The following is a 57,671-nucleotide window of genomic DNA, read 5'->3' as shown; positions in this document are numbered from 1 at the left end:
CATGGGGAGAATATTTGGCTGTTAAAGAAGAAGTTAATTTTAAAATAATGGAGATACTCGAAGAAGCAGAGGTATCAGTCGCATTCCCATCAAGATCCCTTTATTTCGATAAAGGTAGTAACCTATCGAAATAAGTTCTCATGATCAAGAGCATTAATAAAAACACACTTGCATGTCAACGCAAGTGTGTTTTTTCGATTAACTAGCTCGATGTTCTAATCTTAATCTGTCCGCGACCATTGCAATGAATTCAGAATTTGTAGGTTTTGCCTTTGATACACTGACCGTATAACCAAATAATGAAGAAATAGATTCCATATTACCTCTACTCCACGCAACTTCGATCGCATGACGTATAGCACGCTCTACTCTTGATGCTGTCGTATTGAATTTCGTTGCAATATCTGGATAAAGAACTTTTGTAATCGATCCCAACAACTCTATATCATTATATACCATCGTTATTGCTTCCCGTAAATACATATAACCTTTAATATGAGCAGGTACACCAATTTCGTGAATAATGTGTGTAATACTTGCTTCTAAGTCGAACTTTCTTTGCTGACTGTGATTTGATTTTCTTTCGTTATGTACCGCAGTTTCGATACCATGAACTTGTCTAATTTGTTCTGCAAGGTGTTCTAAATCAAATGGTTTTAAGATAAAATAAGAAGCACCTAGACCAACCGCTTTTTTAGTGACTTCTTCTTGACCGAAAGCGGTAAGCATAATAACATTAATGTGTTTTGTATTTTCATTTTGCTTTAATTTAGATAATACCGCCAATCCATCTATATGAGGCATAATAATATCTAAGACCACAACGTCAGGATTAAACGCTTCAATATTATCCAGACATTCTTTTCCGTTATATGCTTTTCCTACTACTTCGATGTCTTTTTGATCTAGTAAGTAATCATCCATCAGATCCACGAGTTCACGATTATCGTCTACTAACAAAACCTTTGTCTTTTCCAAAAAAAGTTCCTCCTTCAAATCTTAAGCTAACAATTTTGACCATATCTAATATTTTCGACAAAAGGAAGAAAAATCCTTCTTTCCTAAGATAAAAAATTTATTTTTCTTTTAAATAATGGAAATGTCGAAAAATCTTTATAACATCATAACAAAATTTGCTAATAACTGCAATCATCCTTCTTTTTGTGTTAACGCAAAAAGAGAAACAGTATTGTTTTAACTGTTTCTCTATGCTTAAAGTTCTTAGCTTGCTTTACGATTTTCTTGTTTATAAATATCAATACCTGCTTCATTCAACATCCATTCAATGTGTACACCATATCCACTTGTTGGGTCATTGACGAATACATGTGTTACCGCTCCAATAACTTTATCATTTTGTATGATTGGACTACCACTCATTCCTTGGACAATACCACCGGTTGCCTCCAATAGTCGTTTATCCGTTATCTCTAAGATAATACCTTTTGTAGCAGGTGCAGATTGGTTAATACTATTTACGATCTTGACATCAAAAGCTTCGATTTCCTCGCCATTAATTACCGTCAGTATGTGAGCAGGTCCTTCTTCTACTTCATTCGGTAGTGCAATTGGCATTGGTTTGGACCACTTGCCATCACTATTTTCTAAAGGTTTTTTTAATGTACCAAAAATACCAAATGGTGAATTTTTTGTTATATCACCCATTTGAGCATCATCAAGCACAAAATCTGCTTTCTTCTCACCTGGAATACCATGTTCGCCCTTTTTTATATCCGTAATTTGAGAACGAACGATGGATCCATCATTAATCTCAACAGGTTTTCTAGTATCCATGTCTGAAATAATGTGGCCTAAAGCTCCATATTTTTTAGTGTTGGGATCATAAAAAGTCATAGTTCCTATACCAGCAGCAGAATCACGAATATAGAGGCCGATACGGTAGTCTTCTTCTTTCACATCATACAACGGTTGCAAATCTGTTGTAATCTTTTTATTCCCGCGGTTGATCTCCACTTTTAAAGGTTCTTCTTTTTCACCAGCGTCTTTCACTAGTGGAGCCACTTCTTCCATCTTTTTAATGGAGGTACCATTAATGGACACGATATTATCTCCAACCTGAATGTTTGCCTTCTCACCAGGTGATATGTCACCATCAGCCGTGGTGATTAAATGATGCCCGACAACAAGTACACCTTGTGTTTCTAGATTGATACCTATTGATTGACCACCAGGAATGATGCTAAAATCATCATAGACTTCAACATTTACTTTCTTGACAGGAAAATTCGCTACCGTATAGGTTAGCTCGTCGCTTCCGCTTTCTTCAAGAGAATATGCAGATAAGTCTGTTGCATGTTCCACTTTTTCTTGGTTCATTGATGTGACCGTTATATTGTCACTTAAATTCGGTAAGTCAATTGTTTCTGATTGCGAAAAGGTTTCGATCTGATTTGGGATGGAAAGGTATATTTGAAATGGTGTATACCATGGAAGTACAACTAATGTGACAAGGAGTATTAATCCTATCGTTTTTCTTAAGAAATCATTTTTCACAACATCACCCTCCTTGTAAATACAGACTGTTTTTGATCTGTATCATTAATTTGACCTTAAGGAGGGCTTTTTAAACCCGTTAAACATAACAAAATCGGGTGAAGATTTCCACTTGTAGAAATGATTAATGCGCATACTATTTTTCTTTGTGATTCATTTCGATTAATTCTTTAGCATGGGTGCGTGAAGCTTCTGTTAGTTCAGCACCTGTAATCATTTTACCAATTTCATCGATTCGTTCATTAAAGGATAATTCATGAACTAAAGTCCTTGTGCGATCATTTTGAATCTGTTTTTCGATTCTTAAATGAGTATCCGCTATTGACGCCACTTGTGGTAAATGGGTAATGCATAATACTTGAGAACCACTCGAAATATTATATATTTTTTCTGCCATCGATTGTGCTACACGTCCACTAACACCCGTATCGACTTCATCAAAAATAACACTAGTAATTCCTTGATGTTTGGAGAAAATATTTTTTAAAGCAAGCATAATTCGAGACATTTCACCACCAGAGGCAATTTTGTCTAGTTCCTTGACAGGTTCGCCAGGATTTGTAGAGATCAAAAATTGAACCTGATTAATGCCATTATTTTTCGGTAAAACTTTAACGCCTTCAAAAGAGAAACCTGCTTCAGATTTGGAATATGTTACACCTACTTGAAAAATGGTTTTTTCTAAATATAAGTCCTTCAATTCTGACAAAACAGCTTTTTCTAACGCTTTTGCAGCACGTAAACGAATTTTGTGCAATTCTTTGGCTTCAATTAATAAGTCATTGCCGATCTCTTTTAACGTTTCTTGTAAATTGGATAGATGATGATCCCGGTGTTTTATTTCCTCTAATTCTTCTTCTATTTTAGCACTATAGGTCATAATTTCTTCAACAGATTGACCATATTTTCTTTTTAATTGATCAATTTCATGTAATCTCGATTCAATTATTTCTAATCGTCCCGGTTCATAATCCATTTGGTCAAGATGCTGACGAATTTGATAGGATAATTCTTCAATCATAAAATAATGGTCAACAAATTGCTGGTGCATATTCTGGATATCCTTATTATGATCGCCGGCTTCCTCCAAATTATTGGATGCATGGGATAACCAATCTAACCCTTTTTGTTCACCATGCAGGGCATTATAAGCATCATTCATGTTTTGATGGATACTTTCAAAATGATGTAATTCATTTCGTTCATTGGTTAATAATTCATCCTCATTCGGCTCTAACTCGGCATTTTGAATTTCATTTAGTTGAAACTCTAATAAATCAATTCGTTGAGCAAGTTCCTGTTCATTCTTATTATTAGCATCATATTTATTTTTTAATTCTTTCCATTGCTTATAAAGTTTCTTATAATCCTTTGTAAATCCAGGATGATTGGACTCATGAAAATAATCCAACAATTCAATATGTTTATCTTTATCGAGTAATGACTGTGTTTCATGCTGACTATGGATATCAAGTATCGTTTGCCCAATTTCTTTTATAATCGCCAAAGTAGTTAACTTCCCATTAATACGACAAATGCTTTTGCCTGTGTGCGAGATTGTGCGGTGAAGTACAAGCATATGGTCATCCATAATTTCGATTCCTAAATCTTGCGTCTTTTGATAAATAGGATGTGTTGTATCCTCAATAATAAACAAACCTTCTAGCTCTGCTTTTTTCTCGCCATACCGGACAAATTCTACTGAACCTCTTCCACCAACTAAGAGTCCTAATGCATCAATGATAATCGATTTACCAGCACCAGTTTCCCCGGTTAAGACGGTTAAACCTGATTGAAAATGGATAGATAACTCGTCAATTATGGCAAAATTTTTAATCGATAATTCAGTTAACATATGCTCACCACCTTATGTTATAGCATTTCTAAGAATTTTTCTTTAAGCGCTTCTGCTTCTTCTGTCGTTTTACAAATTATTAATATCGTATCATCGCCACAAATACTGCCTACAATCTCTTCCCAACCTAAATTGTCGATCAACGCGCCCATCGCTTGCGCATTACCAGGTAAAGTTTTCATCACAATAAAATGAGTGGCCGTGTCAATGCTTATGAACGCATCCATGATAAAACGACGCAACTTATTTAACGGATTAAATTTCTGATCCGCAGGTAAACTATATTTATACCTACCATCTGCTGTCGGTACTTTCACAAGATGTAATTCTTTAATATCTCTTGAAATCGTCGCCTGTGTAATTCCATAGCCTTGACTTCTTAGTTCTTCCACTAACTCATCTTGTGTTTCAATTTCACTTTCCGTAATTAGTTCTCGAATTTTTATGTGCCTTTGTGCTTTATTCATTTGAACCTTCCTCCAGCAATTCTTTATTCATAACAAAATGGACTACTGATAAATGGTAGTCCAATCTTATTAATGATCTAATTCTTTGTGTGAATTATCTACCACCGTTTTAGCTAAGTCTTCAACGTTTTCTTCCTCAATGTCATGGTTTGTTTTACTTAGAAGTGCTAAATATTCGATATTACCATCCCCACCTGTAATCGGTGAATAGGTTAGACCGTTGATTTTAAAGCCGATCGTTTTTGCGAATGTTAAAATTCGTTGCAATACGTCAAAATGGACTTGAGGGTCTCTCACAATCCCTTTTTTGCCCACCTGATCTTTACCTGCTTCAAATTGTGGTTTTATCAATATAACTGCTTGACTGTTTTGATCTAACAATTCAAACAATGGTGACAATATCAATTTTAATGATATAAAGGATACATCTACGCTTGCAAAATTAGGTACATCCTTAGTTAATGCATCCGGCGTTACATATCGGAAATTTGTTCTTTCCATTACAATAACTCTTGGATCATTACGTAATTTCCAAGCTAATTGATTGTATCCTACATCGATTGCATAACTCATCTTTATACCATTTTGTAACGCGCAATCAGTAAAACCACCAGTAGATGAACCTACATCAACCATGACCTTTTCGTTCAAATCTAAGTTGAAGTAATCGATGGCTTTTTCTAATTTAAGTCCACCTCGTCCGACATAAGGAATAGCCTTCCCTTTTATATCAATCGTTATGTCTTGATCTACTTTTGTTCCTGGTTTATCTAATCGTTGACCATTAGAAAACACCAGTCCCGCCATTATTGTTCTCTTCGCTTTTTCCCGTGACTCGCTTAAGCCACGGTCATAAATTAATTGATCTAATCTTATCTTTTTTACCATCATCTATCATGCCCTTTTTTGTTTCTCATTGCCACCAGTTAATAATCCATTTATTTCAATCATAATCTGCTCTTTTGTTAAATGAATTTCTTCTAATAATTGATCAACATCTCCATGTTCAATATAACGGTCAGGAATGCCCATTCGTCTGATCGGAGAATGATAATTATGTTCTTCGGCAAATTCTAAGATAGCACTACCAAATCCACCTTTAAGTACTGCTTCTTCTACCGTTAAAATCGGGATATCATGCTGCATTCTTTCATGTAAGATATCTTCGTCTAAAGGTTTTATGAAACGGGCATTGATTACTTCGACATGAATGCCTTGCTTGGCTAATACGGCACTCGCTGCAAGGGACATTTCTATCGTAGTACCAAAGGTTAAAATGACAGCATCTGTACCTTTTTGTAATACATCCCACGAGCCAATTGGAATAGTTGATAAATTTTGATCCATTGCTACTCCTAGTCCATTACCTCGAGGAAACCTTACTGCAATTGGTCCATTATTATATTCAATAGCAGTATTAACCATATGCTGACATTCATTCTCGTCTTTTGGCATCATAACCACCATGTTAGGCAAATGTCGTAAAAAGGCAATGTCAAATACACCTTGATGTGTTTCGCCATCTGCTCCAACCAATCCAGCGCGATCTATACCAAACGCTACATTTAAGTTTTGTCGACAAACATCATGTACAAGCTGATCATATGCTCGTTGCAAAAAAGTGGAATAAATAGCTAAAAAGGGCTTCATTCCTTGTGTTGCAAGTCCCGCAGATAATGTAGTAGCGTGTTGTTCCGCAATCCCTACGTCAAATAATCGATCCGGATATCTTTCTTGGAACTTGTCCAATTTCGATCCTAGGATCATAGCAGGAGTAATAACAGCTAATCGATTATCTTTTTCTGCTACTTTTTCCAGTGTATCACTAACAACTTGGCTCCATGCTGGTGCCGCATTGGCTGGTTTAATTTTTTCACCCGAGTCAATTTTATAAGGGCCTACTCCGTGCCATTTATCTTTTTTATCTGATTCAGCTGGCATGTACCCTTTTCCTTTTTGAGTAATAACGTGAACCAAAACAGGTCCATCTGTTTTCTTCGCATAGGCTATATTTTCTTCCAGATCTTTAAAATCATGTCCATCTACTGGTCCAAAGTAGGTAAAACCGAATTCTTCAAACAACATACCAGGTACCATAAAATACTTCATGCTATCTTTTACTCGTTCAGCAGTTTGCGCAATTTTACCTCCAACAGCCGGAATCCGTTTTAATAAAAGTTCAAGTTCATCTTTGACTCGATTATACTTACCTGCACTTCTCATTCTTCCCAGTGCATTGTGCAAAGCACCTACATTTCCAGCAATCGACATTTCATTATCATTCAAGATCACCGTTAAATTCTTTTTTTCATGACCGATATGATTTAACGCTTCTAATGCCATACCACCAGTAAGCGCGCCATCACCTATAATTGGTACAACTGCATGTTTTTCATTTTTCATGTCACGTGCAATCGCCATACCCATGGCTGCGGATAGAGATGTAGAACTGTGCCCAGTTTCCCAGACATCATGTTCACTTTCATTCATCTTTGGAAATCCGCAAAGTCCTTTATATTTTCTAAGTGTATCAAATTGATCGGTGCGACCGGTTAACATCTTATGAATATAAGATTGATGCCCGACATCAAAAATCAACTTATCCTCTGGACTGTTAAACTGTTTGTGCAAAGCCAAGGTGAGCTCTACCACACCTAAGTTAGCACCTAAATGACCACCAGTAACTGATAATTTTTCAATTAAAAATTGGCGGATTTCTGCTGCTAAAACTTCTAATTCTTCTGTATTTAATTCTTTAAGAAATTGCGGATTTTTCATCTTGGTTAGATCCATGAAGGAATCCTCCCTACTCATTATTCAAGATTCAATTTATTTATTCGATAATACTCTTATTTTAAGTTTTTCTTCTAAAAATGCAATTATTTTCCCTACAATAAAAATTATTCTTGTTGATCCGTTAATGGCTAAAAACTTACCTAACGCTTTTCCACCAACAGTTAATGCTGCTACTAAGCTAGTTAAAATAACCGAAACCGTGATATGAAAAGTTGTTCCATCACCATAACCAAAACCGTTTGCTATTTGCAATACAACAATTGCCGATGCTGTACCACTTATTATACCAGAAATATCTCCAATAACATCATTACAAAAACTCGCAAAGCGATCAGCGTTTCTAACGATTAAGATAGCCTGTCTGGAACCGCTTACCTTCTCTGCTGCCATTGCATGAAAAGGAACTTCATCTGCTGCAGTAGCTGCAATACCTAGCATATCGAAAAATACGCCAATAAAAACAATGATAAACACGATCACTAAACCAATGATCGACATTACACCACTTAATATCGAGGAAGACACCACGGAAAAAATAGCCGCTAACACAAACGTGATAACGGCAATGCTAATACTAAATTTTATCGACTTTTGTAATTGTTTTTTATTCATTATTAACCCTCGTTAGCAAATATAACGTTATGTATTATGAATGGAATGGTCATTTAAAAGGTAAAAACTGCGGCTTAGGTCCAGTAGGTTTTCCCAGTCAGATACCGAATGTTGCCATTCTGGCGGTTCCCCTTTAAACCCGACTTAGCGCAGTCACCCATCGCTAGACTGGATTACCACTTAGTCCACACTATAATCCCTTTTAAATGTCACATGGAACAGTCTAGGAGATTTCCTCAACAACCCTTGACCGTTTCCTAGCCTCTTTTGCAGTACGAATTTCATATAGAAAAACATGTTCAAGCAAGTGGCCATCATGTTCGAACACTCTGTTACCTATAATCCCCTTCGTACCACTCAAGGCAGGCTACGCTACGAATAAGAATTCCCCATCCTTATTGCGTAGGTTCATACCCCATTCCATACTCAATCCTTGGCTAAGCATTGAATACAGAGATGGGCCTCCGCGGAAGAAGGGTCTACGCCCACATGCCTTTGTGGATCGCCCTTCAACCTTAACTCCCAGCATCGACCCAAGGCTGGGCGCCTCAAGCCAACACAAGGAACTTCATCGATGTGCCCTTTGGCGGATTTTTAGGCCCGCCTTCAGAAACGGAGGATTGACTAGAATACTGCACCATCCCATTTACTTATTCTTAATATAACATGAATTTTACTTTTTCTCAATATTTACTGATTTCTATCACTTAAGTACTGTGTTATTTCTTCTAATTTTGTTCCCTTTAACCCTACTTGCTCTAAACATTTCATTGCTTCTTTCACATAATTATTCTTGTATGTTTTGGCACCTTCTAACCCTAGTAAATGCGGATATGTACTTTTATCATTTTCAATATCACTTCCGACCTTTTTTCCAATTACTTCTTGATCACCCTCGACATCCAAGATATCATCTTGAATTTGGAATATAATTCCGAGATAATCACCAAAACGTTTTAGCACTTTCATTTTTTCAGTAGAAACCCCTGCCAAATAACCCCCAATTTCAACAGCAAATGAAATTAATCTTCCTGTTTTTAAGTGATGTATATTTTCTAACTCTTCAATGGATATTTGTTCATTTTCCGCTTCCATATCCAGTAATTGTCCTGCTACCATTCCTTCTAAACCACTAGCTAAAGCTAACTTCGTAATAATTTCTACTTTCTCTTCAGCCGAATATAAATCAGAAGTGCTAATAGAATGAAAACTATTGGTTAATAAACCATCACCAGCTAAAATAGCTGTTGCTTCATCAAATTTTTTATGATTGGTTAATTGACCCCGCCGATAGACGTCATCATCCATTGCAGGTAAATCATCGTGAATAAGAGAATACGTATGTATCATTTCTAACGCTACAGCAGCGGGATATATTCGTTGTTCATTTCCCCCAAGACCGATACAGGTTAATTTCATTAATAACGGTCTTAAACGCTTACCACCGGCATGTATGGAATACAATACAGAATCATTTAATTGCTTAGGAATATCTAATGTATCAATGTAACTTATAAGTGCATGATTTAAATCGTCTTGTTCTTCTTTTAGAAAAGCTTGTAACGAATGATCCACTTAATTTTCCTCCTGTATCTCAAAGCTCTCTCGTTTATTATCATCTTTAAGAATTTCTTTCATTTGCTTGTCGGCTTTCGTTAATTTTTCATGACAGATCTTTGACAGTTTAGAACCTTCTGCATAATATTCCATTGCTTTCTCTAAAGGAACTTCACCTTCTTCCATTTTATTTACGATGCTTTCCAATTGCTCCAATGCTTCTTCAAACGATAATTCTCTATTCTTTTCGCTCATTTTGATCTTCCTTTCTGATCTGATCTATCGTACATTCAGCATCCCCATCACTTAATCTGACAACAATAGCATCATTTTTTTGAACATCTTCCACACTTCTAATTATCTGCTTGTCCTTTGTATATGTAATCGAATAGCCCCTACTCATAATTCTCGTAGGATTTAAAAGGTCCAATTGTGCTAATTTTTTACTGAATTCATTCTTCTTATTATCTATCTGTTGTCTGCTAGCCCTATTCAACCTTTTCATTAGTTGTAAAACTTTTTCTTCCTTCTCTTCTATGTGTGTCGTTGTCAAAACATAGGAAAAACGTTTTTCAAGGTTACGATAGTTCACCGTTTTATTAGTGATGAAATAATTCATTTGTTTGGTTACTTGATCAAGTGCTCGATCTAAGCGCTGTTCCTTGTCCTCTACTAATCGCTCTGGATACTTAAAAACGTATGATTTTTCAATAGATGAAAGTCTCTCTTCATATTTTTCTATTTTATGTACCATGTACTTATATAAAAATTGATCAAGATTGTGAACTTTTTCTAATAGGTCCAATTTTGATGGGACAGCTAACTCTGCAGCGGCTGTTGGAGTGGGCGCTCTCACATCTGCCACCATGTCACTTATTGTGATGTCCGTTTCATGACCAACAGCGGATATAACAGGAAGGTCTGATTGAAAGATAGCTCTAGCCACTTCCTCCTCATTAAAACACCAAAGTTCTTCAAGTGAACCACCACCACGACCAACTATAATGAGATCAATTTCCGAAAATTGATTTGCTCTAACAATTCCCTCAACGATCGATTTTGTGGCTTGTTTTCCTTGTACAAACACCGGAATGATTAGAATGTCAGCAATTGGATATCGTCTTTCAAGAGTAGTTAAAATGTCACGAATAGCTGCCCCTGTTGGTGATGTCAATACAGCGATCTGTTTTGGGTATTTAGGTAAGGTTTTTTTATGTTCCTGATCAAATAAACCTTCTTTAATTAGCTTTTCTTTTAATTGCTCAAAGGCTAGATGTAATGCACCAATACCATCTGGTTGCATGTCTTGTATGTATAATTGATATTGACCTTGAACTTCGAAGACACTGACATGACCTGTTAATAAAATTTTCATACCATTTTCCGGTGTAAATGGGAGTGAATGATTTTGTCTTTGGAACATCACGGCTCGAATGCTCGCATTATCATCTTTTATCGTCATATACATATGACCTCTTGAATGATGTTTGAAATTCGAGATTTCTCCTTTCAGCCAAATATGATTGAGGTGTTGATCAACATCAAACTTCTTTTTTATATATTTTGTTAACGCTGTAACTGATAAATATCGTTCTTCCACAAAATCATCCCTTCAAAGCATGTTCCTATTCACTATTATACAATTGCTTAGCATAAAATTTCTATAGAAAAGAAACTAGACGCAAATATTCTTCTTAACTTTAAACAGAAGCGATGAAATATGACTTGTTGCGCAATATCAGGATGCTGTGCAATAAATGATGTAATAATTTTGACATGATGTTTGTGCTTAGCAATCGCTTCGGCTTGTCCGCTTCCCTTTCCACGGGTTTTTCTCCTCAGCTAACTTTGGTAAGCAAAAACCGCTCACCAAAGTGGATCTTCGGAAAAAAATATCCCGCAGGAGTAGAAGCGGACGCCTACGCTAATTTGATATTCTACAACGCTAGCATGAGGTTGCATTATGACATTACTTTCATGTAAAAAATATGTTGATTGGAGTAACAACTCAAAATGTTAGCTGGCACAATAGTTGTAGAATTATTATATTAGCGCAGGCCGCCCACTTACACTCCTGTGGGAATGTTTTACCTGAAGATCCACTTTTTCTAGCGCTCTTTGCTTGAAAAAGTTAGCTGAAGGTAAAACCCCACGGAAAGGGAAGTGGGCAGCCGGAGCGGATATTTAGTATATAAAATATTTCAAAATTGCCACTTTGGCTTACAAAAACACATCAGATTATTGAGTTGTATTTTCCTAATATGCATGAAAATCCAAACGATCGAAGTTTATTCGAATCGTTTGGATTTTTTAATTACAAAATACTTCTGGCCCAATCTCTTTTCATGCTTTATACCAAGTCACAAATAAGTAGCCGTTTTTAGGCTAAGCCGTTCTTTTTTTTGGCGGATTTAATTGTGTTATGCATTAGCATCGTAATTGTCATGGGACCTACACCTTTAGGTACCGGTGTAATATAACTTGCTTTTTCTTTAGCAGAATCAAAATCAACATCACCGGTTAAGGAGCCATCTTCAATGCGGTTGACACCAACATCGATCACTATAGCTCCGTCTTTAATGTGATCACCATTTATAAAATGTGCTTTACCAACTGCAACGATTAAAATATCTGCTGATTCTATGTATTTTTCCATATTCTTTGTTCTTGAATGACAGTAGGTTACGGTCGCATTTTCAGCTAATAATAATTGTCCGACAGGTTTTCCGACAATATTACTTCTTCCAATGATAACGGCATGTTTTCCTTCAAGTGAGATATTTTTAGACTTCATCATTTGAATAATTCCATAGGGTGTACAAGGAAAGAAGGTATCTTTTCCAGTCATCATTCGACCTATACTAATCGGATGAAAACCATCTACATCTTTCTCTGGCGAAATTGCTTCGATCACAATTTGCTCATCTATATGGTCAGGTAGCGGTAATTGTACTAAAATTCCATGTACCGTTTCTTTGTTGTTAAGTTCATCAATTAATACTAATAATTCTTCTTGTGTAGTAGTATCTGGTAATTCAATTAATTCTGAATCAACTCCAACATAATCAGATGCCTTTTGCTTTCCTTTTACATAGGATTTAGATGCCGGATCATCACCAATTAATACAACAGCTAATCCGGGTATGATACCCTTATTGCGTAGTAGAGATGCTTCTTCTTTCATATCAGCTCGTAATTTTTTTGCTAACTCGCTTCCATAAATAACTTCTGCAGTCACAATATTTCCTCCTTATTTTATCATTTTAGATAATACACCATTGATAAACTTCCCTGATTTTTCATCACCAAAAATATGAGCTATTTCTATCACTTCATTTATAACGACACTTTCTGGTGCATCTTTTAAATAAAACAACTCATAAGTTGCCATTCTTAGTAACGTCTTTTCGACAAATGCAAGTCTTGTTATTGACCATTTTTCTAAGTGGTTCACAATTTTTTCATCAATTTCTTTCTGGTTTTCAATAACTCCATTAACAATGCTTAACAGAAAGGAATCTCTGTCTTCACCATCTAATGTGTTTTCTAACGTCGTTTCAAGATCATATTCTTCTATATCTAAAGAGAATAAAATTTGTAATGCTTTCTCACGCGCAGCTCTTCTTTTCATTGAGTTGTTCTACTCCTTATCACGGTCATTTTCTTCATCTACAAATGATACCATGTTCTTTCATGTATTGCCATTAAATCCTATAATTCCGCGAAAAAAATATAAAGTGAGACTTCAATCAGTGGGAGTTTTAAACTCCCACTGATTGTTAGCGAAACTTATCAGGAAGTTAGCGTCCGTTTATCCCCCACTTAGCTTCTTTGCTGTCGCTCGATTCTTGTAGTGTGGGTTTTACGGACGATTACACCGTGATAAAATACAGGCAGTAAAAAGGAAAAAGTCCATACAGTTTTACTACTGCAGGACTCTTTCACTACCATTCAGTTGAATTCTTCTACTTTTCTGATTTTTCTTCGGTTGAATGTTCCATATGGACGCCAACTACATGTACATTAATTTCCTTAATGTCTATTGCTGTCATATTTTCAATTGCTTGTCTTACATTTAATTGGATTTTTTCAGCTATGTTAGGAACTGAATGTCCATAATCAACTACAATAAAAACGTCAATCAGAACTGTATCATTACTTAATTCTACCTTTATACCTTTTCCGTGTGCTTTCTTACCCAAACGTTCTGCAACACCTGTTGCAAAATTACCTCTCATACTTGAGACACCAGGTATTTCTGTTGTTGCAATCCCAGCAATAACTTCTAAAACTTCTGGGGCAATTTCTACTTTGCCTAATGGAGTATATTCACCTACATTCAGTAATTGGTTTTCAGCCATGATGAACCTCCTTCGCTAATTAATAATCTTACTCATTATCCATTATACTATACTTCTCTAAAAATCTTGTATTAAAATTTCCATCTACAAACACTGGATTAACCATCATCTTTCGATGGAATGGGATTGTTGTATGGACACCTTCCACTACAAATTCATCCAACGCGCGTTTCATACGATCTACTGCTTCTTTTCTAGTTTTTCCATATGTGATTAATTTAGCGATCATGGAGTCATAATATGGAGGTATTTGATAACCTGGATATGCAGCTGAATCTACTCTCACTCCAAGTCCACCAGGTGGCAAGTACATCTCAATTTTTCCCGCTGAAGGCATGAAGTCTTTTTCAGGATTTTCTGCATTTATACGACATTCCATTGCCCATCCTTCAAAAGTTATATCTTCTTGCTTATATTTTAAAACTTCATCATTTGCAATATTAATTTGTTCTTTTATTAAATCGACACCTGTTACCATTTCTGTGACAGGATGTTCTACTTGAATTCGTGTGTTCATTTCCATAAAATAAAATTTATTTTCTTTCTGATCAAATATAAATTCGATCGTCCCTGCCCCAGAGTAATTGACGGCTTTTGCTGCTTTTACTGCAGCATCACCCATAGTTGCTCTCATCTTTTCATCAATTGCTGGCGACGGTGTTTCCTCGATTAATTTTTGAAGTCTTCTTTGTACCGTACAATCACGCTCACCAAGGTGGATTGCATTGCCATGATTGTCTGCTAAAATTTGTATTTCTACATGTCTAAAATCTTCAATAAATTTCTCTAAATATACGCCAGGATTACCAAAAGCTTTTTCTGCTTCGTTTTGTGTAACTCGAATCCCTTTTACTAATTCTTCTTCTGTTCTGGCAACACGTATTCCTTTGCCACCACCACCTGCAGTAGCTTTAATGATGACAGGGAAACCAATTTCTTTGGCTACCTCTAAACCATCTTTTTCATCTTTAATAATACCGTTTGAACCAGGTACTACTGGCACACCTGCTTCTTTCATTGTTTCTCTAGCTACATCTTTTGTACCCATTTTTTGAATAGCATAGGCACTCGGTCCAACAAATGTAATATTGCACGCATCACATATCTCTGCAAAATCTGCATTTTCGGATAGAAATCCATACCCCGGATGAATCGCATCGGTTTCTGTTAAGGTTGCTACGCTCATGATGTTTGTAAAATTCAAATAACTATCCGTACTTAATTTTGGACCAATACAATAAGCTTCATCTGCTAGTTGAACGTGTAATGCTTCACTATCTGCTTCTGAATAGACTGCTACCGTTTCGATGCCCATCTCTTTAGCTGAGCGAATAATTCTAACAGCTATTTCTCCACGGTTAGCAATTAACAGCTTCTTAATCACAATGTCATCCCCTTATGCCTTCTTAATTCGGAATAATGGTTGTCCGTATTCTACTAATTCACCATTCTCCACTAATACCTCTGTTACTGTTCCTTTAACATCTGCTTCAATTTCGTTAAATAATTTCATTGCCTCTACTATACAGACAATGGAATCTTCTCCAACTTGATCTCCAGTTTGAACATATATTGGTTTATCTGGAGATGGCGAACTATAAAAAGTCCCTACCATTGGGGATACTATTTCGTGGTCATAGTTAGCAGGTTCTTCTACTTCTGCTTTTGTTTCTACTTCTTTTACGGGTTCTTGCTTTGGTGTTGCTTCCACTGTTGGTTGAGAAACTTCTTGTTTAACTGGTTGTGGTGCAACTGTGGTGGATGTGATACCCGAATTTTTCTTTAGTTTAATTTTTGCTCCCTTTTCTTCATAGGAAAATTCATCAATAGATGATTGATCTAATTTTTCAATTAATTGATTGATTTCTTCTACTGTTAGCATTTCTGCACCCCTTCATCTTTTGTTACATTTAATAACAGGTACTAATAACTCCTTCTAACATTTTACGCAATACACAAAAAAACTGCAACCTTTCTTTACATCAATATAACAATTTCCTAAGAAACCTCTCGTATAAAAAGCATAGAAGACACAATCTGCGAAGTAGTGACATTTTTGAAAGTATGATGAGTTTTAAGCAAAAGCTCCGTCCATTTACTTCGCTTTCCGCGGGCACGGCTTCAGCTTCCTCAGAAAAGCATAGAACGCTTTTCCTGCGGGATCTTCAGCTCGCGCTGTTCCCGCTGGAGTCTTCGTAAATAGACTACGCTTTAGTAAGGTTCTACAAATAAAGTAACTGCAAGAATATTGATCTCACAGCATATTTCATCGTTTTTGAACAGATATCTAACAAAGCGGAGGAAAAATGCGACACTCCTGGGGGAACAGCACGAGCTGAAGATCCACTTGGTAAAGTGATTTTCTTTACCAAGTTAGCTTCAGCCGTGCCCCCGGAAAGGGAGTGTTTTTCCGTAGCGTTGGATTAGCACTCATCTCAATACTTTTGACAATAATCCTTTGGCAGTTACTTCGAAGTCTAGTTTAACTTTAATATATTGTAACATGTGATTTACTTTAAAAACCAAAAATGCTGACAGTTGGTTACTGCCAGCATTGGTTCTGTTAGCTTGATTGATATACGACCTCGATATCTATTTCTCCAAATTCGTCTTTCGCTGTTTGGATAATTTCATTGGCCTCTGTTACAGACAAAGAATCTGTTTGAACAGTTACCACAACATTATTATCAGAAACATTTCTTACTAAAACTTCCTCATACCCATTCAATGATTTAATAGTGTCTTCTAAGATCGTTTCTTTCTTGTTTAGATTCTCTATTTCTTTCATCGCTTCGTATGCTTCTGTTTTTTCATCTGAGCTACTTTCACTCGATGCGAAAATACCTTCTAATCTTTCTTTCTCCATGCTTCTTTGATTCGTTATTTCCATCCGGACAGCAGCAAAATATTCATCTGTATTAATGGATGAGGTATTGAGATCTTCAACATTATCCATTCCCTCAATTTCTTCATTTTCAGATGTAGCTTCTTCCTCAAGTGGATCAACAGTAGTAGACGAGGTAGTTTGTTCCTGTTGTTCATCAGAATCAAAGTAAGCTAGATCACCTTCTGATGGCGAATTTAAATAATACACACTTAGTACAATCATTAAGCTTAACATCGTTAATAACCAAACAGTTTGTTTTTTTAACATCTTTTTCCCTCCTAGAACTATGTGCTTTTTGGCATAACTGAAATGCGGTGTGCCGGTACATCTAAAACCTTAGATACGGCATCGATTACCCATTTTTTTACTTCTAAGTTATCCACACCATTGGCAACAATTAGTACCCCTCTTACTTTAGGTTTTTTCGTTTGGATTAATAAAGGTACTTCTTGTTCTCCTTGACGAATAATGACAACCGTTTGCTCTCTTGTTTCATCATCAATTTTGCGAGTACCACCATTTTGATCATTCTCGTTTGTTATTTGTGAACCAATAACAAGATTTTTTTGATACACTTGTTCATTGGTTGCATCTAAATTAACCATCACTTCTACCCCAGCAACGCCATTAATTTTTTCTAGTAATTGGACTAAATCTTTTTCATAGGCTACTTCAAGATCTGCTATTTTAGAACTCGCATCAGATCCTTCAACTTGGTTCCATGTTTCATTATCGGATTCATCTTGAGACGATTCCACTAGAGTAGGAGGACTGGCTATTTGGTTGTCGGATTCATTTGTGTCGAATAAATTACTTACTAATAAAATGAAAACAGCTATTAAGATAAGTATTGAGATGTATTGAAGTTTTGTAGGTTTTTTGTCCTTCACTTTCAAGCTTGACATAATTCTGCTCATCCATTCAGGCACCTTATTCCTCCTTCCATCCAATCTGAATTATATCCTCTTCTACGCCCCACTCCTCAGCTAGGAACATTTTGATTTCTGTTCCATCATTGTGGGTTTCTGACGTTGTACGAGTTGTCTCACCAATTTGAATATTAACTTCTTCCACTGAATGTTGTTGATTATCACTCGGAGCAAGCTGGACATCTACACGTTCTAGTTCCTGTTCTTCTGATGGTTGAGGACTAGTCCAAGTTGCCTCTAAATCTACAATTTGATAACTATAGGTTTCTTGTAATTCCTCCTCTACTAAATTTTGCATATGGACAACCATCTCTTCTAATACATATGCAGCTTGTATCTGATCTATTTCACTTTTCTGCTGATTCATTTGATTTTCTATATTTGCTTCTATAGTTGGATCCGTGTTCGTGCGAATAATCTGGTCTACGATCTGATGAACGTCTACTTTAAAAATAGATAAGATCGGTTGCAAAATAATTAAAATAAGTAATAACCCAACGACTAATTTCACATATTGTTTTAAAGTGGAACTAGGCAAGATTAAATCAACGAGCATAGCTAAAATCATATAAATAATAATTTGTAAGATCCAATTCGATAAATACTCAATGATTCATCCCCCCTCTACCTCACCATCATCGTAATGTTACTAGATATTATTAAAATGACGATCGTAAAGAAAAACATAAATGTTACTAACAGTAGTGCAGCAAATAAATACAAAATATGTCTGCCTATAATATCAAGACATTCAATCACCGGCCCATCTCCAATAGGTTGTAATATAGCTGTTGCTACTTTATACATAAGTGAAATTGTGAAAATTTTGATAGCTGGAAACAACACAATCCCAATTAAGATCACTACCCCAATCATGCCAATACCATTTTTAATTAAAATGGTTGCACTAAGTACCGTGTCTGTTGCATCTGTAAATATTCTTCCAATTACAGGGATGAAATTTCCTGTTACAAACTTAGCTGTCTTCATTGCGATACCATCCTGTATGGCACTCGCTGCCCCTTGAACTGAAATCACTCCTAAAAACACCGTTAATAAAATTCCCATCAAACTAATTGCAATATTTTTAATTAAATTTGCTAATTTAGTAGCTTTATATTCAGGACTAATCGTGCTAACAATTTGTAAGATTGCTGATATTAAAAAAAGTGGTATTACTACCTTTGATATGATAAATACACTTACATGTATTAAAAAAATAATAATGGGATGAAAAAACGAAATCGTAACGAGATGTCCAAGTGACGCTAATAAACCTAATATTAATGGTAGTAATGCGATCAAAAAACTTTTAGCCATGTCAACGGTGTCCAAGACATAACTACTTGCCAATTGAAAACTTTTTAAGGCGATGATAATCAACATCATGTAAACGATGGCATAGGCAACTTTACTTACCACTTGATTTTCAAATGCATTTTGTATCGTTTGTAATAGTAAACAAAATAATGTTAATAACATTAAAGTAGCTAGTAACTTTCCATTCTCTACAATTTCATATAGGAAATAACGAAAAAAACCCTTCACCCACTGTTGAACAGATAATTCTCCGTCTCCTTTTATCATATCCCATAGGTTTTCTTTTGATAGTTCAGGTAATGCTTCCTGATATTCTGTACCAAGATAATCCCAATAGGCTTCTAATTCACTTCCATCTATCACTTTTTGATAATCGTCTGTTGGATTTTCCACTTCAGCAAGCAATTCTGTAGGAATCAAAAATGCAAATAGAAAAAGTAAAAAAATAATTCTTAAGACTTTCATTTAAACCATTCCTTATTAGGAGATCGGGAAAATGTTAATAATTGTTTCAACAAGCGATTTGAATATCGGTATAGCTAATATTAAGATAAACACTTTCCCTATCATTTCGATTTTTAGAGCTATAGATTCAAGTCCAGCATCTTTGACAATATTAGCTCCTATTTCTGTAATATAGGATATTCCAATAATTTGGAGGATCGTTTTTATATAAACATCATTTATATTGGCTTTTTCCCCTAAATAGGTAATAAGTTGTAAAATCTCTTGAACATACTGGATGACAAATATAAAAAAGTATAATACGGTCAGTACAACAATAAGGAAGGCAATACTAGGTTGCTTGTCCTTCAAAAGAAGAAAGAAAACCGTTGCAATAATCCCAATACTTATAACCTCAAATATTTCCATATAACCTATCCTTTGAGAAAAAAGACAGCTCTTATTTGTTGAAATAAATCAGAAATACTATTTAGTACAAACAATAAGACAATAATAAACCCTACTAAACTGACAAATTGAGCATATTCTTCTTTTCCCATTTGTTTTAATATGGTATGAATCATCGCCACAATAATCCCAATTCCTGCAATTTGAAATAATACACTTGTGTCACCAATCATGCGATAACTCCTCTCTATAGCAAGAGTAGAACGATTAACATTCCAGTTAGAAAGCCGATACTTCTAGACATTTTTCCGTAGCGATGATTTTTTTCTTCAGCTTCACTCAGGTTTCTTTCTAAGTGTGTAATGGTTAACCTTACGTATTTTTGTTGTTGCAAAATATCGTGCTGACCAAGAGTTCTTCCAAACTGATCGAGAATTTCACGATCATCTATTTGAATAGAATTTTTTTGATAAAAGGTTTCTATATGTTTTTCCCATACTGGAAACAGTTCTTCTTTATCCTGTTTAATATCTTGTGCCATTTGTCTAAAAAGGCTGGAAATCGGTTCAGGTATCTGTTTAGCAACAGAACATAATGCTTGTTTAATGGTGGCATGACTATAAACAATTTCTGCCTCTAGGATCTGTAAAGCATTTTTGAATAACCTAATGAGTCTAGGACGATTTGCTAAATTTTTAGCATACTCATGTCCAATCCAAGTTAATGCGATAACTAATATAACAGATGCTATCCATTTCATTTGATTGTCACTCTTGATTGATAAAGAGGTTGTCCCTTCCCATTTACTATTTCAACTATTTCTCCAACTGTATGTTGATTGGACAATATCACAAATCGTTGAAATACCTTTTTATTGATTAATTCTTTGATCGTAGGTCTCTGACTAATTTCTGATAATGATCTGCCGTGAATGGTACAAACAAGCTGGACTCCTGCATGAATTACTTCGTCAATAGCTTCCACATCTTTTTGACTGCCAATTTCATCAACAATAATTAATTCTGGTGACATCGATCGAATAAACATCATCATACCTTCTGCTTTTGGACATCTATCTAATACATCAATGCGAGGTGCTAATAAATGTTGTGGCACCCCGTTAATAGAAGCACAAATTTCAGACCGTTCATCAACAATAGCTGTTTTATATCCGGTCCTGTTTGAGGTGCTACTTGCACAGTAATTAGCTATGTCACGTAGTAAAGTTGTTTTACCAGATTGGGGCGGACCAATGATTAAGGTATTTTGAATCGTATCTGTCATTAGATATGGTAAATAGGGTTGGATAATTCCAAAATAAGGTTTAGCAATTCTAATATTAAAGGAACTAATATGATGTATTGCTTTTACTTTCCGGTTCTCAACGATAACAGAACCAGAAATGCCGATTCGATGGCCTCCAGCTATCGTGATAAAACCATTCCTTAGCTCTTCTTCCAATCGGTATAATGAAAAATCACTTATTTTGTTTAAAAACAGGGTAGCATCGGATGCAGAGAAAGAAGTATCGTTTAACCAATATACGTGACTGCCATCGTTAATTTCGATTGCTTGATTGACTCGAAGTCTAATCTCTTGTAAGGGTATCTGTTTCTGTTCAATATACTCTTTGATAGTCGAAGAAATATGGTTAGGAAGAATTTTTAGGACTTGTTCCATGATCATTTCCTCTTTTCCTTGTTCTATTTCTATACATATTCTATGCGAGAAAACACTAGATATAACCTTCCAAAAAAGGAAACTCGTCCTATTTTACATTAGAAGCTCTTCAACCGAGGGAATAATGGAGGATGTACGTAATAATCAAAAGTCAGCAACTCCACACTTCACAGAAGACACAAACTGGGAACTTGTGACGATTATTATAAAGAATTTAGATGAGTGTAAATCCAACGCTACGGAAAAACACTCCCTTTCCGGGGGCACGGCTTCAGCTAACTTGGTAAAGAAAACCACTTTACCAAGTGGATCTTCAGCTCGCGCTATTCCCCCAGGAGTGTCGCATTTTTCCTCCGCTTTGTGCAGATGTCTGTTCAAGTACGATGAAATATGAAATGACATCAATAGTCTAGCACTGACTTTATTTGTAGAACATTACTAAAGCGTAGTCCATTTACGTAGACTCTTGCGGGATCAGCGTCTTCCTCAGCCTCCTCAGAAAAGCGCCCTTTGCTTTTCTGAGGAGGCTGAGGTGACGCCCGCAGAAAGCGAAGTAAATGGACGGAGCTTTTGCATGCCACTCATCATAATTTCAAAGTGAGCACCCGTTTTACTTCGCGGTTTAGATTTTATGTATAGCTATTATTTAATGGAGAAATAAAAAAACTACTAAGTATTGTTCACTTAGTAGTTTTTCGATGGTTATTATGCGCGGGATACGTATTTTCCATCTGTTGTAGAGATTATTAGTACATCTCCTTGATTCACGAAGAAAGGAACTTGTACAGTTAAACCTGTTTCTAAAGTTGCTGGTTTTGTTCCACCACTGGCGGTATCACCTTTGATACCAGGCTCAGTCTCTGTAACAGTTAGTTCAACATTATTAGGTAAGTCTACACCAATTGTTTCACCTTCATACGTTAAAATGTTGACTTCCATATTTTCTTTAATAAATTGTAATTCACGTTCGATTTGATTACCCTGTAATTCTGTTTGATCAAAAGACTGGGTATCCATAAAAGTATGCGCATCTCCAGAAGCATATAAATACTGCATTTTACGATTCTCGATATGTGCTTTATTTACTTTTTCACCACCACGGAATGTTTTTTCTTGAATATTACCATTACGTAAGTTACGAAGCTTAGAACGGACAAAGGCTGCACCTTTACCTGGTTTTACATGTTGAAATTCTAACACTTGCCAAATTCCACCATCCACTTCAATTGTTAGTCCTGTTTTAAAATCGTTTACTGAAATCATCAAATTTCTCCCCTTTATTTCTGTTTTTTGCCACTTGCATAGGTCTAAAGCTACTGGCAGCCTCTCTAAGTTAGTGGTAAACGAATTAAATCTTTTGGAGACTTTGTTAGCCTCTCACTACCTTCTTCTCGAATAAGCATATCATCTTCGATACGACATCCTCCAACGTTCGGTACATATATACCTGGTTCAACAGTAACTACCATGCCTGAGCTTAAAGTTTCTGATGAACGGAACGACAATGCTGGCATCTCATGAACATCAAGACCTAATCCATGTCCTGTAGAATGTCCAAAATAGCTACCATAGCCCTTCTGATCAATATGATCACGTGTTAAAGCATCCGCTTCTTTGGCAGTCATACCGGCCTTTAATCCTTCTACACCTTTGATTTGGGCTTCTAAGACGGTTTGATAGATGGTTTCTAATTCATCAGAAATTTCTCCAACAGCTACTGTTCTGGTAATATCTGAACTATAACCTTTATATAAAGCACCAAAGTCCAATGTCACTAATTCACCAGATTTTATTTCTTTAGATGATGCGACACCATGAGGTAACGCTGAACGATAGCCCGAGGCTACGATAATATCGAAACTTGAAGAAGTAGCTCCTTTTTTACGCATAAAGAACTCTAGCTCATTGGCAACGTCAATCTCTTTCACACCTGGTTTTATGTACTGTAAAATATGCTCAAAGGCATCATCTGCAATTTTACAAGCTTCCTTTAATATATTAATCTCATCTTGGTCTTTTATCAAGCGTAACTTTTCAATCAAGCCATTAGTTGGAATAAACTCAACATTGATAACATTGTGGTATTGTTCATAAAGGGCATATGTTAGATCATTCTTTTCAAATCCAATGTTAGTTATATTCAATGATTTTACGATATCTGCAACGGTTTGATGAATTGGTCCTTTATGCTCCACTATTTCAAAGTCTGTGACTTGATCATGTGCTTGCTCTGTATACCTGAAATCTGTAATAAAGTAAGATTTATCTGCTGTGATAATTGCTACGCCTGCTGTACCTGTAAATCCAGTTATATACCGTCTATTTATCGCACTTGTAATTAACAAACCATCTAGACTTTCTTCCTTTAGCACTTTTTTTAATTTATCAACTCGACTCACTGAAAAACTCCTCTCTATTATATATGACCGACTAATTATTGCTTCATAAAATACATAGCAGCCAATTGATATCCTTTTGTACCCAATCCAACGATTTGACCTTCACATACTGGTGCTAACATTGAATTGTGGCGGAATGTCTCACGCTTATGTACATTTGATATGTGGACCTCGATCACCGGAACATCCACTGAACTAATAGCATCACGTAATGCTATACTTGTGTGTGTATATGCACCAGGATTAAAAATAATACCTTGATAATTTTTATCTGCTTCATGAATCCAATCAATTAATTGTCCTTCATGGTTAGACTGTTTAGCGTCAACCTGATATTGATATGGTTCAAGTAAAGCAGTCATTTTTCTTTTTATATCGTCAAGTGTTTCGCTACCATATATATCGGGCTCTCTTTTACCGAGTCGATTCAAATTTGGACCGTTTAATAACAATAATTTCCCCATTCAACTCACTCCATCCGTATGCTTTCTTCACAATAGTAACATAAAATCTTATTGTTTTTCATTTAAATGCTGTAGATAAGCAAAAGAAATAGAATAGCCAATAAATACACTATACAATATAAATAAGCATAGAGTAGTTACAATCGTATCACTGTCCAATCGGTAAAAGTCAGGAATATTTGGGAATATCGGCTCCATTATCCAAAAAAGGATAAACCATAGTACTATACCTACCAAGATACCTGGTAATACACCGTCATATTTTTTTAATATTAGATAATATACGAAGGCGATGCCAATCGATAATAAACTGATTACTAGAATGGAAACGACTTGCCCTAACCACTGATCTGACCAATCTGTTTGGAGCCATGATCTTAATATAAAACTCTTTGGTGTAATCGTGGTAAAATGAAAATAACCTGTTATTGATGCTATCGCGCTCCATATTAATCCACCGAAAAATCCAATACTTATTACTTTTGGTATTAGAGAAGTTTTCTGTTTCTGATCTTGTTGTTTATTGATACGTCTCACTTTAATCACCTCAAACTATAGCGTAACCATTTTTTATTTTTTTCATGCTAAATTACATTTTTGAACTAGTTATTTTTGGCGATTTTTTATAAAATAGAATGTAAAATAGCTATTTTAAAAAATAATAGATGATAAATATGATATTCTTGTATAAAATCCAATAAATTAAGGGTATAACTATAATAAGATCAATATTCCATTATAAAGGAGGAAGCTTACATGAAACAGAACATCATGTCCCTTTTGGTTTATCTGCTAATTGGTTTAGCAGTTATAGGTGTTATTACAGCACTGTTCACCAATGCAGTTGGTTTCATCACATCACTATTGCTATCCGTTCTGATTGGTGCTACTATTTTTGGTTTAATTTATTTTTTCATCTTAAGAAAGCGAACTCCAAACGATATACGAAAATATCGCAAAGCAGTCAAGCAATCCAAACAAAAATATAAATATAACAAACATAAAAAAATGCAACCAAGCCCTATCAAACAAAACATATCACATAAGAAAATGAATCGTCCGCTAAAAAACTCTCGAAAAGATGCACCACAACTTCGAGTTATTGAAGGGAATAAGCAAAAGAAAAAGAACAGAGCTTCGTTATAGTCGCTCTGTTCTTTTCATTTGGACCATTTTGATAGAAATTGTAGGGTTCGTTTGTAACCTAAGTCAATCAGTGCTTTTTTTTGTTCCATTGAGAGATTAAAGTCCGTTGCACTTACTTGATCTATCGGAAAAAACAATATGTCTTTTGCAACGTTCTCTGTAATATATTTCGCATCAAAAGCTTTTCTCATTGTTCCGATTAAAGCTAATAACATATCGATCGCATTTGAAATTTTGGAATTATAATAGTATTGTTTTGGATCTGTTAACTGCATCCCTAAAATCGGTCTTACTCGAGTTGATTGATCACGATCAAATAACCATAATGGAAAGTTACTTAGAATCATGCCATCTACAATATAACTTTTTTGTCTTGTTAAGGGATTGATTATTTTAGAAGGGCGAAAAAAATACGGAATCGAAATACTACTGCGGACTGCTTTCGCAACATTAAAATAGTTTTGATCAATATGATAATATTTTTTTAAATCATCTGGAAATACGATAACACGATTAAATGTAATATCTGCTGCTACTATCTTTAATTTCTCTGGAGGTAAATCTGAAAATTGATGAATTCCTTTATCACTTAATTTCTCTTGCAACCATAACTCAAAATAATTACCACGGTATAAACCCATGGTTTGATATAAGGTTAACCATTTAACAAAAGGAAAAAAACTACTCCAGTATGATTGATCTAAGAAGGATTCAAGAGGTAAATCTAAAAAAATCTCCTTCATCTCTTTTGCATTATAATCAGCTGCGATAAAAGTAGCGAATAACGCACCTGCTGAAGTGCCCGCTACCCTCTCAAATTGAATATCATTTTCTTCTAAAGCTTGTAATGCACCCAAAAATGCAAATGCCTTTACTCCACCACCAGAAAATATGCCATCAATTTTCATTACATCACCCTATCGTACTGGTATCATAATTATATATATACAATACAATCAGCAGATAGAACATGTCTTATTAATCCTTTTTGGATTGTAAGGCTTTTAATACTTCCACGTGTGTTGGATCTTCTAATATTTGTACAATATCCCCAATTCGATCAATTGAATTCCAACTTAAATGATGTTCAATACCTTCTACATCTGTATATATGTTTGCTTCATCTACTCCGATAATTCGTAGAAACTTCTCTAATAGTTCATGCCTGTAAACAAGCCTTTCCCCGACTTTTTTACCTTTAGCTGTTAAAATCAATCCTTGATATTTTTCGTAATTAAGGTAATCATCTCGATCTAACTTCTGTACCATCTTTGTTACAGAAGATGGTTGAACCTGAAGGGCTTCTGCTATCGCAGAAACTCGAGCATAACCTTTTGTTTCCATTAATATATATATTTGTTCTATGTAGTCTTCCATGGTTGGTGTCGGCATAACAATCCTCCATTACTAAGTTTCTTATGTAAATAAAAGCATACAATAGATTGAAGAGCGAGACAAGACTTCTCATATGAAATTTTGACAAATTGACACATTCGAAAATTTTTACTTTATTTGATAGTATTAAATGGTATAATCCTTTTTAGAGGAATTAATAGAAAAATAATGGGGGAAAAGCAATGACAGAAATATACATTTTAATTGGTATTTTAGTTGCCTTTATTTTATTTACTGCCTATCGTTACTTCAAGCAGAAAAAAGTGTTAAATGCCTTAACCGAAAAAGAGTTTCGTGAAGGCTATCGTAAAGCGCAATTAATCGATGTGAGAGAACCAAAGGAATTTGATGGTGGTCACATCTTGGGTGCAAGAAACATTCCATTATCCCAATTAAAGCAGCGATTAACGGAATTAAGAAAAGATCAGCCAGTTTATCTTTATTGCCAAAGCGGATCACGTTCTATGAGAGCTGCTTTATTACTGAATAAACAAGGGTATAAAGATTTGAACCATTTACAAGGCGGCTATAAGAAGTGGACAGGCAAGATTAAAAAATCAAAAAAGCTAGATTACTAAACCGAGTGGAAATCACTCGGTTTTTCTTATACACTCCATAACTTTTATAAATATACGTATAAGATTATATGGTAAGGCAACAATATGAAAAAAATGGACAATGATAGGGTGAATTGTGATGCATGTTCCGATCATAAAAGACGAAGCATTTGTAAAAAATTATAGTGAAGCAACACAAAACCCTGCTCATTTTGCAGAGTGGCAATTATTTAAGCAGTCATATCAAATTGCAGAAACAATGAAAATAACTAGCTTTAATCAATTAGTAGCACCAAAATTTTTACCACATGTGGAATTCTTACCTCACCAGATAGAATGTGCAGAAAACGTCATTCAAAAAATGAATGGAAGAGCTTTACTTGCAGATGAAGTAGGTCTGGGGAAAACGATAGAAGCAGGACTAATTTTGAAGGAATATCTCCTAAGAGGATTGGTCCAAAAAGTTCTCATTTTAGTTCCAGCTTCACTCGTAAATCAATGGGTTTTAGAATTAAATCAAAAATTTTTGATACCCGCTTTCTCCTCAGGAAAACGTGTTAACTGGAAGGATGCAAATATTTTGATAACGACACTAGATACTGCCAAATTAACCAAACACCGTGATTCGATATTGGAACAAAACTATGATTTGGTTATAGTAGATGAAGCACATAAATTAAAAAATCATAAAACCAAAAACTTTCAATTTGTGCAACAATTATCAAAAAAATATTGTTTACTTCTAACAGCGACCCCTGTTCAGAATAAATTAACAGACATTTTCAACTTAATTAGCTTATTGAAACCAGGTTATCTTGGCACTTATGAAGACTTTTCAAACCATTATCGGGAACAAAAACGTAAAATAGATGAAGATCCGTATTTAAAGCAATTAATAAGTAAAGTAATGGTCAGAAATAGAAGGTCAGATACAGGTGTTCACTGGACATCGAGGAAAATAAAAACCATTTGGGTGCCATTTTCTGAGGAAGAAATGAGTGCCTATCGAAAAATTGAGTCCTTCTTTAAACAAATGACAGCAATCTCAACGATAACGTACTTGAGAGAATTTTGCAGTTCTCGTGAAGCTTGCTATTTATCCTTGAAAAAGTGGCTTCAAGAACATGAAGCGACTGAGAATCCAGATGCAATTGAGATATTACAGACGATTGAACAACTTCCCAATCATGCTAAAGCGTTAAAACTTGTAGAAATTGTTAAACAATCCAATGAAAAGATGATTGTATTCACCGAATATCGTGCAACGCAAATTTATTTACAATGGCTACTTCATCAAGAAAAAATACCAACCGTTATTTATCGTGGTGGATTTAAGAAAGGAAAAAAAGATTGGATGAGACAACTTTTTCAAAATCAAGCTCAAATAATGATTGCTACAGAGGCAGCAGGAGAAGGTATAAACCTACAATTCTGTCATCACCTCGTCAATTATGACCTGCCATGGAATCCAATGAGACTGGAACAAAGAATTGGGCGTATCCATCGATTCGGTCAGGAAAACGATGTTGTCATATATAATTTTGCTACAAAAAATACAATGGAAGAACACGTTATGAATTTATTATATACCAAAATTAATTTATTTGAGAATGTGATTGGCCAATTAGATCAAATACTGACTGACTTGAATGTTCAGGATTTAGAAAAAGAAGTCGAACAGATATTTAGGGAATCTAATTCACTCGGAGAAACAAAAATAAAACTAGATAACCTTACATCAGTTATTCAATCTTATCAACACGATTCTCCATCTAAGGAGCAGATATTATGATCACAAATTTGCACGATTTCCTTCATCAATACTTTACGCTTCACAAATGTAAAGTACTAACCGAAAATGAAACAGAAATAACGATTCAACTGACAAGAGATTTAGATCAGGTATTAATGAACCGTCCTTTTTATTGGCATTACATGGATAAACTAGGTCGACAAGGAGAACCTTTGTCTTTACAGTTAGATACTAACACTGTACGAAAAGATAACACGAAAGAATGGATTCATTATGGCAGTCCAAGACTACAACAAATATTCCAGCATATAAAACAACAAGCTCGTTATACTTTGTTATACGAAGAAAAAGACAGTGTTAATAAATCTGCATTACTTCCATGGCTAGTAACAAATTTGAAGGTCCAATATGCTGGCAGTCAAAAAAAAGAAGAAATTTATTCAATTGGCTTACAGTTAATAAACGGCTCTATCATTACGAACATGATGCAGGAAATAGATTCATTAGCTTTACAACGTATAATGAGCGATTATAGTTATACGATTTCGCCAATAATTAGACCTGTAAGTGGATTTAATCGAATTTTTCAATTTGTGGAAAATCAATTGCTTGATCAAAATTGGCAATGGGCAATTGAATCTGAAAATTTGTTGCAAGAGGAATTGAAGTTAGTGGAATATTTTTTTGATAAGCAAGAAGACAATCAAGACATCCTAGAAAAAGAAAAAGAAAGATTACATGAAAGATTACAGCCGAAAATTATAATAGAGGTCATTAACGCCGGATTATTTTATTTATCAGAAGAAACTACCCAATCCATCATTAATAACGCACGAACGTGATCAACAATATTGATGAACAAACGAAGGATTTTGCGACACTATTATAGTGATAATTATGAGATGTTATATGTGCTTAGCAATCGCTCCGGCTTGTCCGCCTCCCTTTCCGCGGGTAAGGGAAAACCCCATGGAAAGGGAAGTGGTCAAGCCGGAGCGATTTTCACACAGTTATCAGATCTCAAAGATTATTCCGCAGCAAAGGGTTATGTCGCATAATCCTGCTTTTATTCATGAAGAAATCCAAACAATATCGATTATCATTTGATATTGTTTGGATTCTGTTGAGGTTCTTTTGCATGCTTTTAGTGTTTTCTTTTTTGTATTAACAATCGAAATGCGAATGGTAATACACCGAACCATTTGTTAGAAACCACTATTTCTTCTTGTTGACGCTCTGCTTTCGATTTTTTTCGCTCATCTTTCGGTGTATCCATATACTTGACAATTCTTTGTGTCATATATTTGACATAATCATTGTTGGCCAATAGACTCACACCTTTATCATTTTACTGCTATTTTTACCAACAATCCTCTTATTTATGCATTTATCTTAGAAATAATATCATCAGTGATCGTCTCTACGCTTTTTCCATCTGTTTTGATAATGAAATTCGCAACCTCATGATACTTTGGTAGACGTTGTTCTAATAACTGTTGTTTATCTCTACTTTGATTGTTCCATATTGGTCTTGATTGATCATCAATTAATCGTCGACTTATTTCTTCCCAAGATGTTTCTAAAAAGAAGACATTCTCCTTATTTCGAAGCCATTTACGATTTTCTTCCTTTTCAATAATCCCGCCACCAGTAGCAACAATTGCGTCTTCCGGTTCAGTTTGTTTTAATATGGAGCTTTCATATTCTCGAAAAACTTCTTCTCCTTTTTCAGTAAAAATGGTTGGTATCTCCATGTTATAATGCACTTCTATCATTTGGTCTGTATCTTGTAATTTACAATTTAATTTTTCTTGTAATCGTATCGCGATACTTGTCTTTCCACTTCCCATAAAACCAATTAAATATATACTTTTCATTTTTTTAACGTCCTCCATCTTTTTTTATTTTTTTGAAGGAATAAACAGATTGATGTCGAATATATGTATTGTACCATGATAAAAATAGGAGGTGAACATTTAATTGAGCAAAGCCTCAGCTATCTCCAATCATATCCTGCAGGCTGCTATACAAGATTATGCGTCAGATATCCACTTCATTCCTCTCGAACATAACGTACAAGTTTATTTCCGTTGTAACGGAAAACGGACACTTCATACTTCTCTTTCGAAACAACAGTATACCATGATCGTTTCTTATTACAAATTTGCCGGTAAAATGGATATCGGCGAGAATCGAATGCCACAACAAGGGTCTATCCATTATCAATACAATAACCAAAACTATTCACTTCGTCTTTCAACATTACCTGCAAACCATTTAGAAAGTTTGGCGATTCGAATATTACCTCAACAACAGATACATTCCATTGAACAATTATTCTTATTCCCAAACCAATTACATGCAATCAAAAAATGGTTAAATTTAAAAACTGGTTTAGTATTACTAACAGGTGCTACCGGTTCAGGTAAAACAACTACCTTATATGCTGTAATAAAAGCCTTTATGGAAGATAACCAATTACAAACAATCACTTTAGAAGACCCGATCGAGAAACCACTAGATAATGTTTTACAGGTACAAGTGAATGAAAAAGCTGGAATGACATATGACGTTGGTTTAAAAGCTGCTTTAAGACATGACCCTGACATTATTATGGTTGGAGAAATTCGTGATCAAGCGACCGCAAGATTTGCATTTCGTGCATCTAACACGGGACACCTTGTTTTATCCACCTTACACGCAAATAATGCAGAAGGTACCATTCACCGACTCCTTGAAATGGGTATTAAAAAAATAGACATTGAACACAATTTAGTCGCTGTAGCCTCCATTCAACTGCTTTCACTAAACATGATCAAGTATAAAGATCAACGAGCTGCAATCTTAGAATTATTAGACAGAAAAGCTATCGAACAAGTTTTAACAGCAAAAGAACTCACATATCGTTCATCTTTTCAAAATTTAAGGAGAAAAGCATATGCTTACGGTTATATTATCGCTCCATAACGTATCCCAAAAGAAATTATCACTAGTTGATCAATATCGTATACTGTACCGTTTTGAACAATTATTAAAAAATGGTTATAGCCTTAACGATGTAATAGATATTTTAAAATGGGAAAAGCAGCTAAGACCATTGCTTCAAGAAATGGAAGATTTATTATATCGCGGTGAATCTTTTGTCGATACTTTAGAAAAAACACATTTTAATCAGGAAGTTATCCATTTTCTAAAAATAGCTGTACATCATGGTAATCTGACCTATGGTTTACAACAGTGTTGTCAGATTCTTCAACAGCGCATTCAATTCACCACAAAATTGAAGAAACTATCTCGATACCCGCTTTTTCTTTTCCTTTTTTTCTTCATTATTCTGTACTTTATGAAAACAACGATCTTCCCTTCCTTTACACAATTACTCGGTGCCAATCAGGACGTAAGCAGTGTCTTCCATACAGCAGAAATCGTCATTAATACCGTCTTTTATGGAACGATTATTTGTGTAATTGCTGGTTTGTTGTTATTTGTATTTACGGTACTATTTAAAAATGCTTTATCGATAGAATCCAAAATTAAGCTAATTCTGAATATCCCTATTTATAATCGCTATAGCAAAATGCGAACCACTTATTTGTTGGCAACCCATCTAGCTAGTCTTTTTCAGAGTGGTTTAACAATGCGGGACAGTCTTCAGGTAATAAAATCGGAACAACATCAAACCATCATCAATCATTATGGCATGCTCATTAGTGACCATCTAGCCCAAGGTTACAGTTATGCAACTATTTTTCCCCAATGTCAATTACTAGAAGACCAATTAACGAAGATAATGACTAAAGATCGTAATCAAACCCAATTGCAAAAAGAATTAACACTCTACGCCGACCATTTAATCCAACAAATTGAAATGTATTTGAAGAAGTGGATAACCCTCTTACAACCAATTCTGTTATCTATTTTAGCATTATTTGTTGTATTCGTTTATTTATCTTTAATGTTACCAATGTTCGACTATATCCAAACCATGTAAAAGGAGAATGTAAAATGAAAAACCAAAAAGGGTTCACTTTAATTGAAATGTTAATTGTCTTAGCTGTAATCAGTATTTTACTGATTCTGATTGTGCCAAACTTAGCTGATAAAAGTACTCAAATAAGCAGTAAAGGCTGTGATGCTCTATTACAAATGGTTGAAAATCAAGTGATTGCATATGAAATTGATCATGGTGAAAAGCCAAGTAATCTAGACGATCTAGAGGGAGAATATGTCGATACATTAGAATGTAATAATGGAGCAAGTATCATAGCAATAGATACCACAGACTCTTTCAACCTAACAATTACCGATAACGTAAATAATGAAGACTAATCAATCAGGATTCACTCTTATCGAACTGTTAATTGCATTAGCATTAATCTCTTTACTTCTCTCGATAACTTATAGTGTGTCCTTAAAAACATATGACACAATCCAATATCAAAAATTCATTAAAGAATTTGATCAAGATTTACTTTATCTACAGCAACTTGCTATGACCAAAAAGGAAAATTATTACCTTCAATTTGAAAGAGAAAAAAACCGTTATCTTATACGCAAAGGTGGTTTAGGCTCCAAAATATTGGTACGAAACTATCCGAGCAACTGGATTATAGAACCAGATACATTGACGATGCCGATAAAATTTTCACCAAAAGGCAATTTTAGTGACCCAGGTACCATGAAGGTAAAAACAAAAACAAGTCTGTATTTTATTACATGTCCTTTTGGAAAAGGAAGATGTTATGACGAAAAATCGTAACCAAAAAGGGTTTTATATCCTCGAAACACTAATTTCAACGATGTTATTTTTCACTGTATGCTTGACATTACTACCGATCCAATATCATTTACTCTTAGAAAAGAAAATTATCCATGAAGAAACAGCAGCGATCTACTTTCTCTCCGAAGAATTGCATAAAGCAATTCTCAATCAACCGGAAGAAGATAAATTCATTTATCATGATGTAATTAGTACACCTATCACCATCGAATTTACTTCAACACCGACATTATTAAAAGGATGTGTGACATGGATCAATGCTAAGCAAACGAAACAAACGAAATGTTTACATGGTAAGCCGGTCTGAAAAAGGTTATATCATGCTCGAAGCGCTAGTTTCCATACTTTTATTAATGATATTACTTTCTTGGCTATCACAATCCGATTTACTCTGGAAACAAAGTGACGATGAAGAATTACCGATGTTTACTCAATTTCATCACATTATCGAATTAGAAGCACAACTGTCTAAACAAGTTGATGTAGAAAATAATCAGCTTTATTTTTTGCAAAACAATGGAGATATAGTTGTTATCTCTCTGCATAAACATAAGATCCGGCGACAAGTAAATCAAAGAGGTCACGAGGAATTAGTACGTAATATTCAAGAATTTAGAGTAGCAGAAAATGAAGATGATATTAAGATATACATTTTGACAGATAGTGGTGAACAAATTGAAAAAACACTTCTTAAAAAGATGGAATAATGAAAGAGGCTATATTTTTCCGCTAACTAGTTTTATCCTACTGATTTTATTATTATTCACCTTCCATCAGATACAACAACTTCAACATCAGCAAAAAGTAAATGAATTGAATCACGAACAATTTCGCTTAGAAATGCTGTATCAAAAAGCTTATGCTTCCCTACATCTTGAAGTACTGGAAGAAACCTCTCCCCCCTTTCAATACACCTTTCCCGATGGAAATGTAACAATTCATTTATTTAATGTTGAAAATAGAGAAATTTACCAAATGGAATTAACGACACATAAAGGCAGTTCGCGAATTATCAACATTGAGTTAAATGATTAGAGGTATAGAAAATAAACTATGTAGACATATTATGAACAAATAAGTAAAAATTAAAATCAATGTATTAGAATAATTTACATTTTTGACATACTCGTTTATAATATGTTTGATACATAGTGATTTTAGAAGGAGGGGGAACAATGGATCGTGTTTTCCGTATGCTTGCCTTTTGGACAGGTATATTTACAGTGATGTTTTTTGTTGGTGACATGGTAACCATGGCATATCTATTCTTAGCACAAACGATCTTTTTTCTAGGTGTTGGATTCTTAAAATTATCTGAAAGAATGTATATGTATTTATTCGGAGCTTATTGTACTGTTTTCTTTATTGGATTTACTTTCTATACCAACTTCATTCTTGTTCCTGGATTTGGACATTAAGGACTAAAACGCTCTGATCTTAAATCGATCAGAGCGTTTTATCTATCCTTGAACAAATGGATTATTAAGCTTTTCTGCTTTTATAGTAGTATTAGGACCATGCCCTGGATATACAACAAAATCATTTGGTAATGTGTAAAATTGGTCTTGAATGCTTTTCTCTAACTGTTGATACTCACCACCAGGTAAATCTGTCCTTCCTATTCCACCAGCAAATAAACTATCCCCACCAACAACAAAACGATCTTCTCTAAAAACAAATGCGACACCTCCTGGTGAATGTCCTGGTGTATGTCTTACTTCTAACTCTATTGAGCCAAATCGATACTGAGATTTATCAAAATGATATTCTGCTGGTTTAGCTGTTACTTCACCAAGTCCAAATAAGCTCGAACCATTTAATTTGGAGTCACGTAACCAATCATGTTCCATTTCATGTAGATAAGTAGGAATTTTAAAATGTTCTCTAATATCTTCTAATGCGCCAATATGATCAAAATGAGCATGTGTTAATAAAACAACTTTTGGTACTACTCCTAACTCGGTTACTTTATTTTTAATGGATTCACTATCACTGGCAGGATCAATTATAATAGCCTCCTTTTGATCAATAACTATATAACAATTTGTTGATAATGAACCTAACGTTATTTTTTCCACTTTCATAAAGGTAAACACTCCGTTTCTGTCATGTTTTAATAGACAAATCGTTACTTTTGTTTTAAAATAAGAATGGATTAGCTATCTATACATATTATAACGATAATGGTTTATAATGAAAATGATATGTTCGCATGTAAGGGGGAAACAATAATGGAATTAGGCTTTATTATTCTGATAGTAACGATTCTGTGTGTTATGGCCATTGTACGTGAATTCAAGGCTCAAAACATGTTTGGAGTAGCTTTTGCAGGTTTATCTGCACTTGTATTTGGCTTCTTTTCTATCGCAACTTTATATTGGGAACTTATTCGTCCACTATTCGAAAGCTAAAAAAGACGCCAATACGGCGTCTTTTTTAATTATCAAAAAATATGAAAACGAAGTGAAAACATGAATTTTTCTCTTAATCAAATATGAGTGATACATTATGTAATGTTGCGCAATATAAGGATACTGTGCAACAAATGATGTGGTAATTTTGACATGATGTTTGTACTTGGAAACCGCTGCGGCTTGCCCGTTTCGCTTTCCGGGGGGGGGCATGCTCTTCAGCTAACTTTGAAAAGAAAGTCACTTTTCAAAGTGGATCTTCAGATCATGCTAATCCCCCAGGAGTCGAAACGGACGCCTACGCTAGATGAAATTATACAATGGAAGTAAGAGTTATAATAATGACTTTTATCTCATCACTTTAACGAAAAACATTAACAATTCTAAAAAGCTCAAATTGATAACTGTTACAATTGTTGTAGAATCATTTATAACGCAAGGCCGCCCACTTTCACTCCTGTGGGAATGTTTTACCTGAAGATCCACTTTTTCGAGCGCTTTTTGCTTGAAAAAGTTAGCTGAAGGTAAAACCCCACGGAAAGGAAAGTGGGCAGCCGGAGCGGATGTTTATCGGACAATACATTTCAAAATTATCACTTTAGCTATATACACATCGGTTATTGCGCAGTTTCTTCCTAATACGCACGAAAATCCAAACGATCGAAAGTTATTTCGATTCGTTTGGATTTTTTAATTTAAACATTCTTTTGTCAATATCTCAGTTAATTCTACTCGTCACCAAAATCATAAAATCTGAATAGATCTCCAAAAATTAATTCGTCTGAATAACCTAATTCTTTTTCAACTTTATCTAAATATGGTTTACAAACAGACGCTTCACCTTCACCAGTAGTTTCAATAGTTGTATCGATTAACTCCCCTGACTCACGTTCGTAACACTGGTCTTTCGAATAAACGTAATCATCTGTTATAAAACTACCATCTCTCAACGCAATAAAGTCCTTACGGTCATCAGAAAATAAATCTGTACCAAATGAAAGATCGTTACTTTGGTCAATTCCTAACAAGTTTAAAATAGTAGGCTTCACATCAATTTGACCAGCTATTTTAGAGAAATTTTCTCCCTCTTGTCCTGGAATATGAACGTAAAATGGAACTCGTTGCAATTGTGTATGCAGATAATCTGTATATTCTTCATCTAAATATTGACTCATAGCTTTTTTATGAAAATCACTAATACCATAGTGATCGCCCATTAATATAATAATAGAGTCTTCATACAAGCCAGTTTCTTTAAGATTTGTGAAGAATTCTTCTACTGCCTCATCCGTATATCGAACGGTTTGAAAATACTGATTCAACGTATTTGAATTAGAATCATATTTATCAATTGTTGCATCTTCCTCATCTAAATCAAATGGATAATGATTTGTTAGAGTAATAAACTTAGAATAAAAAGGCTTCTCCATTTGTTGCATATATTTGAGTGATTGTTTAAAGAAATCTTTGTCTTTTAATCCCCAGCCCACGGAATTCTCATCCGTTACTTCATACGCATTAACATCGTAAAAGTGATCATAACCAATGTTATCATACATCACATCTCTGTTCCAAAAACTCTTGTTATTAGCATGAAATACTGAAGAATAGTAACCATTGTTACCAAGCATTTCAGGCAATGAATGATAATCATTCTGTGCATGCGTAAAATAAACGGCACCTCTTGGTGATGGATATAATGAATTCTCAATTAAAAATTCGGAATCCGAGGTTTTACCTTGTGCTGTTTGATGATAGAAATTTTCAAAATAGTAACTGTCATCAATCAGATCATTTAGAAATGGTGTTACTTCTTCTCCGTTCATGGTGTTATTAATCACAAAGGATTGAACCGACTCTAATGAAACAAAGATCACATTTTTATCTTTAGCTACACCAAACATCTCTTCACTTGCAGGTTGCGACGTTTCTTCTTTCATATAGTCCGTGATTTCGTTTAATTCATTTCCATCCGCGAACACTCGTTGTGCTTTAGACTTGGAATGTAGCACCGCATCATATAAATGGTAATTAAATACACCAATATTTTTAACTAAATATTCACGATCAAACGTTCTTTGCAATAATTGTGGTCGTTCAATTTCGGCAAGTCCGTAATTTACAACTACTAATAAAACAGATATACCAAGTGCAAATTGTTTATATCTTCTCTTAAATGAAGCTGTTAACACATCACCATATTTTTTGGCTGCAATCCAAATAATCACAACATCTAAAAATAATGCAATATCCCATAATTTAATTAACCCGAGAACGCTGCTGCCCAAGTCTGCAGCATTACTTCCTTGGAACAATAACGGTATTGTTATAAAATCTGAAAAGTTTCGGTAAAATACAATATTAAAATATAAAATAAGTGAACCTATTAAAATTCCGTATTTTATATATTTAAGTTGTCTTCTTTTGTTAAAGAATATACTTAGCATAAAAATAAAAAAAGCAGTTACAAATGGATTTATCAGTAATATCAATTCCTGCATACCATTTTCTAATGAAATATTAAAAACAAAACGGTAAACGATATATGTTTTTAATCCAAATAATAGTGCTGCGAATATATACAAAGGTATGTGCAGCTTTTTATTAAACATTGATTATCCTCCTCAAAATGATAGAACCCTAATATCTATCTCTCTCTCTATTAATTATAGACGATGAACATCACACAAAAGTTTCAAAAATCTTAAAAAAAGTTACAATTCTTTTACATTATTCATTAAAGTTTAAATTTAGACTAAAGGTGTGGATCTAAAAGACACTCAGAACCGTAACAAAAAAAGTTAACTGTTTTGTAAGACTAGAAAGGCTCCCCCAAACACACCTGCATCATTACCTAACTCTGCTAAGACAAATTCACAAGCTTCGTTAGTACGAGGTAAAGTATATTTTTCGAATGCTTCTTTTAATGGTTCTAATAAAAGATTACCAGCTTTAGAAACGCCTCCCCCGATTACAATTTTAGAGGGGTTTGTAGTAATTGCTATATTAGCAAGCGTAAAGCCTAGCACGTCAAATACATGATTCAACAATTGTTTTGTGTCTTCGTCACCTTCAGCGGCTAATTCAAAAATATCTTTTGTTGTAATAGCTTTTTTCGCTTCTTTTCTCTCTTGTAATTTTGGCGCTTTACCTTCTGCCAACAGTTTCTCTGCTTGTCGAACAATTCCCGATGCAGAAGTAACGGTTTCTAAACAACCAGCTCTTCCGCAATTGCATGGTGCACCATTTCTTTCTACTGTAATATGACCTATTTCAGCCCCTGTACCATTAGCACCACTTACTATGTGACCATTTGCAATTATACCGCCTCCAACACCAGTACCAAGTGTAACGGCTAACATATTATCTACTTGATCGCCTGAACCTTTCCAGTTCTCACCTAACGCTGCAATATTTGCATCATTGTCAACATGAACATTCAAACCAGATAGCTCCTCTAAAATATCTTGCAAAGCAAAATCCTTCCAACCAATGTTTACTGCTATTGCTACTTTACCCGTTTCTGGATCAATAAAACCTGGTGCACCTACTCCTAATCCTAAAACGCGATTTTTATCTATTTTTAAATCCGAAAGTTTCTCTTCTATAGAAATCCAAATATCCTTTGGTACATGTACACCTTCTTTTTCGAGTCGTGTAGGAATTTCCCATTTAGCAATCATTTCTCCTTGGTTAGAAATGATTGCATTTTTCACTGTGGTTCCACCAATATCTACTCCAATTAATAAGTCTTTCCTCATTTTTTGTTTCACCCTTTATCTAATTTTTCTTTTTCCCTTTTTATTAGTAATTTACTCTTTATAAATTCTTCTTTTGTGATCATCTTCACTTGATAAAGTTCATTAATTTCCTCTTCCATAAGGTCTAAATCAGCTGAACGATCACCTATATAGATGATCGTTCCAAATTTCAATAATAGTTTTTGTAAATCGTAAATACTTTCCATTTAATATCACCTAAGATATTATAACAAATGCGATTATAAAATGAAATAAAAATCTTTTTATCGATCTGGATCTTGAGGATTTAAAAACGATGGTCGACTTCTATCGTGCGGGATTGGTTGTCGGATTAACACGTTTATAAATGCTTTGGCATCAAAAGGAATAAATGGCCAAAAATATCCCAGATAAAATGTTTTCAATTGTGCTAAATATAAAATATAAAAGGTGATACCTATAACAAAACCTTTTATGCCAAATAAAGCAGTAACAATAAGAAGGATTATACGAGTGACACGATTTGCTAGACTCAGTTCATAACTAGGTGTAGCAAAAGTTCCCATAACAGCTACGGCAATGTATAATACTACTTCATTCGTAAACAAGCCAACTTCTACTGCTATCTGTCCTATTATAATTGCCGAAACAAGTCCAAGAGCTGTTGCTAAGGCTGAAGGAGTATGGATCGCAGCCATTCGTAATACATCAATCCCTACTTCCGCTATCAAAAATTGGACAATCAATGGAATTAATCCTATTTCGGCTGGACCAATAAATGCTAATTCTTCTGGTAACACTCCCATTTCTGTTGACAATAAATAATAAAATGGAAGTAAAAATAATGAAGCAAAGACCGCCATAAAACGTACCATTCGCAAATATACTCCGATAAAAGGTTTTTGGCGATATTCCTCAGCATGTTGTAAATGATGCCAAAAGGTTGCTGGTGTTATCATAACACTTGGTGAACCGTCGATCATTACCAAAATATGTCCCTCATACAAATGTTCTGAGGCAGTGTCAGGTCTTTCCGTATACCGAATTGTCGGGTATGGGTTCCAAGTTTTTCCGCTTAAAAATTCTTCAATCGTTTTCTCTGCCATCGGTAAACCATCTGTATCAATTTTATCTAAGTGATCTTTTAATAATTCAACTTTCCTTTGATCAGCAATATCTTCTAAATAACAAATACATATATCTGTTTTTGACCTTCTACCTATAGAAGTATATTCCATTCGTAACGATCTATCTCTTACTTTTCTTCGGGTTAGCGCCGTATTAAAAATAATGGTTTCCACAAACCCGTCCCTTGAACCACGGACTACCCTTTCTAAATCTGGTTCTTCAGGTCCTCTAACAGGATATGTTCGGGCATCAATCATGATAATTTCATCTAGGCCTTCTACAACTAATGCTGTAGGTCCACCTAGGATTAAATTTGAGGCTTTATTCAAATCTTTTTCAACATCTATTTCGACATAAGGTATATACCTTTTAATTAACTTATCGAGGGTGTTTTTTTCTAAGTCGCCTTCTTCTAACTCTGCTAAAAACCGCATTAAATAATGGAGTATTTCATCTTTTACTAATCCATCTATTAGAAATAGTGCCATTTTTTTGCCTGCATATTGAACATCAAGATGGATAAGATCAAAACTCTTATCTACTGATAAATAATCGTGTATATATTGCACATTTTTATCATAGTTATGATACAAACGCTTCTCTTGTTCCATTCTTATACCCTCTTTCTCTAGACTTTTTTTTAGTCTTTACCATAAAGATGGATTAATGCAGAAAGAATTTGGACAAGTTGAAATGCAACGAATGAGGGATATCGATGATAAAAAGGCGAAAATTGCACATTATAACGTGCCTCTTAATGATGATGCTATTACTACTATTATTACTCTCACAACAGAAAACTGAAGAAATAATTAAATATTTTCCTCTAGATACTTCGATACCTTTTACAGAAGCACAAACAAAATTGAATTTATTAAAGGAAACTGGAAATGATCAGTACCTAATTAAGTGGGAATCGAAAAGTACTATAGAAGATGTCATTTATTTAAGACAAGACATTTCTATTTTGTTTATGGATGGTCGATTAAAAGGAATGAAAGGTTTATGGAAAGAGCAAGAAAAAAATATTAATCTTGAAGTTATATTGGAGGAGAGTGACAGTAGCCATTTTCAAGCAATAACTTATCATCATGGTGAAGCACATTATCCTAATGATGAAATAAAGAGTATTCATCAGATGACTTCGGATCACTTATATGTGATTGATTCACCATATACAGCATTAGAATCCTTTAGAGTGCCAGCTTCACATTTGCAAGAAGAATGGAAAGAGACCATAGATAGAACTACGAATCAGCAACTTCAATTTACATGGAACGAATGGTTGAAAGTATCGAATATTAACTCAAAAGAGTACGATCTATATCCATTAATTGACCTTATCCAATTTGAAAAACAACCAATTGAGGGTTTAAGCCAAGAAGAAACCGATAGAATTATCGGACAGCTATGGGAAGGATTATATCGGAACTACATCTTACCAATCGCAAATCAGCCAGATACAAAGAATCAAATGATGCCAATCGTCCTAATTGATAAAAAACTTGATCACTTAATCGTATTATTTACTAACGAAAATAACGAAGTAGAAACACTTTACCAGAAACTGTCTGTCGAGAACTAATCATTTATTTCATTCTTTTTAATGATCTTAAATAGATCATTAAAACTAAACTGCGAAGTAACTGTCGTTGAATTATTGGCAAAAGTATTTTGTTGAATGCTAATCCAGCGTTACGGAAAAACACTCCCTTTCCGGGGGCACGGCTGAAGCTAACTTGATAAAGAAAGGCACTTTACCAAGTGGATCTTCAGCTCGTGCTGTTCCCCCAGGAGTGTCGCATTTTTCCTCCGCTTTGTTAGATATCTGTTCAAAAACGATGAAATATGCTGTGAAATCAATATTCCTGCAGTTACTTTATTTGTAGAACTTTACTAAAGCGTAGTCTATTTACGAAGACTCCAGCGGGAACAACGCGAGCTGAAGATCCCGCAGGAAAAGCGTTCTTTGCTTTTTGAGGAAGCAGACCGACGTGCCCGCGGAAAGCGAAGCAAATAGACGGAGCTTTTGCTAGCACTCATCAAGCAGTCAAAATTGTCACAAGTTCGCAGTTTGTGTCTACTGTACCGTTAATTGCATGGTTTTCTAAATTAAGGTGCTGTTTTTTGGATTTCGTTATAGAGAGTATTGTATTCTTCCTTCTCACTATTCAATTCGATTAACTGTTCGACTGCTGATAATGCTTTTGGGTAATTTTCAGTTTGCTGATAGATCAATGCTAGATTATACCAGGCTTCCTCAAAATCAGGTTTTTGACTTACCGCTTTTTCCAAATCTTCTTGCGCTAAATCAAACGATTCTTGATGAATATTTGCAAAAGATCGATAAAATAGTAATTCAGCAGAAAAATCATCCGCATAAGGTAAAGATTCGCTAACGATCACTTTGATTTCATTATATTCTTGATGAGATAATAACTCTTGAATTCGCTGAAGTTGTAATGTCTCATTAAATTGTACTTCATCGTTCGAGATACCATAAGCAAATACGCCAAGAACGTAAAATAGATAAACTACTGAAGCAATAAGTTGTTGCATATATGCTTTGTTCTTCGGAAGCATTACGATACCAGAAGCAATAAAACCAGCAATTAATCCACCTATATGGGCACCGTTATCTATCTGCTGCACTGAAAATCCAAAGACTATATTTAGGATCACTATAAAAATGACGTTAAGCCCCATGGTTTTGAAAAAAACTCTTGGATATTTTATTCCAAAAAACAATAAAGCGCCAAACAAACCAAACAATGCACCAGAAGCGCCAGCTGCAATACTAGGATTTAATGCAAAGCTTGCCATTCCCCCTGCTATTCCTGCTAAAAAATATATTACTAAAAACCGTACGTTTCCATAAATTCTTTCTACCAAAGTTCCGATAAAATATAGTGCGAGCATATTTAATGCAAGATGCAAAAATCCTATGTGTAAAAACATAGAAGTTATGACCCTCCACCACTCACCTTCTAACATCGCAATATTATATTTTGCACCATATTCGATCAATACTTCTGGATTTGTAGAACCACCTGCATATTCAAGTAAAAAGAAAATAATAACATTGAGCGCAATTAACAGATATGACAGACGCGGCTTTCCTCTGTTGAATATAGCTTGAATTTCCTTATGTGCTTCTTTATGTAATTGATTGATTCTTTGTTTTAATAGTTCTGTTTGATATTCTAATTCCAATATATTGTCTGGTACTTCGAAATCTAGAGATCCAGCTATATTACTTCGCTCGAAAAAATGATCAATCTCTTCGGTATTTTCGCCATATACATAAACATAAGATTTATCAATTTTATTAGTATGCCCTGACGAATCTGCTAATGATTCCCAGCTATCAACTGGTTCATAGTCTGTTATAAAAATATGATGAAAAGCGATGTGATTTTGAAATAATGGAAGTTTTATTTTTTGAATTGCTTGTTTTTCTATGTTCTCTACAGAGTTAGAAAGATCTCTCTTCCAATCATATTGCTTCAAAGAGACTCTTACAATATCTGTTTTTCTTTTATTACTTTTCCATAATAAATATTCTTCTTGTTTTGTTGAAAGAGATAACAATTCAAATTGCTCTTTTTCCATCAAATGGACTACTAATTTATTTTGAACAAATTGATTTTTAATATACATGAAAACACCACCCTTATTACTGTTCTAATGATACCACGAATCTTTTGCATTAGAATAATAATAAGGTCTTGACATTATTTAAACATCGAGCCAATCATTTTATTACGGATATAAGGCACTTTCATGGATAAACGAACCCCAACTTTTCGCGCAAAGGGTATGTTAATTAACAGATTAATAAGCGCATTACGAAATACTACAACAGTTGCCACGATAGCTGTAAGGATGAAAAATACTTTAGTTAACTTCATGTTTAGATATTCCTCCTAATGTTAGTTACCTAAAGTATCTCTCCCTTCTATTATTTTATGTATGACGACAATAAATTGTCCCAAAATTTGTGACGATGATCTGGACGGGAATGTCATGGGGGTCCATTTTTATTGAAGATTGCATTTGAAAGTCAGCTGCAAGCGAAAGTGTTTGTCCTTGGTAATCTGCTAAATAACGATCGTAATAGCCTCCTCCATAACCGACTCTATATCCTTCTTTACTAAAAACTACTCCCGGAACGATAATTAAGTCATGTTGTTGTTTATTTACCAGCTTACTAGGATCTTCAATAGGTTCACTTATATTTTTCCAAGTGTTCTCTAACTTATCGCCTTTAGCATAATGATAAAACTTCATGGTATGATTGTAGGGATTACTTTTAGGAATGGTTACCATTTTGTCTTGAGCCCATGCTTTTTCAATAAGAAAAGTCGTATCCCATTCTGTATCTTTTGAATGAGTCAGCCCAATAATCTTGGCATTCTTCCAAATGTTCAACCTAAATAGTCTTCTATATATAGCATATTGTATATGTGTTCTTTTTGCTGAATCTCTCCAAATCGATAACACTTGATTCCGCATATGTTGTTTCGTCATTATATTCATCACCTTAACTTCATCAAATTAAACTTATTATTAAAATAAAACTACAGTTAGTGAACAAAAGAAGGACTATGCGACGTAACTAATGTGGTAATTATGAGATGTTATATGTGCTTTGCAATCGCTCCGGCTTACCACACACGTACATAATGTCAAAATTACCAATACAATTATGTCGTACTTTCCTTCTTTTGTTCATCACTGGAGATGCACATGAAAAATCTACATATGTGCATTTGCATTAGTAGTTTCTAATAAAAAACTCTTACCAGTAGATGTGTGGTAAGAGTTTTTTGTTTCATTATTTTGTTTCACGGTGTAACGTGTGTTTTTTTAAACGTGGGCTATATTTTTTAAGCTCCATACGTTCAGGGTGTTTACGTTTATTTTTAGTCGTAATATAATTACGGTCGCCTGTTTCTGTACAAGCCAAAGTAATGTTAACGCGCATGGTTTTCCCTCCAAACTAAATCATACATCTTCTTTTGTTATCGAATCATTACCTAAAATATAATAGCAAAAACTAAAGCAAATTTCAAGTATATGTTTTATTGTATTGTTAAATATGGTATAACTATATATGTAGAAATTGGTTTTGATTAGGAGGAAAGTCATGTTATACGCCATATGCACTATACTTATTATCGCAATTATTCTATGGATAGCTTCATTTTTTATGCAAGATAAATTCAAACAATTAGAAGATCAGTTTGAACAGTTCTCTATTTCTTCGTTACAAGAGACCTATCAATTAAAGAAAAAAATTAGTGTTCTAGAGGAAGAATTATTGATAGACGATGTATCTGTTGAACAATCCATCCATCCAAGTTCTCCCCAACAGACTACTATACTGAGAAGAGTAAAAGAGTTATACAACCAAGGTCATGACACAGATTACATAGCAGAACAAGTTAATATGAATGAGTATGATGTTATTTCAATCATAAAACAATTTTAATCTAGCAAAAAATGAGGGATTACGTTGAAGCAATTCATTAGAGCCTTTTCACTTGGTTTATTTATAGCAACTACTATTATTGGTCTTGTTTATTTCATAGATCAACGTAGTGTCACAACATCATCACCTACACTTGAAGATTCTATTCAGCAAGTCGAGGATGAAGGTTATTATGTATTTGAAGAAGATATGAACATAAAGATAAACGAGTTAGAACAAGTGATAGAAGGAATAAATAATAGGTCAGATAATCAGGTGCAAGAAAATGAATCCGTTGAAGAACAAGAACCAGAGGATGTATATATAGAAATTGAACCTGGAATGATGATGGTGGATATAGTTGATTTACTTATCGAAAATGAAATAATTACAGATGATGAGGCATTTCTTACCTATTTAGAAGAGAATGAATTAAGTCGTTACATTCAAATTGGAGAATTTACTGTAAATGAAGATATGACGGTAGAAGAAATTGCCAATACTTTAACAAGACAAAATCAGGAGTAGTTCTTAGACTACTCCTTTTGTGTTACTTAATTGTTAAGATCCATCGATTCACCTTTGACAAGGTATGTGACGTCTTCCCCAATATTTGTAGCATGATCTCCTATTCTTTCCACATATCGGCCACTAAAAGCCATTTGCATAATATGTTGGATTTTTTGTGGGTTTGTAGCCGTTTCTTCTAATAACTCTCTAAGCATGGTTGAATACATATTGTCAATAATATCGTCCAATTCAGATAGTTTTCTAGCTAATGTTATATCTTCATTTTCATAAGCTTTAATTGCGAGGTCAATCATTTCAACTGCTATATGTTTCATTTCTTCGATAGAAGGATGTACAAGAATTCCATGCTCAGCACCAAGATGAATGGTGGACTTAGCAATATTTTTTGCATTATCGGCCATTCGTTCAAGGTCAGTTGAAATTCTTAAAGCAACCACCAATCTTCTTAAATCTGTGGCAACAGGCTGTTGACGAGCAATAAGAAAAATTGCTTCTTCATTTATTTTAAAATCTAATTTATCTAACTCTGCGTCCTTTTTGATGATTTCCTCTGCTTCTTTTACATCTGCATTGTAGAGAGTTCTAACAGCTAATGTTAATTGCTCTTTTGTTTTCATTGCCAGTTTGATGATTAATTGTTCTACTTGTTGTAATTCTCGATGAAATATTTCTCTTCCTACCATCCTACACTTCCTCCCTCATATCCCCTGTTTATATATTTTTATAAATAATACTGCTAGAAAATTCACAAAAATGAACTTTCTAGCATCTGATTTTAACCAAATCTTCCAGTTATATAATCTTCCGTGCGTTTGTCTTTCGGATTTGAGAACAATTGGTTTGTTTCTGAGAATTCCACTACTTCTCCGTTAAGCATAAAAACAGTCCTATCTGAAATACGTGCAGCTTGTTGCATGTTATGTGTCACAATAATAATTGTGTAATTCTTTTTTAACTCTTTTATTAATTCTTCAATTTTTAGAGTAGATATTGGATCTAAGGCAGATGTTGGTTCATCCATTAAAAGCACATCAGGTTCTATTGCTAAACATCTCGCAATACAGATCCGCTGCTGTTGCCCACCAGACAAGCCATAAGCATTCTGATTGAGACGATCTTTCACTTCATCCCAAATAGCTGCCCCTCGTAAACTTTTTTCTACAATTTCATCTAAGATAGCTTTCTTTTTAATTCCATGTACCTTGGGGCCATAGACTACATTTTCATAAATAGACTTTGGGAATGGATTTGGTTTTTGAAAAACCATCCCGACTTGAGTTCTTAAATCTTCCACCTTAATCGACTTATCGAGTATGTTTTTACCCTTATAAGAAATCGAACCGGTTGTACTTACACCTGGCACCAATTCTACCATCCTATTTAGTGTCTTAATATAAGTTGATTTACCACAACCGGATGGACCTATGATAGCTGTTACTTCATTTTCGCGTATCTCCAAATTTATATCCTTAAGTGCATGTGTTTTTGTATACCATAAATCTAAATTTTGAGTATTATAAATCACTTTACTTTTGTTATCAATTTGTTCACTGCTTTCAGTCTTTTGAGTCTTATCATCATTTACATTGATGTTAATTCTATTTTCTGTTACTGTACTCATTATTCCACTCCTCAACAAAATTCCTTTTCTTGATAACCCATAGTCCTATTATGCCTAATATCGATGTTGATATTTATTTCGAATAAATATTGCTACTGAATTAAGCAAAAATAAAATTAATAGCAATATAATAATCGTTGCTGCTGCTAAGTTAGCGTACTCAGCCACTAAGGAAGAATCAATTGTCCAATAGTATATTTGCATTGGTAATGCCGTAAATGTATCGAATAATCCTTCTGGAAAAGGTATTAACAATGCAGGGATGCCTAGCACTGTTAAAGGAGCCGTCTCCCCTATAGCGCGAGATAGTGATAATATCGCACCAGTTAGGATACTAGGTATCGCAGCTGGGAGAATGATACGTCGAATTGTTTGCCATTTAGTTGCTCCCATTCCATAAGATGCTTCAGATAGATGACCTGGTACTGCTCTTAATGCTTCTTGTGATGATACAATAAGGATTGGTAACACTAATAATGCAAGAGTCAATCCACCTGCAAGTACCACATTTCCTAAATCAGCTAATCGTACAAATACAGTTAGACCTAATAATCCGTAAACGATAGAAGGTACACCTGCAAGATTAGATATATTCGTTTCTATTATCGATTGAAATTTCCCTTTTTTTGAATAAAGCTCTAAAAAAATCGCAGTTCCGACTCCTATGATAAGTGTAACTGGAATAACAACGACCATAACCCATAAAGTACCTAAAATTGCACCCATTATACCTGCGTTTTCAGCTGTGGTGGATAGCCTTCCAACTATAAAGTCAATGTCGACCCAACTCATTCCTTGAACTAAAACTCGAATGATTAGAACAGCTAGAACCACCAACCCAAATAAGGTGGAAAGAAAGAAAATAGATTTCCATATACTATTTTTACGAACTCTAGCATCAATCTTGTTATTTAGATGTAGCGCGTCTAATTTTTCCATTTAATATTCCTCCCTAAATTTACGAGAGACATATTTCGCAAGTAAATTCATAATTAAAGTAAAGACAAATAATGTTAAGGCAACTGCATATAAACTATAGTGTAAAGTAGATCCAGCAGGTGCTTCACCACCAGAAACCTCTACTATAAAAGCAGTCATTGTCTGCATAGATTCTCTAATATCAAACGTAAAGTTTTTAGAACTTCCGCTTGCGATAGTTACGATCATTGTTTCACCAATTGCACGCGATATACCCAGTACAAATGAAGCCATAATACCTGAAAATGCTGCTGGTATAACTACTTTTATCGTGGTTTCTAACTTAGTCGTACCCATTGCTAATGAACCTTCCCGCATTCCATTTGGAACAGAATTCATCGCATCCTCAGATAATGAAGCGATCATCGGAATAATCATTACACCCATTACAATACCTGGGCTTAAAATATTCGTAGCCTCAACACTCGGCCATAAATAGCGAATTAGAGGTGTTACAAAAGTAAATGCAAAGAAACCATAAACAATAGTCGGAATTCCTGCTAAAATTTCGAGTAATGGCTTTAATACTCTTCTTACTTTATCTGTTGCATACTCACTCAAATATATTGCTGACATTAATCCAATTGGACCAGCAACTAGAATTGCAATTAATGAAGAAATAATAGTTCCATTTAATAATGGTAATATACCGAATTCAGGATTTTGACTTAGTGGATTTAACTCTGTTCCTGTGAAAAAATCAAGTATTGGAACTTCCATGAAGAAGTAGATAGCCTGACTAACGAGTGTATAAAGAATACCTATTGTCGTGAGTACAGTTATTGAAGCTAATAAAAATAGAATGCCAGGAATACTTTTCTCAATATAATTATTGAGGCTTTTCTTCTCTTTGTTTTTAGCAATAAGTTCACTAACATTCGTTCCTGAATTGAGATTGCTGTCTGTTGCCATCTTTTAGTACACCCCTTTATCAAAACTCATAATAAGATGAGAGCATGATATACCCTCATCTTATTTGAGTTAATAATATACATTAACTGTTTGTCTTATTTTAATGCTTGAACTTCCTCTAACATTGCTTCTCTTTCTTCTTCTGGAATCGGAGCGAATCCTGTTTCACCAGCAAATTCATTGATACTTTCAGCTACATATACTGCGTAATCATATACTTCAGGCTTTTCTTTAGCATGCTCAGTATTCAAATAGGTGAATACTGGGCGAGTATATCCTGCATATGGACCTTCTTCACCGATAGTATCTAAAGAAGGGACAACTGCTCCATCACCAAAGTCAATACCTACAGCATTTATCTTATCTTTATTACTGTCATAATATCCAAAACCAAAGAACCCAATTGCATTTTTATCTTCTGATACTAAAGTTACAAGTGTTGAATATTCTTGCTGAAGGTCAATAGTATCTACTAGATCTTGTTCTTCTACGATTGATTCATAGAAAAATTCATAAGTACCATGATTTTCGTTTGGACCATATGTTTGAATTTCTTCATCTGGCCACTCTGAATTAATTTCAGACCATTTAGTTACATTTCCTAAGAAAATATCGTTTACTTGTTCTGCAGTAAGTTCTGTAGCCCAGTCATTTTCAGGATGTGTAACAATAGTAAGTCCGTCTAATGCTACTTTCATTTCCAATACATCTAATCCTAATTCATCCGCTTTAGCCTGTTCCTCATCTTTAATAGGACGGGAAGCATCATTAAAATCTGTTCCATCTTCAACTAAGAATTTTTCAAAACCTGCACTTGAACCAGCGCGGCTTACTTCAACAGATACGTTTGGTTGTTCGTTAATCATGTATTCCTCAGCAAGTTTTGCCATTAATGGATAAACAGTACCTGATCCATCAATAACTACATTTCCTTCTAATTCTTCTGATGCTTCTGTATTTTCTTCTTCACCAGAGGTTTCATCGGATTCACTTTCATTTGTTTCTTCTGTTTCATTGGCATTCGCTTCTTCATTGTTACCTTCTTCTGAGTCACTACCACATGCAGCTAATAGCCCAATTGATAGGATAGTAACAAGAGCTAACAATAATAGTTTTAGCTTGTTCATTTTTATTTTCCCCCTAAAGAGTTTGTTTATTTGAAGCCCTGTTTAACGCTTCTATACACATCATAACGGATGATTATTAATCTACTATTAACGCATTGTAAAGAACGTGTAAATTCGACATAAATAAAAGAAAAGCGCAGAGCGACCTCTTAGAAACGTAGCGATTTTAGAATCAACTGAGATAAAGGAATTACTTAGAAAAGCGAACCGATGATGACTCTCGCCAATAAGCATAAGGGCGACTACGCCTCAAGCCTCACCAACCGGCAAGTCTTCTTTATTTGTAGGGCGATTTGTGAATTCGCCTCGTTTTGGGAACTGAGATCTAGACATGACAATACTTATATGTTTTCTTTACTTATAAAAAAAAAGCGAAACTAGTTAACTAGTTTCGCTCCGTTTAATCTTCATTATTTTCATTTTGATCTTCAGAACTTTCCTTCATTTCATAATACTTTTCAACGATCCGTTTACCGATTGCATGATGAACTTGATGTCTTCCATCCCCAGTTCCATTTTCAGGAACTATAATGGCAAAAGCGACTTCAGGATTTTCAAGGGGACTATAACCGACTAATGATAAGTTCTCGGTATCAGCAACTTTGATACTTTTTTCGTTAATCACCTCATATTTCGGTTTCTGTGCTGTCCCAGTTTTTGCAGCCACTTCATACGGAAAATTCTCCCACTGCCTTGAGGCTGTACCTTGGGTAACTACACGTCGAAAGCCGTCTTGTACTCTTTCAATATATTTTTCATCCATGTCAACTCTATTTAATACTTCCGGATTAATAGACTTAATCAATTCACCAGGTGTTCCATCACCATTGCCCGGTTCTCTGATTTCTTTTACTAAATGAGGTCGCATCCTGTAACCATCATTAGCTATGGTTGATACATACTGTCCCAATTGCAATGCTGTATACGTATCATATTGACCAATTGATAAATATAATAAATTACCTTGTTGTGGATCGGTACCAGTTAAACCCGTTGCTTCAAAAGGTAAGTCTATACCTGTTTTGGCTCCTAAACCAAATTGACTATAATAATTACGCATAGTATCAAACGCAGCATAATCAAAATTATAAAGAATTTCATCACGTCTATATGTAGCACCAGCTATTTTAATAGCAATTCTACCCATATACACGTTCGATGATTTTTGAAGTGCTTCAATATCTGAATTACTGCCACCAAGATAACTATAGGATGCAAACTCCTTAGTAGACTTTATTTTAATCGGACTTTCATCCAAGCGCGTTCCTATATCAATAACACCTTCTTGATAACCAGCTAACACTGTCGCACCTTTAATAGAAGAACCTGGTTCATGTGAGTCGTAAATTGTTCGATAAGCTTGATTTAAATATTCTTTATTTTCTTTATCATATCGGAATCCAGACAATGCCAAAATTTCTCCTGTTTGGGGATCCATAACCACAGCCAATGCATCCTGTAAATAGCCATTATTACTACCAGGATTGTTTATGGCTGTACGCAATTCCTCTTCGACGATTTTATCCACTTCTGCCTGGTATTCCATATCAAGTGTTAAAATCAAGTCTTTCCCTCGTTGTCCTTCTACAACAACTTCAGAATTAACAACGTCTCCATTCGTATTAGTAGTATATTGTACTTTTTCTTTTCTTCCTCTTAAGACATGTTCATATTGTTGTTCTAAACCACTAGTTCCGACTCGGTCGTTCCATGTATACCCATTTGCTAAATAAAAATCGCTCTCGTCTCTAGGAATTCCTTCGTCTGAACTGGTTAAATTGCCAAAAAAGGAACTTAGTGTGCCTTCATATAATTTTTCACGTTCCCAGTCAATTACAGCATCAATTCCTTGGAGCTCATATAGATGCTCGGCAACTTTAGCATATTCTTCATCTGTTAGCCCCTCATTCACTACCACATGTGGAGATAATTCATAAGCTGAGTCTAATTCCTTTTTGATCGCAATAATATTTAATAAATCTGGAGTCCATTCTATTTTTTCCAAATCTTCTTCCGTAATTTTATCGAGTTCAACCTGATATTTATCTCCTGCATCAAGTTGTTGTTCTTCTTCTGTCAATCGTTCAGCGATTTTATCAGAATTTTCTAAGTACCAATATTCTTTTTTATCTCGTTCTCTAATGGCTTCTTCTAGTTCACCTTCATCCTTTATAATCGTGATGTATTCTGCTAGTTTTTCTGCTAATTCTAATCGCTCTTGTGCGCTTTCGCCATTCTTAGGCGGCGTATAAGTAATTGATTTGACAGCTTGGTTATCCAATATCAAATCAAAATCACTATCGTACATTTTTCCACGAGGTACAGGCTTTTCACTAGGTGTATTTTCCGTTTGATTAATTTGTCTCTGTGCCTCTTCCCCATTCAGAATTTGAACAACACCCAATTGAACGATTAGTAATGAAAAAATTAAAAATACACTGACAAATAATATATTTAAACGAAAAGGTAGTTGCGCTTTTTTCTTTTTAAGTTTTTTCTTCCTCTTTTTTAGATCAGGATGTTGATTCATCCTCATTCCCCCTATTTAAAAACATCGACATCATTATAACATAATTCATGTATAATTTTCTATTTATTAGAAAAATACATCAACATATTTGTTTTACGAACAAAATAGTAAGCAAAGAAATTACCTCCACCAATTGTTAAAAGTAAAATTGGAATTATGGTAACCGGGTCAACGAATGTAACTGTAAAAATAAAAATAAGAATTGAAGTAATTCTGCCTATATTCATAAATAATTCACGAAAAATAATGTATTCAATTCTAAGTTCACGTGCCCCTTTCGCTTTGCCAATAATATCGTATGTTAACGATATAAATGGCACATTAAAAATTGGATAAGCGAATCCTATTACAATTCCGTATGCAAGTAACATCCAATAACTTGTTTGAAATACAAAAATAGCTACACCAGCATATAATAAAAATCCACCAATAAAAATCGCTTTTTTTCGATTCTCCATTTTCACCACTTTTGAGACTACAAAATAGCCAATAAAAGAACACAATGACATCGTTAAATTAAATGCACCTAATGCAAATTCACTATTTGTTGCAATAAACACCCATATTGCAATAATAAAAATAAATAGCCCTTCCCGTAATCCTTGGAAAATATGAGCATATAAAATATTTCTCCAATTATGATCTGTCTTACGTTCTATCGCAACTTTTTTAAACAGAAATTTTCCTGTTGCTTTTCTCTTCTTTAAAAAGAAAGAACAAATTATAGCTATCAGAAATAAAAAAAAGGATATAAAAAATATGATACTATATCCTTGAAAATTATCTAACCTCGTAATAATGTAACCTGCAAAAAATGGACCCACCATTCCTCCAAATGATTGTAACGTACCAAGGATTCCATTAAAAAAATCACGTGTTTCTGGCTCGGTCACTTCAAATGTTAATACGTTAAATGCTAACCAATAAAAGCCATAACCTATCCCCAAAATTGATCCTAATAAGTAAGGAAATTGTGATGCTTGATCTCCTGCCAGTAGTACAGTTACATAAAAAACCGAAAGAAATGTAACTCCTACCCTAATAATAATAGTTCGATCAACCTTTTTCGCAAACTTACCTGCTATTACAAAAGCGATCGGTTGAAACAAATATATAAATAAATTATAGATAGCGATATCTACATATTCTCCTGATTGTTTCCATAAAAAAATATTTACAAATGTGTTGGATAAAAATGTCGCTAATGCATAAAGACCACCAATTGTTAGTAATAATTTTAAATCTCTACTATTTGGCATCTCTGGCTTCTTTGTTTTTCCGAATCTACTCATCAATTACACCTCACTACAATCTAACCCTTATTTTGGTCTAGAAAGCATGAGATATACATCATTATCTTAAGTACTAAAATATTCAGCATATCATAATGCTATGTCGTCTTTTGAATAATCAAATTAGAATTCACTGCACATAAGAAGGATTATACGACACTATTGTGGTGGTAATTATGAGATACTATAAGTGCTTTGCAATCGCTCCGGCTTGTCCGCTTCCCTTTCCGCGGTTTTTTCTCCTCAGCTAACTTTTTAAGAAAGGGCGCTTGAAAAGTGGATCTTCGGATAAAAACTTCCCGCAGGAGTGGAAGCGGACGCCTGCGCTTGTGTATGTTCTGCAACTTAAGCCAGAATAATTATGATGACTTTATTCACTATCTTTTAGCGTACTCTTCAATTTTTTTATGACGTAAGCAATTATTTTGAAAACACTGTTAGCATTTGTAATCTTTGTAGAGTCTCACTGAGCGTAGGCGTCCACTTCGACTCCTAGGGGATCAGTGTGATCTGAAGATCCACTTTTGTAAAGCGAACTTCTTTACAAAAGTTAGCTGAAGACACGCCCCCTGGAAAGCGAAGTGAGCAAGCCGTAGCGGATACTACACACATACAACATCTCAAAATCCCATCAAGTTATGTCGCATAATCCTTCTTATACGCAATTTGGATATATAGTCTATATTCTCTTTTTATCTGTTTGAATTCAGTGGAACGTTAAGGATGATTTGCTTTTTGATTATAATAAAAAGGCCACAGTATAAAACTGTAGCCTTTTTGTGTATGATTAATTATTTAGCATCGTTATATAGACTTGCTACTTTATCCCAATCAACCACATTCCAGAATGCTGCAATGTAATCAGGGCGTTTGTTTTGATATTTTAGGTAATACGCATGTTCCCAAACGTCTAAGCCTAAAATAGGTGCTTTACCTTCTGAAATAGGAGTATCTTGATTTGGTGTGCTAGTGATCTCAAGCTTACCATTATTAACTACTAACCAAGCCCAACCAGAACCGAAACGTCCTGCACCTGCTGCTGCAAAATCTTCTTTGAACTTGTCAAAGCTACCAAAAGTAGAGTTAATTTGATCAGCGAGCTCACCAGACGGCTCTCCACCACCATTTGGTGATAATAACGTCCAGAATAAACTATGGTTGGCATGACCGCCACCATTATTTCTCACTGCAGTGCGAATATTTTCTGGTACTGAATCAAGGTTTGCAAGAATGTCTTCGATGGATTTGTTTGCTAAATCATCATGACCTTCTAATGCAGCATTTAATTTAGTAACATACGTGTTGTGATGTTTAGTGTGATGAATGTTCATTGTTTCCTTATCAATATGTGGTTCTAATGCATCATACCCATAAGGTAATTCTGGTAATGTAAAGTTTGCCATGTTTATTCCTCCTATTTAAAATTAAGAAAGTATTTATTGCTTTCTAAATCAAATGGTATCAAATATTAGAAATAAAATGCAAATATTTAGCATAAACAACTACAACTTTTTTATACTGTCATATTACTTTACAAAAGGCTTGCACTGTCCTCTATGAATAACAAATAAAAAAACAAGCATTCTGCATGCTTGTTTAAAGAT

At 34.6% G+C, this 57,671-nt stretch carries 65 protein-coding genes and 1 tRNA gene (2 of these 66 cut by a window edge); 17 read left to right on the top strand and 49 right to left on the bottom strand.

Features of this window, described 5'->3' with window-relative positions; genetic code table 11:
• On the top strand, positions 1 to 134 hold the end of the coding sequence (locus tag BN3107_RS10090; RefSeq protein ID WP_187371017.1) for a mechanosensitive ion channel family protein. 943 nt of this gene lie to the left of the window's left edge; 134 of the gene's 1,077 nt are visible here — the last part of the coding sequence; its start codon lies off the left edge, out of view; the stop codon is at positions 132 to 134.
• Between the two features lie 64 nt (positions 135 to 198).
• Here BN3107_RS10090 and spo0A read toward each other — a convergent pair whose 3' ends face one another.
• The 27 genes from spo0A to BN3107_RS09950 form a co-directional block, all read right to left on the bottom strand.
• Positions 199 to 978 carry a sporulation transcription factor Spo0A gene (spo0A, locus tag BN3107_RS10085; RefSeq protein WP_058307498.1) on the bottom strand — a complete coding sequence of 260 codons (780 nt, stop codon included), beginning with the start codon at positions 976 to 978 and terminating at the stop codon, positions 199 to 201.
• A 243-nt stretch (positions 979 to 1,221) separates the two neighbouring features.
• The gene (gene spoIVB / locus BN3107_RS10080; protein WP_058307497.1) at positions 1,222 to 2,514 is read right to left on the bottom strand and encodes a SpoIVB peptidase; all 1,293 of its coding nucleotides are present in this window, start codon (positions 2,512 to 2,514) and stop codon (positions 1,222 to 1,224) included.
• Between the two features lie 136 nt (positions 2,515 to 2,650).
• The gene (gene recN, locus BN3107_RS10075; RefSeq protein WP_058307496.1) at positions 2,651 to 4,369 is read right to left on the bottom strand and encodes a DNA repair protein RecN; all 1,719 of its coding nucleotides are present in this window, start codon (positions 4,367 to 4,369) and stop codon (positions 2,651 to 2,653) included.
• A gap of 17 nt (positions 4,370 to 4,386) precedes the next feature.
• Positions 4,387 to 4,836 carry a transcriptional regulator AhrC/ArgR gene (ahrC, locus tag BN3107_RS10070; RefSeq protein WP_058307495.1) on the bottom strand — a complete coding sequence of 150 codons (450 nt, stop codon included), beginning with the start codon at positions 4,834 to 4,836 and terminating at the stop codon, positions 4,387 to 4,389.
• 69 nt (positions 4,837 to 4,905) lie between these two features.
• On the bottom strand, positions 4,906 to 5,727 hold the full coding sequence (locus BN3107_RS10065) for a TlyA family RNA methyltransferase (RefSeq protein WP_058307494.1): 822 nt from the start codon (positions 5,725 to 5,727) through the stop codon (positions 4,906 to 4,908).
• A gap of 3 nt (positions 5,728 to 5,730) precedes the next feature.
• On the bottom strand, positions 5,731 to 7,629 hold the full coding sequence (dxs, locus tag BN3107_RS10060; RefSeq protein WP_058307493.1) for a 1-deoxy-D-xylulose-5-phosphate synthase: 1,899 nt from the start codon (positions 7,627 to 7,629) through the stop codon (positions 5,731 to 5,733).
• 36 nt (positions 7,630 to 7,665) lie between these two features.
• Positions 7,666 to 8,244 (bottom strand): hypothetical protein, encoded by a 579-nt coding sequence (locus BN3107_RS10055; protein WP_058307492.1) that lies wholly within the window; start codon positions 8,242 to 8,244, stop codon positions 7,666 to 7,668.
• A gap of 690 nt (positions 8,245 to 8,934) precedes the next feature.
• Entirely contained in the window at positions 8,935 to 9,819 is an 885-nt protein-coding gene (locus BN3107_RS10050; protein WP_058307491.1) for a polyprenyl synthetase family protein, read from the bottom strand.
• Positions 9,820 to 10,056 (bottom strand): exodeoxyribonuclease VII small subunit, encoded by a 237-nt coding sequence (gene xseB / locus BN3107_RS10045; protein ID WP_058307490.1) that lies wholly within the window; start codon positions 10,054 to 10,056, stop codon positions 9,820 to 9,822.
• A complete protein-coding gene (xseA, locus tag BN3107_RS10040) occupies positions 10,040 to 11,401 on the bottom strand; it encodes an exodeoxyribonuclease VII large subunit (protein ID WP_058307489.1) in 1,362 nt (453 codons plus the stop codon). Before xseA ends, xseB begins: the two co-directional genes overlap by 17 nt.
• Positions 11,402 to 12,181: 780 nt before the next feature.
• Positions 12,182 to 13,039, bottom strand: a complete 858-nt coding sequence (gene folD / locus BN3107_RS10035; RefSeq protein ID WP_058307488.1) for a bifunctional methylenetetrahydrofolate dehydrogenase/methenyltetrahydrofolate cyclohydrolase FolD — start codon at positions 13,037 to 13,039, stop codon at positions 12,182 to 12,184.
• Between the two features lie 12 nt (positions 13,040 to 13,051).
• A complete protein-coding gene (gene nusB / locus BN3107_RS10030) occupies positions 13,052 to 13,432 on the bottom strand; it encodes a transcription antitermination factor NusB (protein WP_058307487.1) in 381 nt (126 codons plus the stop codon).
• Positions 13,433 to 13,766: 334 nt separating this feature from the next.
• Positions 13,767 to 14,162, bottom strand: coding sequence for an Asp23/Gls24 family envelope stress response protein (locus BN3107_RS10025; protein ID WP_058307486.1), 396 nt, complete (start codon positions 14,160 to 14,162; stop codon positions 13,767 to 13,769).
• 28 nt (positions 14,163 to 14,190) lie between these two features.
• Positions 14,191 to 15,546, bottom strand: coding sequence for an acetyl-CoA carboxylase biotin carboxylase subunit (gene accC / locus BN3107_RS10020; RefSeq protein WP_058307485.1), 1,356 nt, complete (start codon positions 15,544 to 15,546; stop codon positions 14,191 to 14,193).
• A gap of 12 nt (positions 15,547 to 15,558) precedes the next feature.
• Positions 15,559 to 16,044 carry an acetyl-CoA carboxylase biotin carboxyl carrier protein gene (gene accB, locus BN3107_RS10015; RefSeq protein WP_058307484.1) on the bottom strand — a complete coding sequence of 162 codons (486 nt, stop codon included), beginning with the start codon at positions 16,042 to 16,044 and terminating at the stop codon, positions 15,559 to 15,561.
• A gap of 681 nt (positions 16,045 to 16,725) precedes the next feature.
• A complete protein-coding gene (locus tag BN3107_RS10010) occupies positions 16,726 to 17,316 on the bottom strand; it encodes a SpoIIIAH-like family protein (RefSeq protein WP_058307483.1) in 591 nt (196 codons plus the stop codon).
• A gap of 17 nt (positions 17,317 to 17,333) precedes the next feature.
• Positions 17,334 to 17,978 (bottom strand): stage III sporulation protein AG, encoded by a 645-nt coding sequence (gene spoIIIAG, locus BN3107_RS10005; protein WP_058307482.1) that lies wholly within the window; start codon positions 17,976 to 17,978, stop codon positions 17,334 to 17,336.
• A 1-nt stretch (position 17,979) separates the two neighbouring features.
• Positions 17,980 to 18,588 (bottom strand): stage III sporulation protein AF, encoded by a 609-nt coding sequence (gene spoIIIAF / locus BN3107_RS10000; RefSeq protein ID WP_262359955.1) that lies wholly within the window; start codon positions 18,586 to 18,588, stop codon positions 17,980 to 17,982.
• 14 nt (positions 18,589 to 18,602) lie between these two features.
• On the bottom strand, positions 18,603 to 19,763 hold the full coding sequence (gene spoIIIAE, locus BN3107_RS09995; RefSeq protein WP_058307480.1) for a stage III sporulation protein AE: 1,161 nt from the start codon (positions 19,761 to 19,763) through the stop codon (positions 18,603 to 18,605).
• A 15-nt stretch (positions 19,764 to 19,778) separates the two neighbouring features.
• Complete coding sequence (spoIIIAD, locus tag BN3107_RS09990; protein WP_058307479.1) at positions 19,779 to 20,171, bottom strand: stage III sporulation protein AD; 393 nt, start codon at positions 20,169 to 20,171, stop codon at positions 19,779 to 19,781.
• 5 nt (positions 20,172 to 20,176) lie between these two features.
• The gene (gene spoIIIAC / locus BN3107_RS09985) at positions 20,177 to 20,383 is read right to left on the bottom strand and encodes a stage III sporulation protein AC (RefSeq protein ID WP_018934528.1); all 207 of its coding nucleotides are present in this window, start codon (positions 20,381 to 20,383) and stop codon (positions 20,177 to 20,179) included.
• A 14-nt stretch (positions 20,384 to 20,397) separates the two neighbouring features.
• Positions 20,398 to 20,910 carry a stage III sporulation protein SpoIIIAB gene (spoIIIAB, locus tag BN3107_RS09980; protein ID WP_058307478.1) on the bottom strand — a complete coding sequence of 171 codons (513 nt, stop codon included), beginning with the start codon at positions 20,908 to 20,910 and terminating at the stop codon, positions 20,398 to 20,400.
• Positions 20,907 to 21,830: a stage III sporulation protein AA gene (gene spoIIIAA, locus BN3107_RS09975; RefSeq protein ID WP_058307477.1), complete on the bottom strand. Its 924-nt coding sequence runs from the start codon at positions 21,828 to 21,830 to the stop codon at positions 20,907 to 20,909. The genes spoIIIAB and spoIIIAA overlap by 4 nt, the downstream gene beginning before the upstream one ends.
• Positions 21,831 to 22,535: 705 nt before the next feature.
• Positions 22,536 to 23,093, bottom strand: coding sequence for an elongation factor P (gene efp, locus BN3107_RS09965; RefSeq protein WP_058307475.1), 558 nt, complete (start codon positions 23,091 to 23,093; stop codon positions 22,536 to 22,538).
• A gap of 65 nt (positions 23,094 to 23,158) precedes the next feature.
• Complete coding sequence (locus BN3107_RS09960; RefSeq protein WP_058307474.1) at positions 23,159 to 24,229, bottom strand: M24 family metallopeptidase; 1,071 nt, start codon at positions 24,227 to 24,229, stop codon at positions 23,159 to 23,161.
• 35 nt (positions 24,230 to 24,264) lie between these two features.
• Positions 24,265 to 24,693, bottom strand: coding sequence for a type II 3-dehydroquinate dehydratase (gene aroQ / locus BN3107_RS09955; protein ID WP_058307473.1), 429 nt, complete (start codon positions 24,691 to 24,693; stop codon positions 24,265 to 24,267).
• 48 nt (positions 24,694 to 24,741) lie between these two features.
• Positions 24,742 to 25,230, bottom strand: coding sequence for a YqhR family membrane protein (locus tag BN3107_RS09950; protein WP_058307472.1), 489 nt, complete (start codon positions 25,228 to 25,230; stop codon positions 24,742 to 24,744).
• 219 nt (positions 25,231 to 25,449) lie between these two features.
• Here BN3107_RS09950 and BN3107_RS09945 point away from each other — a divergent pair, with 219 nt between their 5' ends.
• Positions 25,450 to 25,839: an SA1362 family protein gene (locus tag BN3107_RS09945; protein ID WP_058307471.1), complete on the top strand. Its 390-nt coding sequence runs from the start codon at positions 25,450 to 25,452 to the stop codon at positions 25,837 to 25,839.
• Positions 25,840 to 25,853: 14 nt separating this feature from the next.
• Here the strand turns inward: BN3107_RS09945 and BN3107_RS09940 are convergent, their stop codons facing one another.
• Positions 25,854 to 26,747 carry a patatin-like phospholipase family protein gene (locus BN3107_RS09940; RefSeq protein WP_058307470.1) on the bottom strand — a complete coding sequence of 298 codons (894 nt, stop codon included), beginning with the start codon at positions 26,745 to 26,747 and terminating at the stop codon, positions 25,854 to 25,856.
• 70 nt (positions 26,748 to 26,817) lie between these two features.
• A complete protein-coding gene (mntR, locus tag BN3107_RS09935) occupies positions 26,818 to 27,231 on the bottom strand; it encodes a transcriptional regulator MntR (protein ID WP_058307469.1) in 414 nt (137 codons plus the stop codon).
• Between the two features lie 185 nt (positions 27,232 to 27,416).
• Between mntR and BN3107_RS09930 the strand changes: the two genes are divergently transcribed.
• The 3 genes from BN3107_RS09930 (at position 27,417) to BN3107_RS09920 (ending at position 30,386) form a co-directional block, all read left to right on the top strand.
• Complete coding sequence (locus tag BN3107_RS09930; protein WP_058307468.1) at positions 27,417 to 27,812, top strand: rhodanese-like domain-containing protein; 396 nt, start codon at positions 27,417 to 27,419, stop codon at positions 27,810 to 27,812.
• Between the two features lie 118 nt (positions 27,813 to 27,930).
• A complete protein-coding gene (locus BN3107_RS09925) occupies positions 27,931 to 29,583 on the top strand; it encodes a DEAD/DEAH box helicase (protein WP_058307467.1) in 1,653 nt (550 codons plus the stop codon).
• Entirely contained in the window at positions 29,580 to 30,386 is an 807-nt protein-coding gene (locus BN3107_RS09920; protein WP_058307466.1) for a YqhG family protein, read from the top strand. The genes BN3107_RS09925 and BN3107_RS09920 overlap by 4 nt, the downstream gene beginning before the upstream one ends.
• A 302-nt stretch (positions 30,387 to 30,688) precedes the next feature.
• Here BN3107_RS09920 and BN3107_RS09915 read toward each other — a convergent pair whose 3' ends face one another.
• Together BN3107_RS09915 and BN3107_RS09910 are read right to left on the bottom strand one after the other, a co-directional pair.
• Entirely contained in the window at positions 30,689 to 30,871 is a 183-nt protein-coding gene (locus BN3107_RS09915) for a YqzE family protein (protein ID WP_058307465.1), read from the bottom strand.
• A 52-nt stretch (positions 30,872 to 30,923) separates the two neighbouring features.
• Complete coding sequence (locus BN3107_RS09910) at positions 30,924 to 31,421, bottom strand: shikimate kinase (protein WP_058307464.1); 498 nt, start codon at positions 31,419 to 31,421, stop codon at positions 30,924 to 30,926.
• 103 nt (positions 31,422 to 31,524) lie between these two features.
• Between BN3107_RS09910 and comGA the strand changes: the two genes are divergently transcribed.
• The 8 genes from comGA (at position 31,525) to BN3107_RS09870 (ending at position 35,742) form a co-directional block, all read left to right on the top strand.
• Positions 31,525 to 32,511, top strand: a complete 987-nt coding sequence (gene comGA / locus BN3107_RS09905) for a competence type IV pilus ATPase ComGA (RefSeq protein ID WP_058307463.1) — start codon at positions 31,525 to 31,527, stop codon at positions 32,509 to 32,511.
• Positions 32,483 to 33,535 (top strand): competence type IV pilus assembly protein ComGB, encoded by a 1,053-nt coding sequence (gene comGB, locus BN3107_RS09900; RefSeq protein WP_058307462.1) that lies wholly within the window; start codon positions 32,483 to 32,485, stop codon positions 33,533 to 33,535. The genes comGA and comGB overlap by 29 nt, the downstream gene beginning before the upstream one ends.
• 14 nt (positions 33,536 to 33,549) lie before the next feature.
• Positions 33,550 to 33,873 carry a competence type IV pilus major pilin ComGC gene (gene comGC / locus BN3107_RS09895; protein ID WP_058307461.1) on the top strand — a complete coding sequence of 108 codons (324 nt, stop codon included), beginning with the start codon at positions 33,550 to 33,552 and terminating at the stop codon, positions 33,871 to 33,873.
• On the top strand, positions 33,863 to 34,303 hold the full coding sequence (gene comGD, locus BN3107_RS09890; protein WP_058307460.1) for a competence type IV pilus minor pilin ComGD: 441 nt from the start codon (positions 33,863 to 33,865) through the stop codon (positions 34,301 to 34,303). The genes comGC and comGD overlap by 11 nt, the downstream gene beginning before the upstream one ends.
• On the top strand, positions 34,287 to 34,631 hold the full coding sequence (locus tag BN3107_RS09885; protein WP_058307459.1) for a hypothetical protein: 345 nt from the start codon (positions 34,287 to 34,289) through the stop codon (positions 34,629 to 34,631). Before comGD ends, BN3107_RS09885 begins: the two co-directional genes overlap by 17 nt.
• A 13-nt stretch (positions 34,632 to 34,644) precedes the next feature.
• Positions 34,645 to 35,031: a ComGF family competence protein gene (locus BN3107_RS09880; protein WP_058307458.1), complete on the top strand. Its 387-nt coding sequence runs from the start codon at positions 34,645 to 34,647 to the stop codon at positions 35,029 to 35,031.
• Positions 35,000 to 35,359, top strand: coding sequence for a hypothetical protein (locus BN3107_RS09875; RefSeq protein WP_058307457.1), 360 nt, complete (start codon positions 35,000 to 35,002; stop codon positions 35,357 to 35,359). The genes BN3107_RS09880 and BN3107_RS09875 overlap by 32 nt, the downstream gene beginning before the upstream one ends.
• Before the next feature lie 140 nt (positions 35,360 to 35,499).
• Entirely contained in the window at positions 35,500 to 35,742 is a 243-nt protein-coding gene (locus BN3107_RS09870) for a DUF2626 family protein (RefSeq protein ID WP_058307456.1), read from the top strand.
• 42 nt (positions 35,743 to 35,784) lie between these two features.
• Here the strand turns inward: BN3107_RS09870 and BN3107_RS09865 are convergent, their stop codons facing one another.
• Positions 35,785 to 36,408 carry an MBL fold metallo-hydrolase gene (locus tag BN3107_RS09865; RefSeq protein ID WP_058307455.1) on the bottom strand — a complete coding sequence of 208 codons (624 nt, stop codon included), beginning with the start codon at positions 36,406 to 36,408 and terminating at the stop codon, positions 35,785 to 35,787.
• A gap of 147 nt (positions 36,409 to 36,555) precedes the next feature.
• Between BN3107_RS09865 and BN3107_RS09860 the strand changes: the two genes are divergently transcribed.
• The gene (locus tag BN3107_RS09860; protein ID WP_058307454.1) at positions 36,556 to 36,735 is read left to right on the top strand and encodes a DUF2759 family protein; all 180 of its coding nucleotides are present in this window, start codon (positions 36,556 to 36,558) and stop codon (positions 36,733 to 36,735) included.
• A 728-nt stretch (positions 36,736 to 37,463) separates the two neighbouring features.
• Here BN3107_RS09860 and BN3107_RS09855 read toward each other — a convergent pair.
• The 4 genes from BN3107_RS09855 to BN3107_RS09840 all read right to left on the bottom strand — a co-directional run bounded on the left by BN3107_RS09855 (position 37,464) and on the right by BN3107_RS09840 (position 42,214).
• Positions 37,464 to 39,347: an LTA synthase family protein gene (locus BN3107_RS09855; RefSeq protein ID WP_058307453.1), complete on the bottom strand. Its 1,884-nt coding sequence runs from the start codon at positions 39,345 to 39,347 to the stop codon at positions 37,464 to 37,466.
• A gap of 189 nt (positions 39,348 to 39,536) precedes the next feature.
• On the bottom strand, positions 39,537 to 40,496 hold the full coding sequence (locus BN3107_RS09850; protein WP_058307452.1) for an ROK family glucokinase: 960 nt from the start codon (positions 40,494 to 40,496) through the stop codon (positions 39,537 to 39,539).
• Positions 40,497 to 40,504: 8 nt separating this feature from the next.
• Positions 40,505 to 40,702 carry a YqgQ family protein gene (locus BN3107_RS09845; protein WP_058307451.1) on the bottom strand — a complete coding sequence of 66 codons (198 nt, stop codon included), beginning with the start codon at positions 40,700 to 40,702 and terminating at the stop codon, positions 40,505 to 40,507.
• 57 nt (positions 40,703 to 40,759) lie between these two features.
• Positions 40,760 to 42,214, bottom strand: coding sequence for a spore germination protein (locus BN3107_RS09840; protein WP_058307450.1), 1,455 nt, complete (start codon positions 42,212 to 42,214; stop codon positions 40,760 to 40,762).
• A 104-nt stretch (positions 42,215 to 42,318) separates the two neighbouring features.
• On the opposite strand from BN3107_RS09840, the gene BN3107_RS09835 reads away from it, so the two are divergent.
• Positions 42,319 to 43,188: a hypothetical protein gene (locus BN3107_RS09835; RefSeq protein WP_058307449.1), complete on the top strand. Its 870-nt coding sequence runs from the start codon at positions 42,319 to 42,321 to the stop codon at positions 43,186 to 43,188.
• Positions 43,189 to 43,715: 527 nt separating this feature from the next.
• Here the strand turns inward: BN3107_RS09835 and BN3107_RS09830 are convergent.
• The 4 genes from BN3107_RS09830 to rpmG form a co-directional block, all read right to left on the bottom strand.
• Positions 43,716 to 45,263, bottom strand: a complete 1,548-nt coding sequence (locus BN3107_RS09830) for a rhomboid family intramembrane serine protease (RefSeq protein ID WP_058307448.1) — start codon at positions 45,261 to 45,263, stop codon at positions 43,716 to 43,718.
• A 74-nt stretch (positions 45,264 to 45,337) separates the two neighbouring features.
• The gene (locus BN3107_RS19815) at positions 45,338 to 45,514 is read right to left on the bottom strand and encodes a hypothetical protein (RefSeq protein ID WP_156416114.1); all 177 of its coding nucleotides are present in this window, start codon (positions 45,512 to 45,514) and stop codon (positions 45,338 to 45,340) included.
• A gap of 55 nt (positions 45,515 to 45,569) precedes the next feature.
• Positions 45,570 to 46,133, bottom strand: coding sequence for a 5-formyltetrahydrofolate cyclo-ligase (locus BN3107_RS09825; RefSeq protein ID WP_058307447.1), 564 nt, complete (start codon positions 46,131 to 46,133; stop codon positions 45,570 to 45,572).
• Positions 46,134 to 46,440: 307 nt separating this feature from the next.
• Positions 46,441 to 46,590 (bottom strand): 50S ribosomal protein L33, encoded by a 150-nt coding sequence (gene rpmG, locus BN3107_RS09820; RefSeq protein WP_058307446.1) that lies wholly within the window; start codon positions 46,588 to 46,590, stop codon positions 46,441 to 46,443.
• A gap of 162 nt (positions 46,591 to 46,752) precedes the next feature.
• On the opposite strand from rpmG, the gene BN3107_RS09815 reads away from it, so the two are divergent.
• Together BN3107_RS09815 and BN3107_RS19600 are read left to right on the top strand one after the other, a co-directional pair.
• Positions 46,753 to 47,097 (top strand): hypothetical protein, encoded by a 345-nt coding sequence (locus BN3107_RS09815; RefSeq protein ID WP_058307445.1) that lies wholly within the window; start codon positions 46,753 to 46,755, stop codon positions 47,095 to 47,097.
• Between the two features lie 24 nt (positions 47,098 to 47,121).
• Positions 47,122 to 47,604 carry an endolytic transglycosylase MltG gene (locus tag BN3107_RS19600; RefSeq protein ID WP_058307444.1) on the top strand — a complete coding sequence of 161 codons (483 nt, stop codon included), beginning with the start codon at positions 47,122 to 47,124 and terminating at the stop codon, positions 47,602 to 47,604.
• Between the two features lie 26 nt (positions 47,605 to 47,630).
• Here the strand turns inward: BN3107_RS19600 and phoU are convergent, their stop codons facing one another.
• The 9 genes from phoU to BN3107_RS09765 all read right to left on the bottom strand — a co-directional run.
• Positions 47,631 to 48,290: a phosphate signaling complex protein PhoU gene (gene phoU, locus BN3107_RS09805; protein ID WP_058307443.1), complete on the bottom strand. Its 660-nt coding sequence runs from the start codon at positions 48,288 to 48,290 to the stop codon at positions 47,631 to 47,633.
• A gap of 92 nt (positions 48,291 to 48,382) precedes the next feature.
• Positions 48,383 to 49,228, bottom strand: coding sequence for a phosphate ABC transporter ATP-binding protein PstB (pstB, locus tag BN3107_RS09800; protein WP_058307442.1), 846 nt, complete (start codon positions 49,226 to 49,228; stop codon positions 48,383 to 48,385).
• A 54-nt stretch (positions 49,229 to 49,282) separates the two neighbouring features.
• The gene (pstA, locus tag BN3107_RS09795) at positions 49,283 to 50,167 is read right to left on the bottom strand and encodes a phosphate ABC transporter permease PstA (RefSeq protein WP_058307441.1); all 885 of its coding nucleotides are present in this window, start codon (positions 50,165 to 50,167) and stop codon (positions 49,283 to 49,285) included.
• A complete protein-coding gene (gene pstC / locus BN3107_RS09790) occupies positions 50,168 to 51,118 on the bottom strand; it encodes a phosphate ABC transporter permease subunit PstC (RefSeq protein ID WP_058307440.1) in 951 nt (316 codons plus the stop codon).
• A 95-nt stretch (positions 51,119 to 51,213) separates the two neighbouring features.
• Entirely contained in the window at positions 51,214 to 52,245 is a 1,032-nt protein-coding gene (locus BN3107_RS09785; RefSeq protein ID WP_058307439.1) for a PstS family phosphate ABC transporter substrate-binding protein, read from the bottom strand.
• Positions 52,246 to 52,645: 400 nt separating this feature from the next.
• Positions 52,646 to 54,775 (bottom strand): peptidoglycan D,D-transpeptidase FtsI family protein, encoded by a 2,130-nt coding sequence (locus BN3107_RS09780; protein ID WP_058307438.1) that lies wholly within the window; start codon positions 54,773 to 54,775, stop codon positions 52,646 to 52,648.
• Positions 54,776 to 54,834: 59 nt separating this feature from the next.
• Complete coding sequence (locus BN3107_RS09775; protein ID WP_058307437.1) at positions 54,835 to 56,067, bottom strand: MFS transporter; 1,233 nt, start codon at positions 56,065 to 56,067, stop codon at positions 54,835 to 54,837.
• Between the two features lie 791 nt (positions 56,068 to 56,858).
• Positions 56,859 to 57,470 carry a superoxide dismutase SodA gene (gene sodA / locus BN3107_RS09770; protein WP_058307436.1) on the bottom strand — a complete coding sequence of 204 codons (612 nt, stop codon included), beginning with the start codon at positions 57,468 to 57,470 and terminating at the stop codon, positions 56,859 to 56,861.
• Between the two features lie 200 nt (positions 57,471 to 57,670).
• Position 57,671, bottom strand: a tRNA-Phe gene (locus BN3107_RS09765) (it continues 72 nt past the right edge of the window).

The organism is Gracilibacillus massiliensis, assembly GCF_001458115.1.
Classification (GTDB): domain Bacteria; phylum Bacillota; class Bacilli; order Bacillales; family Amphibacillaceae; genus Gracilibacillus; species Gracilibacillus massiliensis.
This window is presented reverse-complemented; position numbering and strand designations above follow the sequence as displayed.

What these genes read in the sequence shown, in the direction of transcription:
- recN (WP_058307496.1), bottom strand. Translation starts at nt 4,369, where the DNA reads ATGTTAACTGAATTATCGATTAAAAATTTTGCCATAATTGACGAGTTA.
- ahrC (WP_058307495.1), bottom strand. Translation starts at nt 4,836, where the DNA reads ATGAATAAAGCACAAAGGCACATAAAAATTCGAGAACTAATTACGGAA.
- BN3107_RS10065 (WP_058307494.1), bottom strand. Translation starts at nt 5,727, where the DNA reads ATGATGGTAAAAAAGATAAGATTAGATCAATTAATTTATGACCGTGGC.
- dxs (WP_058307493.1), bottom strand. Translation starts at nt 7,629, where the DNA reads ATGGATCTAACCAAGATGAAAAATCCGCAATTTCTTAAAGAATTAAAT.
- BN3107_RS10055 (WP_058307492.1), bottom strand. Translation starts at nt 8,244, where the DNA reads ATGAATAAAAAACAATTACAAAAGTCGATAAAATTTAGTATTAGCATT.
- xseB (WP_058307490.1), bottom strand. Translation starts at nt 10,056, where the DNA reads ATGAGCGAAAAGAATAGAGAATTATCGTTTGAAGAAGCATTGGAGCAA.
- nusB (WP_058307487.1), bottom strand. Translation starts at nt 13,432, where the DNA reads ATGAAAAGAAGAGCTGCGCGTGAGAAAGCATTACAAATTTTATTCTCT.
- BN3107_RS10025 (WP_058307486.1), bottom strand. Translation starts at nt 14,162, where the DNA reads ATGGCTGAAAACCAATTACTGAATGTAGGTGAATATACTCCATTAGGC.
- accB (WP_058307484.1), bottom strand. Translation starts at nt 16,044, where the DNA reads ATGCTAACAGTAGAAGAAATCAATCAATTAATTGAAAAATTAGATCAA.
- BN3107_RS10010 (WP_058307483.1), bottom strand. Translation starts at nt 17,316, where the DNA reads ATGTTAAAAAAACAAACTGTTTGGTTATTAACGATGTTAAGCTTAATG.
- spoIIIAE (WP_058307480.1), bottom strand. Translation starts at nt 19,763, where the DNA reads ATGAAAGTCTTAAGAATTATTTTTTTACTTTTTCTATTTGCATTTTTG.
- spoIIIAD (WP_058307479.1), bottom strand. Translation starts at nt 20,171, where the DNA reads ATGGAAATATTTGAGGTTATAAGTATTGGGATTATTGCAACGGTTTTC.
- spoIIIAC (WP_018934528.1), bottom strand. Translation starts at nt 20,383, where the DNA reads ATGATTGGTGACACAAGTGTATTATTTCAAATTGCAGGAATTGGGATT.
- spoIIIAB (WP_058307478.1), bottom strand. Translation starts at nt 20,910, where the DNA reads ATGAAATGGATAGCATCTGTTATATTAGTTATCGCATTAACTTGGATT.
- spoIIIAA (WP_058307477.1), bottom strand. Translation starts at nt 21,830, where the DNA reads ATGGAACAAGTCCTAAAAATTCTTCCTAACCATATTTCTTCGACTATC.
- efp (WP_058307475.1), bottom strand. Translation starts at nt 23,093, where the DNA reads ATGATTTCAGTAAACGATTTTAAAACAGGACTAACAATTGAAGTGGAT.
- aroQ (WP_058307473.1), bottom strand. Translation starts at nt 24,693, where the DNA reads ATGGGGAAATTATTGTTATTAAACGGTCCAAATTTGAATCGACTCGGT.
- BN3107_RS09945 (WP_058307471.1), top strand. Translation starts at nt 25,450, where the DNA reads ATGAAACAGAACATCATGTCCCTTTTGGTTTATCTGCTAATTGGTTTA.
- BN3107_RS09940 (WP_058307470.1), bottom strand. Translation starts at nt 26,747, where the DNA reads ATGAAAATTGATGGCATATTTTCTGGTGGTGGAGTAAAGGCATTTGCA.
- mntR (WP_058307469.1), bottom strand. Translation starts at nt 27,231, where the DNA reads ATGCCGACACCAACCATGGAAGACTACATAGAACAAATATATATATTA.
- BN3107_RS09930 (WP_058307468.1), top strand. Translation starts at nt 27,417, where the DNA reads ATGACAGAAATATACATTTTAATTGGTATTTTAGTTGCCTTTATTTTA.
- BN3107_RS09925 (WP_058307467.1), top strand. Translation starts at nt 27,931, where the DNA reads ATGCATGTTCCGATCATAAAAGACGAAGCATTTGTAAAAAATTATAGT.
- BN3107_RS09920 (WP_058307466.1), top strand. Translation starts at nt 29,580, where the DNA reads ATGATCACAAATTTGCACGATTTCCTTCATCAATACTTTACGCTTCAC.
- BN3107_RS09910 (WP_058307464.1), bottom strand. Translation starts at nt 31,421, where the DNA reads ATGAAAAGTATATATTTAATTGGTTTTATGGGAAGTGGAAAGACAAGT.
- comGB (WP_058307462.1), top strand. Translation starts at nt 32,483, where the DNA reads ATGCTTACGGTTATATTATCGCTCCATAACGTATCCCAAAAGAAATTA.
- comGC (WP_058307461.1), top strand. Translation starts at nt 33,550, where the DNA reads ATGAAAAACCAAAAAGGGTTCACTTTAATTGAAATGTTAATTGTCTTA.
- comGD (WP_058307460.1), top strand. Translation starts at nt 33,863, where the DNA reads ATGAAGACTAATCAATCAGGATTCACTCTTATCGAACTGTTAATTGCA.
- BN3107_RS09885 (WP_058307459.1), top strand. Translation starts at nt 34,287, where the DNA reads ATGACGAAAAATCGTAACCAAAAAGGGTTTTATATCCTCGAAACACTA.
- BN3107_RS09880 (WP_058307458.1), top strand. Translation starts at nt 34,645, where the DNA reads ATGCTCGAAGCGCTAGTTTCCATACTTTTATTAATGATATTACTTTCT.
- BN3107_RS09870 (WP_058307456.1), top strand. Translation starts at nt 35,500, where the DNA reads ATGGATCGTGTTTTCCGTATGCTTGCCTTTTGGACAGGTATATTTACA.
- BN3107_RS09865 (WP_058307455.1), bottom strand. Translation starts at nt 36,408, where the DNA reads ATGAAAGTGGAAAAAATAACGTTAGGTTCATTATCAACAAATTGTTAT.
- BN3107_RS09860 (WP_058307454.1), top strand. Translation starts at nt 36,556, where the DNA reads ATGGAATTAGGCTTTATTATTCTGATAGTAACGATTCTGTGTGTTATG.
- BN3107_RS09855 (WP_058307453.1), bottom strand. Translation starts at nt 39,347, where the DNA reads ATGTTTAATAAAAAGCTGCACATACCTTTGTATATATTCGCAGCACTA.
- BN3107_RS09850 (WP_058307452.1), bottom strand. Translation starts at nt 40,496, where the DNA reads ATGAGGAAAGACTTATTAATTGGAGTAGATATTGGTGGAACCACAGTG.
- BN3107_RS09845 (WP_058307451.1), bottom strand. Translation starts at nt 40,702, where the DNA reads ATGGAAAGTATTTACGATTTACAAAAACTATTATTGAAATTTGGAACG.
- BN3107_RS09840 (WP_058307450.1), bottom strand. Translation starts at nt 42,214, where the DNA reads ATGGAACAAGAGAAGCGTTTGTATCATAACTATGATAAAAATGTGCAA.
- BN3107_RS09835 (WP_058307449.1), top strand. Translation starts at nt 42,319, where the DNA reads ATGATAAAAAGGCGAAAATTGCACATTATAACGTGCCTCTTAATGATG.
- BN3107_RS09830 (WP_058307448.1), bottom strand. Translation starts at nt 45,263, where the DNA reads ATGTATATTAAAAATCAATTTGTTCAAAATAAATTAGTAGTCCATTTG.
- BN3107_RS19815 (WP_156416114.1), bottom strand. Translation starts at nt 45,514, where the DNA reads ATGAAGTTAACTAAAGTATTTTTCATCCTTACAGCTATCGTGGCAACT.
- BN3107_RS09825 (WP_058307447.1), bottom strand. Translation starts at nt 46,133, where the DNA reads ATGACGAAACAACATATGCGGAATCAAGTGTTATCGATTTGGAGAGAT.
- rpmG (WP_058307446.1), bottom strand. Translation starts at nt 46,590, where the DNA reads ATGCGCGTTAACATTACTTTGGCTTGTACAGAAACAGGCGACCGTAAT.
- BN3107_RS09815 (WP_058307445.1), top strand. Translation starts at nt 46,753, where the DNA reads ATGTTATACGCCATATGCACTATACTTATTATCGCAATTATTCTATGG.
- phoU (WP_058307443.1), bottom strand. Translation starts at nt 48,290, where the DNA reads ATGGTAGGAAGAGAAATATTTCATCGAGAATTACAACAAGTAGAACAA.
- pstB (WP_058307442.1), bottom strand. Translation starts at nt 49,228, where the DNA reads ATGAGTACAGTAACAGAAAATAGAATTAACATCAATGTAAATGATGAT.
- pstA (WP_058307441.1), bottom strand. Translation starts at nt 50,167, where the DNA reads ATGGAAAAATTAGACGCGCTACATCTAAATAACAAGATTGATGCTAGA.
- pstC (WP_058307440.1), bottom strand. Translation starts at nt 51,118, where the DNA reads ATGGCAACAGACAGCAATCTCAATTCAGGAACGAATGTTAGTGAACTT.
- BN3107_RS09785 (WP_058307439.1), bottom strand. Translation starts at nt 52,245, where the DNA reads ATGAACAAGCTAAAACTATTATTGTTAGCTCTTGTTACTATCCTATCA.
- BN3107_RS09780 (WP_058307438.1), bottom strand. Translation starts at nt 54,775, where the DNA reads ATGAATCAACATCCTGATCTAAAAAAGAGGAAGAAAAAACTTAAAAAG.
- BN3107_RS09775 (WP_058307437.1), bottom strand. Translation starts at nt 56,067, where the DNA reads ATGAGTAGATTCGGAAAAACAAAGAAGCCAGAGATGCCAAATAGTAGA.
- sodA (WP_058307436.1), bottom strand. Translation starts at nt 57,470, where the DNA reads ATGGCAAACTTTACATTACCAGAATTACCTTATGGGTATGATGCATTA.